General features: G+C 58.7%; 45 protein-coding genes and 8 pseudogenes. 28 read left to right on the top strand and 25 right to left on the bottom strand.

Features of this window, described 5'->3' with window-relative positions; all coding sequences use genetic code 11:
- Positions 1-27 precede the first annotated feature (27 nt).
- The 13 genes from nifS to YU3_RS0125665 all read left to right on the top strand — a co-directional run bounded on the left by nifS (position 28) and on the right by YU3_RS0125665 (position 12,639).
- Positions 28-1,206: a cysteine desulfurase NifS gene (gene nifS / locus YU3_RS0125735; RefSeq protein ID WP_027168902.1), complete on the top strand. Its 1,179-nt coding sequence runs from the start codon at positions 28-30 to the stop codon at positions 1,204-1,206.
- Between the two features lie 42 nt (positions 1,207-1,248).
- Complete coding sequence (nifV, locus tag YU3_RS0125730; protein ID WP_027168901.1) at positions 1,249-2,397, top strand: homocitrate synthase; 1,149 nt, start codon at positions 1,249-1,251, stop codon at positions 2,395-2,397.
- A gap of 219 nt (positions 2,398-2,616) precedes the next feature.
- Positions 2,617-2,973: a nitrogenase stabilizing/protective protein NifW gene (gene nifW / locus YU3_RS0125720; RefSeq protein ID WP_245273665.1), complete on the top strand. Its 357-nt coding sequence runs from the start codon at positions 2,617-2,619 to the stop codon at positions 2,971-2,973.
- 181 nt (positions 2,974-3,154) lie between these two features.
- Complete coding sequence (locus YU3_RS0125715) at positions 3,155-4,003, top strand: electron transfer flavoprotein subunit beta/FixA family protein (RefSeq protein ID WP_027168899.1); 849 nt, start codon at positions 3,155-3,157, stop codon at positions 4,001-4,003.
- A gap of 16 nt (positions 4,004-4,019) precedes the next feature.
- A complete protein-coding gene (locus YU3_RS0125710; RefSeq protein WP_027168898.1) occupies positions 4,020-5,129 on the top strand; it encodes an electron transfer flavoprotein subunit alpha/FixB family protein in 1,110 nt (369 codons plus the stop codon).
- 9 nt (positions 5,130-5,138) lie between these two features.
- A complete protein-coding gene (locus tag YU3_RS0125705) occupies positions 5,139-6,446 on the top strand; it encodes an FAD-dependent oxidoreductase (protein WP_027168897.1) in 1,308 nt (435 codons plus the stop codon).
- A gap of 11 nt (positions 6,447-6,457) precedes the next feature.
- Positions 6,458-6,757, top strand: coding sequence for a ferredoxin family protein (locus tag YU3_RS0125700; protein ID WP_027168896.1), 300 nt, complete (start codon positions 6,458-6,460; stop codon positions 6,755-6,757).
- A 656-nt stretch (positions 6,758-7,413) separates the two neighbouring features.
- Positions 7,414-9,150 carry a nif-specific transcriptional activator NifA gene (gene nifA, locus YU3_RS0125690; RefSeq protein WP_027168895.1) on the top strand — a complete coding sequence of 579 codons (1,737 nt, stop codon included), beginning with the start codon at positions 7,414-7,416 and terminating at the stop codon, positions 9,148-9,150.
- Between the two features lie 237 nt (positions 9,151-9,387).
- Positions 9,388-10,863, top strand: coding sequence for a nitrogenase cofactor biosynthesis protein NifB (gene nifB / locus YU3_RS0125685; protein ID WP_027168894.1), 1,476 nt, complete (start codon positions 9,388-9,390; stop codon positions 10,861-10,863).
- Between the two features lie 34 nt (positions 10,864-10,897).
- A complete protein-coding gene (locus YU3_RS0125680; protein ID WP_027168893.1) occupies positions 10,898-11,092 on the top strand; it encodes a 4Fe-4S binding protein in 195 nt (64 codons plus the stop codon).
- A gap of 88 nt (positions 11,093-11,180) precedes the next feature.
- The gene (locus YU3_RS0125675; protein ID WP_027168892.1) at positions 11,181-11,507 is read left to right on the top strand and encodes a nitrogen fixation protein NifZ; all 327 of its coding nucleotides are present in this window, start codon (positions 11,181-11,183) and stop codon (positions 11,505-11,507) included.
- Entirely contained in the window at positions 11,504-11,716 is a 213-nt protein-coding gene (gene nifT, locus YU3_RS0125670) for a putative nitrogen fixation protein NifT (RefSeq protein ID WP_027168891.1), read from the top strand. Before YU3_RS0125675 ends, nifT begins: the two co-directional genes overlap by 4 nt.
- Before the next feature lie 38 nt (positions 11,717-11,754).
- Positions 11,755-12,639 carry an SIR2 family protein gene (locus YU3_RS0125665; protein WP_027168890.1) on the top strand — a complete coding sequence of 295 codons (885 nt, stop codon included), beginning with the start codon at positions 11,755-11,757 and terminating at the stop codon, positions 12,637-12,639.
- 760 nt (positions 12,640-13,399) lie between these two features.
- Here YU3_RS0125665 and YU3_RS0125660 read toward each other — a convergent pair.
- Together YU3_RS0125660 and YU3_RS0125655 are read right to left on the bottom strand one after the other, a co-directional pair.
- A complete protein-coding gene (locus tag YU3_RS0125660; RefSeq protein ID WP_027168889.1) occupies positions 13,400-14,431 on the bottom strand; it encodes a LacI family DNA-binding transcriptional regulator in 1,032 nt (343 codons plus the stop codon).
- 442 nt (positions 14,432-14,873) lie between these two features.
- Positions 14,874-15,800 carry a LysR family transcriptional regulator gene (locus tag YU3_RS0125655; RefSeq protein ID WP_027168888.1) on the bottom strand — a complete coding sequence of 309 codons (927 nt, stop codon included), beginning with the start codon at positions 15,798-15,800 and terminating at the stop codon, positions 14,874-14,876.
- A 621-nt stretch (positions 15,801-16,421) separates the two neighbouring features.
- Between YU3_RS0125655 and YU3_RS37585 the strand changes: the two are divergent.
- Together YU3_RS37585 and YU3_RS0125645 are read left to right on the top strand one after the other, a co-directional pair.
- Positions 16,422-17,162 (top strand): annotated as a pseudogene (locus YU3_RS37585) (sulfotransferase domain-containing protein); the annotation flags it as partial.
- 91 nt (positions 17,163-17,253) lie between these two features.
- Entirely contained in the window at positions 17,254-19,257 is a 2,004-nt protein-coding gene (locus YU3_RS0125645) for a carbamoyltransferase (protein WP_027168887.1), read from the top strand.
- A gap of 106 nt (positions 19,258-19,363) precedes the next feature.
- Here YU3_RS0125645 and YU3_RS0125640 read toward each other — a convergent pair whose 3' ends face one another.
- Positions 19,364-19,564, bottom strand: a complete 201-nt coding sequence (locus tag YU3_RS0125640) for a hypothetical protein (RefSeq protein WP_027168886.1) — start codon at positions 19,562-19,564, stop codon at positions 19,364-19,366.
- A gap of 590 nt (positions 19,565-20,154) precedes the next feature.
- Here YU3_RS0125640 and YU3_RS0125635 point away from each other — a divergent pair.
- From YU3_RS0125635 to YU3_RS0125590, 10 genes and pseudogenes are all read left to right on the top strand, one after another.
- Entirely contained in the window at positions 20,155-20,787 is a 633-nt protein-coding gene (locus tag YU3_RS0125635; protein ID WP_051334090.1) for a NodA family N-acyltransferase, read from the top strand.
- 23 nt (positions 20,788-20,810) lie between these two features.
- Positions 20,811-21,443, top strand: coding sequence for a chitooligosaccharide deacetylase NodB (gene nodB, locus YU3_RS0125630; protein WP_027168884.1), 633 nt, complete (start codon positions 20,811-20,813; stop codon positions 21,441-21,443).
- 15 nt (positions 21,444-21,458) lie between these two features.
- A complete protein-coding gene (gene nodC, locus YU3_RS0125625) occupies positions 21,459-22,814 on the top strand; it encodes a chitooligosaccharide synthase NodC (protein WP_027168883.1) in 1,356 nt (451 codons plus the stop codon).
- Positions 22,798-23,442 (top strand): annotated as a pseudogene (nodS, locus tag YU3_RS37580) (nodulation methyltransferase NodS); the annotation flags it as partial. The gene nodC and the pseudogene nodS, both read left to right, overlap by 17 nt.
- 33 nt (positions 23,443-23,475) lie before the next feature.
- Positions 23,476-23,758 (top strand): annotated as a pseudogene (locus tag YU3_RS39740) (carbamoyltransferase C-terminal domain-containing protein); the annotation flags it as partial.
- Positions 23,751-24,677, top strand: coding sequence for a nodulation factor ABC transporter ATP-binding protein NodI (gene nodI / locus YU3_RS0125615; RefSeq protein WP_280797906.1), 927 nt, complete (start codon positions 23,751-23,753; stop codon positions 24,675-24,677). The pseudogene YU3_RS39740 and the gene nodI, both read left to right, overlap by 8 nt.
- Positions 24,678-24,679: 2 nt before the next feature.
- Positions 24,680-25,468 (top strand): ABC transporter permease, encoded by a 789-nt coding sequence (locus YU3_RS0125610; RefSeq protein ID WP_027168881.1) that lies wholly within the window; start codon positions 24,680-24,682, stop codon positions 25,466-25,468.
- Positions 25,469-26,109: 641 nt separating this feature from the next.
- A pseudogene (glyA, locus tag YU3_RS0125600) lies at positions 26,110-26,350 on the top strand (serine hydroxymethyltransferase); the annotation flags it as partial.
- Positions 26,351-26,482: 132 nt separating this feature from the next.
- Complete coding sequence (metK, locus tag YU3_RS0125595; protein ID WP_027168879.1) at positions 26,483-27,673, top strand: methionine adenosyltransferase; 1,191 nt, start codon at positions 26,483-26,485, stop codon at positions 27,671-27,673.
- An 82-nt stretch (positions 27,674-27,755) separates the two neighbouring features.
- Positions 27,756-28,751 carry an adenosine kinase gene (locus YU3_RS0125590; protein WP_027168878.1) on the top strand — a complete coding sequence of 332 codons (996 nt, stop codon included), beginning with the start codon at positions 27,756-27,758 and terminating at the stop codon, positions 28,749-28,751.
- A gap of 447 nt (positions 28,752-29,198) precedes the next feature.
- Here YU3_RS0125590 and YU3_RS40810 read toward each other — a convergent pair whose 3' ends face one another.
- From YU3_RS40810 to YU3_RS0125485, 21 genes and pseudogenes are all read right to left on the bottom strand, one after another.
- Entirely contained in the window at positions 29,199-29,384 is a 186-nt protein-coding gene (locus YU3_RS40810; protein ID WP_027168876.1) for a hypothetical protein, read from the bottom strand.
- 343 nt (positions 29,385-29,727) lie between these two features.
- Entirely contained in the window at positions 29,728-31,134 is a 1,407-nt protein-coding gene (locus YU3_RS0125575) for an aminotransferase (RefSeq protein ID WP_027168875.1), read from the bottom strand.
- 655 nt (positions 31,135-31,789) lie between these two features.
- Positions 31,790-31,974: pseudogene (locus YU3_RS41870) on the bottom strand (IS5/IS1182 family transposase); the annotation flags it as partial.
- A 548-nt stretch (positions 31,975-32,522) separates the two neighbouring features.
- Positions 32,523-33,977, bottom strand: coding sequence for a ThiF family adenylyltransferase (locus tag YU3_RS0125565; RefSeq protein WP_027168874.1), 1,455 nt, complete (start codon positions 33,975-33,977; stop codon positions 32,523-32,525).
- A complete protein-coding gene (locus tag YU3_RS39735; RefSeq protein ID WP_027168873.1) occupies positions 33,974-34,396 on the bottom strand; it encodes an E2/UBC family protein in 423 nt (140 codons plus the stop codon). Before YU3_RS39735 ends, YU3_RS0125565 begins: the two co-directional genes overlap by 4 nt.
- Positions 34,396-34,641 (bottom strand): multiubiquitin domain-containing protein, encoded by a 246-nt coding sequence (locus tag YU3_RS39730; RefSeq protein WP_027168872.1) that lies wholly within the window; start codon positions 34,639-34,641, stop codon positions 34,396-34,398. The genes YU3_RS39735 and YU3_RS39730 overlap by 1 nt, the downstream gene beginning before the upstream one ends.
- Positions 34,642-34,843: 202 nt before the next feature.
- A complete protein-coding gene (locus YU3_RS0125550) occupies positions 34,844-35,341 on the bottom strand; it encodes an Lrp/AsnC family transcriptional regulator (protein ID WP_027168871.1) in 498 nt (165 codons plus the stop codon).
- A gap of 67 nt (positions 35,342-35,408) precedes the next feature.
- Positions 35,409-36,953, bottom strand: coding sequence for a fumarate hydratase (locus YU3_RS0125545; RefSeq protein ID WP_027168870.1), 1,545 nt, complete (start codon positions 36,951-36,953; stop codon positions 35,409-35,411).
- A 6-nt stretch (positions 36,954-36,959) separates the two neighbouring features.
- Positions 36,960-38,393 carry an aldehyde dehydrogenase family protein gene (locus tag YU3_RS0125540; protein ID WP_027168869.1) on the bottom strand — a complete coding sequence of 478 codons (1,434 nt, stop codon included), beginning with the start codon at positions 38,391-38,393 and terminating at the stop codon, positions 36,960-36,962.
- Between the two features lie 188 nt (positions 38,394-38,581).
- Entirely contained in the window at positions 38,582-39,508 is a 927-nt protein-coding gene (locus YU3_RS0125535; protein ID WP_027168868.1) for a LysR family transcriptional regulator, read from the bottom strand.
- 168 nt (positions 39,509-39,676) lie between these two features.
- On the bottom strand, positions 39,677-40,579 hold the full coding sequence (locus tag YU3_RS0125530) for a CoA ester lyase (RefSeq protein ID WP_036259567.1): 903 nt from the start codon (positions 40,577-40,579) through the stop codon (positions 39,677-39,679).
- A gap of 132 nt (positions 40,580-40,711) precedes the next feature.
- Positions 40,712-41,863 carry a CaiB/BaiF CoA-transferase family protein gene (locus YU3_RS0125525; protein WP_027168866.1) on the bottom strand — a complete coding sequence of 384 codons (1,152 nt, stop codon included), beginning with the start codon at positions 41,861-41,863 and terminating at the stop codon, positions 40,712-40,714.
- Between the two features lie 15 nt (positions 41,864-41,878).
- Complete coding sequence (locus tag YU3_RS0125520; RefSeq protein ID WP_027168865.1) at positions 41,879-43,132, bottom strand: methylaspartate ammonia-lyase; 1,254 nt, start codon at positions 43,130-43,132, stop codon at positions 41,879-41,881.
- A gap of 73 nt (positions 43,133-43,205) precedes the next feature.
- On the bottom strand, positions 43,206-44,201 hold the full coding sequence (locus YU3_RS0125515; protein WP_027168864.1) for a succinylglutamate desuccinylase/aspartoacylase family protein: 996 nt from the start codon (positions 44,199-44,201) through the stop codon (positions 43,206-43,208).
- A 258-nt stretch (positions 44,202-44,459) separates the two neighbouring features.
- A pseudogene (locus YU3_RS41865) lies at positions 44,460-44,591 on the bottom strand (IS3 family transposase); the annotation flags it as partial.
- A 337-nt stretch (positions 44,592-44,928) separates the two neighbouring features.
- Positions 44,929-46,707 carry an ABC transporter permease subunit gene (locus YU3_RS0125510; protein ID WP_036259562.1) on the bottom strand — a complete coding sequence of 593 codons (1,779 nt, stop codon included), beginning with the start codon at positions 46,705-46,707 and terminating at the stop codon, positions 44,929-44,931.
- Between the two features lie 19 nt (positions 46,708-46,726).
- Complete coding sequence (locus YU3_RS0125505; protein ID WP_027168862.1) at positions 46,727-47,776, bottom strand: ABC transporter ATP-binding protein; 1,050 nt, start codon at positions 47,774-47,776, stop codon at positions 46,727-46,729.
- Between the two features lie 288 nt (positions 47,777-48,064).
- Positions 48,065-49,357, bottom strand: coding sequence for an extracellular solute-binding protein (locus YU3_RS0125500; protein ID WP_348631194.1), 1,293 nt, complete (start codon positions 49,355-49,357; stop codon positions 48,065-48,067).
- Positions 49,358-49,840: 483 nt separating this feature from the next.
- Positions 49,841-50,005, bottom strand: a complete 165-nt coding sequence (locus YU3_RS42295; protein ID WP_348631193.1) for a hypothetical protein — start codon at positions 50,003-50,005, stop codon at positions 49,841-49,843.
- 74 nt (positions 50,006-50,079) lie between these two features.
- On the bottom strand, positions 50,080-50,337 hold the full coding sequence (locus YU3_RS42290; protein ID WP_027168860.1) for a hypothetical protein: 258 nt from the start codon (positions 50,335-50,337) through the stop codon (positions 50,080-50,082).
- A 405-nt stretch (positions 50,338-50,742) separates the two neighbouring features.
- Positions 50,743-51,969, bottom strand: coding sequence for an acetyl-CoA carboxylase biotin carboxylase subunit family protein (locus YU3_RS0125485; RefSeq protein WP_027168859.1), 1,227 nt, complete (start codon positions 51,967-51,969; stop codon positions 50,743-50,745).
- 406 nt (positions 51,970-52,375) lie between these two features.
- On the opposite strand from YU3_RS0125485, the pseudogene YU3_RS37560 reads away from it, so the two are divergent.
- The 3 genes and pseudogenes from YU3_RS37560 to YU3_RS37555 all read left to right on the top strand — a co-directional run bounded on the left by YU3_RS37560 (position 52,376) and on the right by YU3_RS37555 (position 56,829).
- Positions 52,376-53,250: pseudogene (locus tag YU3_RS37560) on the top strand (transposase).
- Positions 53,251-54,326: 1,076 nt separating this feature from the next.
- The gene (gene sbnA / locus YU3_RS0125475; protein ID WP_027168857.1) at positions 54,327-55,331 is read left to right on the top strand and encodes a 2,3-diaminopropionate biosynthesis protein SbnA; all 1,005 of its coding nucleotides are present in this window, start codon (positions 54,327-54,329) and stop codon (positions 55,329-55,331) included.
- Between the two features lie 241 nt (positions 55,332-55,572).
- Positions 55,573-56,829 carry a Coenzyme F420 hydrogenase/dehydrogenase, beta subunit C-terminal domain gene (locus YU3_RS37555; protein ID WP_084508325.1) on the top strand — a complete coding sequence of 419 codons (1,257 nt, stop codon included), beginning with the start codon at positions 55,573-55,575 and terminating at the stop codon, positions 56,827-56,829.
- 501 nt (positions 56,830-57,330) lie between these two features.
- Here YU3_RS37555 and YU3_RS37550 read toward each other — a convergent pair.
- Positions 57,331-57,671, bottom strand: a pseudogene (locus YU3_RS37550) (transposase); the annotation flags it as partial.

Genomic DNA, 57,671 nt, shown 5'->3' with positions numbered 1-57,671 from the left:
CACGTGTCTCGCTCACCAGGAGGCCCCATGAGCCAGATCTATCTCGACAACAACGCAACGACACGAGTCGATCCTGAAGTCTTTGACGCGATGCGGCCGCTTTTTATGGATCAGTTCGGCAATCCTTCGTCGAAGCACGAATTTGGCGCTGCAGCCGGCGTGGCGGTGCAGAAGGCGCGCCAACAGCTGCAAGCGCTGATCGGCGCGGCTTTCGAAGATGAGATCGCCTTCACCTCGGGTGGAACCGAAAGCGATAATGCGGCGATCCTTGCGGGGCTGGAGGCGATGCCTCGCCGCACAGAGATCGTGACTTCCATGGTCGAGCATCCGGCTGTGCTGGCGCTCTGCGCGCATGTTGAGACGACGCGCGACGTCAAGGTGCATAGGATTCCGGTGGACCGCCAGGGCCGGCTCGATGTCGTCGCGTACAAGGCCGCCCTCACGCCGAACGTGGCAGTCGTGTCGATCATGTGGGCAAACAACGAGACCGGTACGATATTTCCTTTGGTCGAGCTTGCTGAATTGGCCAAGGAAGTCGGCGCCCTTTTCCATACAGACGCGGTGCAGGCGGTCGGCAAACTTCCCATGGACCTGAAATCGACAGCCATCGACATGGTCTCGCTTTCCGGCCACAAGCTGCACGGCCCCAAAGGGATCGGGGCGCTTTATATCAAGCGCGGCGTGCACTTCGGTTCGCTGATCAAGGGGGGGCACCAGGAGCGCAATCGGCGTGCGGGCACAGAGAATACCCCTGGCATCGTCGGCCTTGGCAAGGCAGCCGAACTCGCCTTGAAATTCATCGATGAACAGAGCACGCGGATAAAGTCTCTCCGTGACCGCCTGGAGACCGGACTTCTCCAGAGTATTCCAAACGCTTTCGTGACCGGCGACCTGGAGCAGCGGCTGCCAAATACCAGCACCATTGCCTTCGAAAATATAGAGAGCGATGGCATGCTGCTTCTCCTCAATCGCGAGGGGATCGCCTGTTCCTCCGGCTCGGCCTGCTCCTGCGGCTCGCAGGAACTGAGCCATGTCCTGAGGGCGATGAATATTCCCCACACGGCGGCACAAGGAGCAATCCGGTTCTCCTTGTCGCGTGACAATGACGAGAAGGATGTCGACCGAGTGCTCGAGGTCATGCCTGGGCTGGTTGAGATGCTGCGTGCGCCATCGCCGATCTTCAACGGATATGGCGATGGGATCTAAATATCCGAATCTCAGCAGACCAGAAAAGCCGATAGTCCGCTCATGAAAGGTCCGGTCTTTCTCAACGATACGACGTTGCGCGATGGTGAGCAGGCACCCGGCGTCGTCTTCACTACAGCGGAAAAGCTGGAGATCGTCGAGTCGCTTGCGGCAGCCGGCGTGCCGGAGATCGAGATCGGCACGCCGGCCATGGGCGCCGACGAAATCGACGCCATTCGGGCCGCGATCGCGCTGCGTCTCCCGGTTCGGCTCACCGCCTGGTGCCGGATGACGTCGCCGGATCTCGACGCGGCAATCGCGTGCGGCGTTACCGCGGTCAATCTGTCGCTGCCTGCATCCGACATCCAGCTCAGCGCCAAGCTCGGGCTCGATCAGCCGCGGGCGCTTGAACTTATCGAGCATCTTGTCGGGCGCGCAGCCGCCTGCGACTTCTTCGTGGCGGTCGGCTGCGAGGATGCCTCACGAGCCGACTGGGATCATCTCGCCCGTGTGATCGAGACGGCGGCGCGCGCTGGCGCAAGCCGCGTCAGGCTGGCCGACACGACAGGCGTTCTCGACCCCTTTTCCACCTTCGACCTTGTCACCGAGCTTGCCGCGCAATCTGCTATCGACCTCGAATTTCATGGCCACAACGACCTCGGTCTTGCCTCCGCCAACACACTGGCCGCGATCCGCGCGGGCGCGCGCCATGTCTCCGTCACCGTCGGCGGGCTGGGCGAGCGCGCCGGCAATGCTGCGCTGGAAGAGGTGGCCGTTGCGATGGCCGTCCTGGACGGAGTTGACACCGGCATCGACCTGACCGCATTGCCCGATCTCACCGCCCAGGTGGCGCGGGCCGCCTGCCGGCCAACGGCAGCGATCAAGCCGATCGTGGGCGCCGACGTTTTCACCCACGAATCCGGCATCCATGTTGCTGGATTGCTGCGCGATTGCCGCACCTATCAGGGGCTCGATCCGAATCTCGTCGGCCGACGCCGTCGTCTCGTCATCGGCAAGCATTCCGGCGCCACCGCGATTGCCCATGTGCTCAGCAAAAGCGGCCGCGATCTCGATCCGGATCTGGCAGCCGTGATGGTCGCCCGCGTGCGCGCCAAGGCGGCCGAGTCCAAATCGACCGTCACCGCGACACAGCTGATCGAGCTTTACGACAGGCTGTGTAACGAGGCTGTCCAAACGCATGACATCGAATGAGGGCCGGCGATGTCGTCTTCTCGCCATCCCTTTGCGTCTGTGCGGGCCCAACGTTCCCGACGCGCGCAAATCGCCTTCGACAAGCAGCGCTTCACATCGTCCGCATCTCGCGCTGGGACTTGCGGAACGCCGCAGCGACGTCAGCGTCCACCAATACCGCCGAGATCACCATTTCCGACCAGGGAGATTGCCATGAGCCACTGTCCCGCCGACAGGCCGATGATCGACGTCACCAATATCCTTGCGCGTTTGCAAGGCTTGTCGGCTGCGGAGGAGTTCTTCGCGCTGCTTGGTGTCTCCTATGATCCGAAGGTGCTCAATGTCTTGCGGCTCCACATCATGAAGCGCATGGGCCAATACCTCGCCGAGGAGGATTTCGGCGACCTACCTGACGGGGTGATCGCCGCGCGAGCGCGCAGCACACTGGCACGCGCCTATGAGGACTTCGCGACATCATCGCCGCTCGCCCATCGGGTCTTCAAAGTGCTCAAAGACCACGATCCAGATCAGCCGGCCACGCCGGGTCGTACCTTCGTCCCGTTCGACTCCATCCTGAAGCCGTTCGGAAAGGAATGAATGCGACAAGGCCGCCATCCGACAATGTCGTGAAGCCGACCAATCGGCGCTCGACGACCACGCCAAGGAGGCCAAGTGCGGCATTCCAAAGGATGAGGGGAATGCGAAGGGTTGGCACGAATGGTGCGTGCAAGCACATGAAGCGCCAAGCGCTGTCCGGATTGAGGCTAGAGGGACCGCCATGCACATTGTCGTTTGTATCAAGCAGGTCCCTGACTCCGCGCAGATACGCGTCCATCCGGTAACGAACACGATCATGCGCCAGGGTGTGCCGACCATCATCAACCCCTACGATCTGTTCGCGCTCGAAGAAGCACTCAGATTGCGCGACGCGGATGGCGGCGAGGTCACGGTACTCACCATGGGTCCACCTATGGCAGAGGACGCCTTGCGCAAGGCGCTTACCTATGGCGCGGACCGCGCGGTGCTGTTGACCGACCGCTACTTTGCCGGCTCCGACACCCTGGCAACCTCCTTTGCTCTTTCTCAGGCAATCGCCAAGATCGGTGAAACCTTCGGCCCGCCAGACATCGTCTTCACCGGCAAGCAGACGATCGACGGCGACACCGCCCAGGTCGGGCCTGGCATCGCCAAGCGCCTTGAGCTCATGCAGCTGACCTATATCGCCAAGATCGCCTCGATTGATCTCGATGCGCATGAGATCACGGTCGAGCGCCGCTCGGAAAGCGGCACGCAGATGCTAAAGAGCAAGCTCCCTTGCCTGATTACCGTGCTGGAAGGCATCAACGAGATCCGCCGCGGCTCGCTGCAGGATGCCCTGCGCGCCGCCCGCAGCGAGATCGTGACGTGGAGTGCGGCCGACGCGGGGATCGACGACCTCACAAAATGTGGGCTTCGCGGCTCGCCGACGGTCGTCAAGCGCGTTTTCGCCCCGACCGGTAGGGCGGAGAAGTCGGTGCAAATCGACACTGCGGACAAGGCTCTGCGCGATCTCGCTGACGAACTGATCGCTGCAATCTTCACCCGCCAGCCAGCGCTGGAGCACGAACTGGCCTGCGACGGCGCTTGAAGGCAAGGAGCAGAGGATGTTGAACGCAAACCGAGAACCCCCTCCTCCCGCCGCCGGTCGTGCTGGCATGAAGAAGGATCTTCCAGAGCATTTCAAGGACTACCACCACGTCTGGGTCTTCATCGAGCTGGAGCGTGGCCAAGTCCATCCTGTCTCCTTCGAACTGTTGGGCGAAGGCCGCAAGCTCGCCGACAAGCTTGGCGTACAGCTTGCCGGCGTCGTGCTCGGGCCGCCGGGCGAGGCCTCCTGGCACGCCGTCGCCGAGGCCTTCGCCTATGATGCCGATCTTGTCTACATCGTCGAGGCGCCGCTGCTCGGCGACTACCGCAACGAGCCTTTCACCAAGGCAATGACGGATCTGGTCAACACCTACAAACCCGAGATCCTGCTCCTCGGCGCGACCATGCGTGGCCGGGATCTTGCTGGTTCCGTAGCGACGACCTTGCTGACAGGGCTCACGGCCGACTGCACCGAACTCGACGTGGATCCCGACGGTTCGCTCGCCGCGACGCGGCCGACTTTCGGTGGCTCCTTGTTGTGCACGATCTATACACTCAACTGCCGGCCGCAGATGGCGACAGTGCGACCGAGGGTCATGGCTTTGCCGCAGCGGGTGGAAAAGCCGGTCGGGCGTATCGTCGAGCTCAAGCTGTCAATGGTGGAGGACGAGATCGTCACCAAGGTCCTGGGTTTCCTGCCGGATGCCCAATCGGCAAAGGCAAATCTCGCCTATGCCGACGTCGTGATTGCGGGTGGCCTCGGCCTGGGCGGCGCAGAGAACCTGCAGCTTGTAACGAAGCTCGCGCGGGCGCTCGGCGCCGAGTATGGCTGTTCGCGCCCGCTGGTTCAGAAGGGCTGGATGCCGGCTGAACGGCAGATCGGCCAGACCGGCAAGACCATCCGGCCCAAGCTCTACATCGCGGCCGGAATTTCGGGCGCCATCCAGCACCGGGTGGGCGTCGAGGGGGCCGATCTGATCGTGGCCATCAACACCAACCCGAACGCCCCGATTTTTGATTTCGCCCATGTCGGTATCGCCACCGACGCGATCCGTTTCCTGCCAGCATTGACGGAAGCCTTCACCCGGCGGCTATCGCCGCACAGTCGCGATAAGCTTGCGAGCTGAGAGAAAGTCATGGTCGAGGAAAAATTCGACGCCATTGTCATTGGCGCCGGCATGTCCGGGAACGCAGCTGCTTTCACAATGGCGAGCGGCGGGCTGAAGGTGTTGCAGTTGGAGCGCGGTGAGTATCCAGGCTCCAAGAATGTCCAGGGCGCCATCATGTACGCGGACATGCTGGAGAAGATCATCCCGGATTTTCGGGACGACGCACCGGTTGAGCGGCATCTGATTGAACAGCGCTTCTGGATGATGGACAATACGTCCCACGCCGGCGTCCACTATCGGTCGGACGACTTCAACGAGGCAAAGCCAAACCGGTACACGATCATCCGTGCGCAGTTCGACAAATGGTTTTCGCGCAAGGTGCGCGAGGCCGGGGCGACGGTTCTTTGCGAGACGACGGCAACGGAGCTCACCCACGATACCAAGGGGACGGTAATCGGCGTTCGCACTGATCGAGGTGGCGAAGCGATCCTGGCGGACGTGGTCGTCCTGGCAGAGGGCGTCAACGGGCTGCTTGGCACACGGGCGGGCGTGCGCGAGATGCCGAGGCCCGAAACCGTGGCGCTCGCCGTCAAGGAAATGCATTTTCTGCCTGAAGGACTTATAGAGCAGCGCTTCGGACTCAAGGGCAATGAAGGCTGCGTGATCGAGGCGGCCGGTACCATCTCGCGCGGCATGACCGGGCTCGCGTTTCTCTACACCAACAAGGAGTCCATCTCGCTCGGCATCGGCTGCCTCGTTTCCGACTTCGCCGAAAAAATGGAGAGCCCTTATGGTCTCCTCGACGCCTTCAAGAACCACCCCTCGGTCAAGCCGCTGATCGCGGGCTCGGAGGTGAAGGAATATGCCGCTCATCTCATTCCCGAAGGTGGTTACAAGGCGATCCCGCGGCTCTACGGCGACGGTTGGGTCGCGGTTGGAGATGCCGCGCAATTGAACAACGCGGTTCACCGCGAGGGTTCCAATCTCGCCATGACCTCCGGCCGCATCGCCGGCGAGGCGATCGTTCAGGTCAAGAGCCGCAACCTGCCGACGACCAGGCGGAACCTCGCCCTCTATGAAGCCATGCTGAACAAGTCGTTTGTCCTCAAAGACTTGAAAAAACACAAGGACATGCCGGCCCTGCTGCACACGAATTCCAACAACTTCTTCATGACCTACCCGAAGTTGATCTCGCAGGCGGCGCAGAACTTCATGCGGGTCGACGGCACGCCCAAAATCGACAAGGAAAGGGCGACCACGGCTGCGTTCATAAGCGCGCGTTCGCGCTGGGGGTTGGTCAGCGACGCGGTCCGCCTGGCCTTCGCCTGGCGCTGAAGGAGAGTTGGATGACGACTGCAGTGACGGCATTGCGCATCGAGGACAAGCTATTTCAAAACCGCTACCTGATCGATGCAGGGCGCCCGCATATCAAAGTGCGACCTCACCAAACGCCGAGCGCCAACCTGCTCGCGTTGACCCGCGTCTGCCCGGCCAAATGCTATGAGCTGAATGCTACCGGCCAAGTTGAAATCGCTGCCGACGGGTGCATGGAGTGTGGCACATGCCGCGTGTTGTGCGAGGCCAGTGGCGAGATCAAATGGGACTATCCGCGGGGCGGTTTCGGTGTCCTTTTCAAGTTCGGATGACTTGCGCATTCAGCGCAGCAGGGCGAGGCCGGCACAACCCACAATTGCGGCAACTCGTCGCATTACACATGTAACCGAGCACCTTTTCGCATTGTTGGGGTACATCGGAGTTCCGAATCGGGGAAGTTATTTTGCGGAACACGGTAGCCGCGAGGAGCGCCCTGATGCAAACGGAGTGATGAGGGATCAGATCGATTTTGGACTTGTTGAAAGCACACCGTCGCCGGTTTGACGGTGGAATGAAAACCTCGGATGGTGGCGCACTTCTGGTCGATCTGATGGACCGGCCGACCGGTTGGTCGGCCGCCTTGCCTGATGCCATTGTGGATGTCCGCAATGCGCATTGATAGGCACGGGATAACGACGCCGGTGGGTCAGCGCATCTTCGCCATCGCTCTGCTATGTGAGCTTGAACCACCATGACGAGGCGCGCCATGACGGGTCTTGCGGCGCTGGTCGGCAATCCATAGGATCTGTTCGCTGGGTACGATCGTTTGCACCAACTGCAAGCCTCAGATCGACCGCGTCTGCTCTCCACCGGCTGACAGTACGAGAAATGCGAGGGAACGAACTCGTAGTGCCGCGGCACAATTTGAAACCTTCAATGCAAAGGCCTGCTTGGCAAGAGCATCCTGGACAAACTCGGAGGCACTTCCATGGATCACATGCGCCAAAACGAGGTGGATAAAGTAGAGCCTCGGGACACCATCGAGACGATGCGCAGGGCGGATATCTCGCTCAGAGGAATCTATGAGATATCGAAGGTCTTGACCGCCCCCGCCCGGCTGGAGACGACGCTTGCCAATCTCATGACCCTGCTCTCCTCGTTTGTGCAAATGCGTCATGGAGAAATCATAGTCCTGAAGCCTGACGGAGAGCCCGAGTTTGCCGTAACTGCCGGCAACGTCTATCCGCCACAATCAGCCACTTGCGGCAGCATACCGCAGCCCGTGATCGACAAAATCGTGGCTACGGGGACGCCGTTCGTCGCACCCGATATCAGCCAGTCTGAACTGTTTCAGGTTGATCCCCAGATACCCTCGAGCGGCGACGCTCTCCCGGTTAGCTTTATTGGTGTCCCCCTAAAAACGCAGCACGAAACCATTGGAACATTATCGATCGATCGCCTCGGGCACGGCTCGACGAACGTCTGCCTTGAAGAGGACGTACGCTTTCTGACCATGGTCGCCGTCCTGGCCGGGCAAACCATCCGCCTTCATCGCCTGCCGAGCATGGACGGTCAGCGGCTTGCCGAAGAGACCCAGGAGCAATCGCCGGGCGTTAAAAGGACGGATCGTGACCGACATCAGCACGCCAAAATCGAAGGAATCGTGGGGAGAAGTCCGGCGCTCAAGCAGGTGCTCGAAACCGTCCCAGTGGTGGCAAGCACAAATGCCGCCGTGCTCTTGCGTGGCGAAAGCGGCACCGGCAAGGAAGCCTTCGCGAAGGCAATCCACAAACTCTCACCTCGCAAGAATAAGCCCTTCGTCAAATTGAACTGCGCCGCGCTGTCTGAAACCGTTCTGGAATCGGAGCTGTTCGGGCACGAAAAGGGCGCCTTTACCGGAGCTATTTCGCAGCGCGCCGGCCGTTTCGAATTGGCACATGGCGGCACCCTGTTACTCGATGAAATCGGCGAGATTTCGCCTGCCTTCCAAGCCAAGCTGCTGCGCGTCCTGCAGGAAGGCGAACTGGAGCGGGTCGGCGGCACCAGGACGCTGAAGTTCGATGTCCGGCTTATATGCGCCACCAACAAAAACCTCGAAACGGCTGTGCTGAATGGGGCGTTCAGGGCCGACCTTTATTACCGCATTAATGTGATACCAATCACCTTGCCTCCGCTGAGAGAGCGCCCCGGGGACATCCGACTCCTAGCGGACGTCTTTCTTGATCGATTCAACAGAGAGAACGATCGCGATCTCACCTTCGCGCCATCGGCCTACGATGTGATCTCGCAATGCTCTTTTCCTGGTAACATTCGAGAGCTGGAAAACTGCGTTCAAAGGACAGCTACACTCGCCCGTTCGGCGACAATCGTTGCCTCGGACTTCGCCTGCCAGCATGGCCAGTGCTTTTCTATATGCCTCCGAAAAGGAGACAACCTTTCCGGCGCTACCAACAATCTCGCCCCGGGTAACCTGATTGCCTTGGAATCGCCGTTGCCAGATAGCCGCATCTGCGGCTCGACGGGCGAGGCAATGCCCTTCACAACCGGCGATCGGAATGATCGCTCCAGCCCTCCAATGGGCACGCCTCTGACGCGCGACCGGCTGCTCGACGCCATGGAAAGGGCCGGCTGGAATCAGTCCAAGGCGGCTCGTATTCTCGGCCTCACAGCGCGGCAAGTCGGCTATGCCATACGCCGACATGGTATCGAGGTGAAGAAGTTCTAAGCGTCTGAACGATTGTCATGTCTTGGTGTCGCCCCTTCGCCCTCTGCAGGCCCGAGGTGGTCATGTTCCGTGACCGATTCGCTCCTTCACTGTCGGAAGCCTGACAACAATCAGGTCGTTGGCAAACCGACAAATCAGACACGACCAGCCAAGATGTTGCGTGAACGCAATGGTCTCGGGTTGGCATAGCTATTGCACCTTGACCTGCGACGTTTCACGCAGGAGCAGGCCCGTTCGATGTCCCCACCGAATTCGCATGACAGGCTGACCGGCCCGAAATCCTTCGACCGGCCGGCGACGGCGATACGCTGTGGCAGCGCGCCTTCATCCTGCGGCTCGCCCGCAAACTCCGGCGACATGAATTCGGCTATTTGGGAGAAGGTCAAGGACCATCCGTGCTACTCTGAAGACGCGCACCATTACTTCGCCCGGATGCACGTGGCGGTCGCCCCAGCCTGCAATATCCAGTGCAACTATTGCAATCGTAAATATGACTGTGCCAACGAGAGCCGACCTGGGGTCGTTTCGGAAAAGCTTACTCCAGACCAGGCGGTGCGCAAGGTGATCGCGGTTGCCAATGAAGTCCCGCAGCTTTCCGTGCTCGGCATCGCCGGACCGGGCGATGCCTGTTACGACTGGAGCAAGACAAAGGCGACGTTCGAACAAGTCGCCAAGACAATCCCCGACATCAAGCTTTGCCTCTCGACCAATGGGCTCGCGCTGCCGGACCATGTCGCCGAGCTCGCCGATATGAACGTCGACCATGTGACAATCACCATCAATATGATCGACCCGAAAGTCGGCGCGCTGATCTATCCTTGGATCTTTTACGAGCACCGCCGCTACACCGGCATTGAAGCCGCCCGGATCCTGCACGAGCGGCAGATGTTGGGGCTGGAGATGCTGACGGCGCGCGGCATTCTCACCAAGATCAATTCGGTGATGATCCCTGGCGTCAACGACGAGCACCTGGTCGAGGTGAATAGATGGGTGAAGGAGCGCGGCGCCTTCCTGCACAACATCATGCCGCTGATTTCGAGCCCCCAGCACGGTACCTATTACGGCCTGGCCGGGCAACGCGTCCCAAAGGCGATGGAGCTGAAAGCGCTTCAAGATCGCGTCCAAGGCGGCGCCAGAATGATGCGCCATTGCCGGCAGTGCCGGGCCGATGCCATTGGCCTGCTCGGCCAGGATCGCGGCCAGGAATTCACGCTGGACCAGATTCCCGAGGAGGTCACCTACGACGCCAGCAAGCGCGACGCTTACCGGGAGGTCGTCGCCCGCGAGCGCGGCGATCACGTCGCGGCTAAGGGCCAGGCGATCGAAATGGTCAAGGCAATGGGGTGCGGCAAGTCGCTCCTTGTCGCGGTGGCGACGAAGGGCGGCGGCCGCGTCAATGAGCACTTCGGCCATGCGAGGGAATTCCAGATTTACGAGGTCTCGCCGAGCGCGATCTGCTTGGTCGGGCATCGAAAAGTCGAGCAATATTGCCTCGGCGGATGGGGCGAGGCCGCCACGCTCGAAGGCGTCATCGCTGCGCTCGAAGGCATCGACGTGGTGCTGTGCGCCAAGATCGGAGATTCCCCTAAGGAACAGCTCAAGGGAGCCGGAATCCGCGCAACGGATGATCATGGTTGTGAGCATATCGAGACCGCGATCAGCGCGGTCTACGCCGCCGAATTTGGCGTGAAACCGTTGGCGGCGACGGCCTGAGGTGTCTCAGTCTGAGCGAAGCAGGAGTTGAGAAATGGCGTTCAAGATCATCGCGTCCCAATGCACGCAATGCGGTTCTTGCGAATTCGAATGCCCTTCCGGTGCGATCAAGTTCAAGGGTGACGCCTACGTAATCGACCCGGAGAAGTGCACCGAATGCAAGGATGCCTTCGATGCACAGCAATGCGCGTCCGTCTGTCCGGTGGAGATGACCTGCGTTCCCGCCTGACCTCAATCGGCCACCGCCTGGTCGCGTCCCAAAGCGTGCTTAACCTCCTTCATTGACAACCCGCAGCTGCGACAAAGGAAGAACAGCCATGACGCTCTGGCGCGAACAGGAGGTCGAAATCGGCAAGCCTCCGCACTTTATGCCGGGCGAACGGGTCCGTGCCACACGCCACATAAAGAATGACGGCACCTATCCCGGCAAGGAGATCGGCGAAAACCTTGTGCGGATGGGTGACGAAGGCTACGTGCGCGACATCGGCACCTTTCTGCAGCAGTTCTATATTTACGCGGTCGAGTGGGTCGGGCGGGGCAGCGTCGTGGGGATGCGCGCGCGTGAAATGATGAGCCTCGACAGAGCCAGTACCCCTTGCAGTGCCGAAATGACTGCTGCTCCCGAAGAAGGATCAGCTGGATGAAGGTAACGATCCGCAGGACCGGCGCAGGCCTGTCGGCATACGTTCCCAAGAAGGATCTCGAAGAGCCGATCGTCGAGATTGAGAATGAAGGCCTGTGGGGCGGGGCCATCGTGCTCAGGAACGGTTGGCGTTTCGTCCTGCCCGACCTTCCGCGCGATACCAGTCTGCCAATTACCGTTGAGGCCAGGAAGATTTCCGACGGGGGCTGATGCCGCGGGCTGACGCTGGAACGGCAAGAGGAATGAGCATGCACACGATCCCGACCTCGGGTCACCTTTTAATCACGCAGGACAGCCATGCCGAGAGGCGGCTTGACATGTTGAAGGAAGCGCTCGCCGCCGACGCGATCATTCCCTATCTCGGTCCGGGTCTGCTGCGGCTCAGTTCCGCGAAACCGCCTGTACCGGATACGCCGGAAGCTGTCGCCGCCGCGCTCACAGTGCGGGCGCCCGCCCCTTCCAAGATCCGCACCAATATGTGGTCGGTCGCCCAGTTCATCGAACAGCGCCGGCACCGCCGGACGCTCCAAGCCTGGATGGCCGAGATCTTCGCGGCGCCGGCGGCGCCGACTATCCTCCACGATTGGCTCGCAACACTGCCGCTCTCCCTTATCGTCGACAGCTGGTACGATGGCGCCATGCGCACGGCCCTCGCCGCGGCCGGACGGGCGGATGTGGTCGAGATCCAAGGTGTTACGCGGGCGAACGAAATCGGCGACATTTGGACGAAAGCCTACGATTTGTGCGGGAGTGAACGCGAACCCGGACCAGCGGCAAAGACGGTTTTGTATGTGCCTCACGGCAGTATCCGGCCGGCTGCAAACTTCCTCGTGTCAGATTCCGACTATGTCGAAGTTCTAACAGACATCGACATCCAGACGCCGATCCCCGAACTGGTGAAGGAGCGGCGCACCAATCGTGGCTTTGTCTTCGTCGGATGCCGCTTCGACGATCAGATGCTACGCACCTACGCCCGGCAGATCATGAAGCGCTCCGACGGCCCGCGTTTTGCGGTGATCGACGGGGCGGTTCTGACCAAAAACGAACGCCGTTTCCTTGCAGCATGCGCGGTCACGGTTATTGACATTCCGATCAGCGAGGCTGCAGCTCGCCTTGCCGGATCAGGAGACTGACCCTCGCCGAGTCATATCGATCTAGACCCGTGATGTCCCCACCGGCTGCGTTCTGGCGACATGTCCTCGTCATCGACAATTCCGGACATCAACCAGGCGAGGAAGGCTCAAGCTGCCAGGTGCCCAAAACCCAACCGAGGACGTCGCGGCGAATGCCACCTTAAGATCTGCATCGCTGCGTTCGGCTCATCCAATTGGCAAGGGCGACCGGAGATTGCTGAGCTCCATCTCAATCGTTCGGTAACTGGGAGGCTGCTGCGATCGGCTACGAACCGTGACAGCGATGAGCGCTTGGGAGCCGTGGATCCTGTAAAGGCTTAGGGGCATGTGGAGTGGTCAAACAAAAAAATCCACCCAACCTGCGGTCTAGATGAGACAGGCGTCGCGATCCCGGCGAGGGCGGAAGACCTACTCGCGCGAGCTGGGCCAAGCGATGTTCGTCGTCCCATATGGCCGGATAACCGTCCTCACTGCCGGCATGCCAAGCGCCACACCGCAGCGATCTAGCTGAAAGCGCTCCGATGCTTGGCCGTCCGCCAGAGAGAAGGCCGGGGTGAGGACCTCTCTCTCAAAGCGGGCGGCTTCCAGAGTTTCTGTCGGGAGTCTATCCGTAAGGACATCTGCTGCGCGAACACGCAATTGCTAGCTCTCAGCGAAGCTCGTATTTCCGTGTGAATCCATGTTCCTGCGGCGCGAAGTCAGAACTCCACACCGATATTGCGATCCGGCAAAGTGATGCTAGAGGTGTATGATCATTCATTCATATGTTTTCCGGCAGATAGATGTCGAACGGCAGAAATGTCTGCCCTGGCGTTTCCGCGATACCGGTTTCGATGGCTCGTGCCATTAGCGTCGTTAGCTCCTGGCAAAGCAGGCGCAGCGGCGTGGCCACCGCCATCGTGAGGATGCCATCTGCGAGCGCTGCCCGTGACTCTGGCGTGATCTCGTTAACGATGGCGACGATGTCGCGATCTTCGGCTTCTTCCCGGAGCGCCAAGATGGCGCCCTCCATGCCACCGCCGGCCACATAGAAGCCGACGAGCTCGGGTTCCCGCTGCATCAGATCGAGTGTTGTGTCGTAGGCGATCTCCGGTGTCTCGAGCTCCATGGATACGTCATGCACCTCGAATGTCGGGGCGTTTTCACGAAAATAGGACCGAAAGCCGCCTTCCCGAAGCTCCTGACTCTGGAAACGCTCGCTGACCACGAAAACCGCCGCCTTGCCCGGCCGTTTCGCGGCTTTGGAAAACATCCAGGCAGCCGTCCGCCCGACTCTGCGGTTGTTGAGGCCGACATAGCCCTCGCGCACGCCGGCGGCGAAATCGGAAAGCAGCGAAAAAACCGGGATCCCTTTCGCTTTGAGGTGTTCAACGGCTGCCGTGATCGTCGGATGATCAGGCGCCACCATGGCGATGGCGTCGCAGCGGCCGCCAAGGTCCTGAAGGAGTGCAATCAGATCGCCCGGCACATCCGACGGCGCGAATTCGATGAGCGAAGTGCCGTGAAAGGCCTGTGCCGCATTGACTGCCGCTTCGATTTCGCGCCCGAAGTCCTGGTAAAAGTGCTGGGTTGGTTTTCTCAGGATAAAGCCAAGTCGACGTTGCGGCAGGTCCCGCTGCCGGCGCCGCTGAACAAGGCCGGCCTCGTGAAAGCCAATAGCATGGGCCGCCTCGTGGACCCGCAGCGCAGTCACCTCCCGCACCGGATGACGGGCGTGGAGCACCCGATCAACGGTTGCCACGCTGACTCCGGCTTGGCGGGCCAGATCCGCAATTGTTGGTCGCTTCGCCATGATCCGGTTCTGATCAGACATTCTCGGCACGGAGACAAGGGCTATGACAGAGGTTAATAGCTCCACCGCGTTCACATTGATGCCGCCATCGAAAGCTTGCTTCATCCGCAATCCGGCGGCGCCCCGGGCGAATGGTACCGGCACCCACGGATGATGATCTGGGCCGTCAATCGATGGAAGCGATCGGGATTGCCGGTGAACGTCGTGGCCTTTCCTACGGCGCGTAGTGCCTCGCGATACCGTGGTCTTCATGGCGGCCGGATCGCCGCAGAACAATCATCCTAGTCCAGTAACCGCAAATTCCATCGTCTGGGATGACGCGGAGTTCCAGAACCGGTAGCCAGCTTCATTTCGCGCGGCTTCACCGGCGATCGAGGCCGACATACCTCAACGATGCGGTCTGGAAAATGGAGCGCATACCTCCCGGGCGCCCGAAGAGGCCTCAAGCCGTCTGATGCGGCCGAGCCATGCGGGCCGCCTCCTCCATGAGTATGCCCCGCATCCAAATACTTGCCGAATCGCTGTTGTGAAGCGCAGGCCATTGAACGATCTCTGTGAATGCGGGAAGCGGCCACGGAAGGTCGACGATCCGCAGCGGTATCGATGTTGCGAAATGCTCAACCAGCCGCGACGGTACCGTCGCTATACGGTCGGTGCCTGATAGCACCGGCGGGATCATGCTAAAGTTCTGGACGACCACCTCGATACGTCTGTCGATACCGTGTTCGAGCAAAAACCATTCCTCCATGGAGGGTTGCAGCGCACGGCCGAAGTGGGGTGCAACGTGCCCCATCGACTTGTATTGCTCGAATGTCAGCTGGGGTGATAGCAGCTTGTTGGTGGGGCAGCCTACGCACACGAGTGTATCGTCGAACAGTGTCGCTCTAGGATGCGAGCCCGAAATGAACACTTCCGGAAGGATTAGAAAGTCGACCTCACCGCGCCGGAGAAGCTCATTGGGATCATCGGCGAGAGGCAGCAACTCGAAGCTGACGGCGGGAGCTTCCTGCGCGACACGCTCAATGACTTTTTGGAAGAACACGAGTGTCATGAAATCGGAAAGACTGATCCTGAAGCGGCGCTCCGATTGAGCTGGGTCGAACACGTCCCAGGAAATGATGGAGAGCTGGATGTGCAGCAGAGCCTCGCGGACTGCTGGGGCGAGCCCTTCCGCACGCGGTGTCGGGACAAGTGCGCGGCCCCTCATCGTAAATAGCTCATCGCGAAAAAAATCGCGTAACCTAGCGACGGCCGCGCTCATGGCAGGCTGGCTCAGGTTGATCGTGCGTGCTGCAGCGGTGAGCTTACGCTCGCTCATCAGAGCGTCGAACACGACGAGGAGATTTAGATCAAGTCCCTTGAAACGCATCAGCTCGTTTATCCACGCTATGGATTGGATGCATTGAAACAATCAATTTTACCTATTTTATCGAATGCTGCATTAGAAAAATCGCGGTTACCGAATTAGCATTCAGGACCCGAAGGATAGCGGTCGATAGCTTGGGTTACGAGGTGCCGAGTATGCAACCGAGACGCATTCAATGCGGCCATTTTCTTCTTCGGTATCCAGGCTAGCTCTACGATGGCGGCTGGCGCGACAAAACCCCAAGCTGCTCGGACGCTTACCAGCGGAAGCCCCCTGTAACTTTTTCAAATACTTTCTAGATCGGATCGCATGATGCGTGCCTCAACAAAAAGGCAAGAAAGAGGACGTCTTTCCACCCGCTGTCAGGTGCGCTGCAAGCTGCGTTGGGAAAATGAACTTGGACTCGCCCATGTCGAATCCGTTCCTTCCAGACCGACTGGGACGCTCAACGCCAAGCCCTTTGGGGCGTCGAACTTGGGTCGGCGCGTGGCCTGTCCAATCAAGCTGACGCGAAGGTGTAGCGGGTCACATCGGCCTGTTGCGCCGTTTCGTCCGGGTTGACGCCGTCGCTCTCCCAAGCCCCAGCCGCACTGTCGCAACCAATGTTAATCGGAGATCCATGCAATGCCTCAACCCGTTCCGTCGCCTGGGCCGTTTGTGATCCTTGCGATGCCGAGGACGGGCACGCATTACCTGGAAGAATTGCTGAACGAGCATCCGAACGTCCTGAGCAATGGTGAATTGCTCAACGCCTACGATAGGAATTGGCCCGATAAGGATCGCTTGCTCGGCAGCAATCGCGATCTCCTCGAACTTGCCTACTTTGGCTACCCCAACCGAAGTGACAAGAAGGTGACGCGCGTTGGCTGCGCGATAAGCGAACCTCAGTTTCATGGTCGTCCGGGCTTTTTTGCCGAACTCGCCCGTTGGCCGGGCCTCAAGGTCATCCTCTTAATTCGCACAAACACATTGGAATCGCTGCGATCGCTGGCCCAGGCGAGGCAAACCCGCCGCTGGCTGAAATTCAGTTCGGACAATGACGCGGCTCCATCAGTCAGCCTGTCGACCGCCTGCTGCGAGGCTTATTTCAAGACCGCGGACGATTTCCACGATCGCGTCACGCACGCGTTCGCGTCAGACCACTTGCTCGTGGTCGAGTACAAAAGTCTCCTTGGCGACCCTGCGGCGTGCTTGGCGACGATGTGGGACTTCCTCAAGGTTCCAGCACTTCGGCCCTGCGATGCCACAATTTCTCAGCGCCAGGAAGCGCGACCGCTGGACCAAACGGTAGAGAATTTCGGTGAGTTGCAGCGCCACTTCGCAGGCGGACCCTACGCGAGATTCTTTGATGTTAGTGACCCGTCCGATCGGCCCTCACACGGCCAAGCTTGCTCAAGTTCGAACGATCTTGAGGAAGGCCAATGCCGCCTTTCTAATACAGTTAACGGAGAGTGACATGCTGTGTTTAGGCTTGAGCGGCGGGCTAGAAAGAGTTCATGAAAATTCACTCGAGCTGCCGAAAACATTTCTGCACGATGGCGCTGCGGTGCTCGTGCGGGACGGACGCGTAGTAGCGGCCGTTGAGGAGGAGCGTCTCAATCGGATCAAGCACTCCAACAAGATGCCAAGCCGGTCGATTCAATACTGCCTTGCATCCGCGGGAGTTCAGCTCAGCGACATCGATCGCATCGCGTTCTACGCCACGGAAGCCTATTGCAATGCCATGCTCGAATACCTGTTTGCTGCCCAGCCGGACGTGTCCGTTCCGTTGGACGCGAGACTGTTGCTGCCTCAGTTGCTCGCCCGGGAATTCGGCACCGAGGTCGACCCTTCGCGCATCTTCTTTGTGGATCACCATCTGGCGCATTCCGTGAGCGCGTTCGCGATGTCAGGGTTCGATCAAAGCCTGATCCTCACGATCGACGGCGGTGGTGATTTCCTCTCGGGTCACGTGGCGCTAGGGTCCGGAACAGAAGTTACGCAGCTGGAGAGTTTCCCGGAGAACAATTCTCTGGGCCTGTTTTACCTCGAGGTGATCCGGTATCTCGGCTATGGCTTGTTCGACGAATACAAGGTCATGGGGCTTGCACCTTACGGGGATCCCGCTCCTTATCGCGCGCTGTTCGAGCAGTTCTATGAACTCTCCGCCAACGGTGGCTACCGCGTCTACATGGATCGCATTGGCCCGACGTTGCTCCGCAGCATCCAGGCCCGGCGGAAGGGAATGCCATTCACACAGCAGCATCAAAATGTAAGTGCTTCCTTGCAAGAAGCGCTTGAGAAGATCGTGTTTCACATTCTCAGCCATCATCGCGAGGCAACCGGTATGAAGCGGTTGTGCCTGGCCGGAGGCGTCGCTCACAACTGCACGATGAACGGCAAGCTGCTGTACTCCGGACTTTTCGAAGACATCTTCGTACAACCCGCATCGCATGACGCAGGTTGCGCCCTCGGCGCTGCACTCATGATGTCAAACGAGCTAGGCCGGCCGGCGCCGCGTGAGCGATTGCAGTCGGTTTATTGGGGGCCTGATCTTGAGGAAGACCGCACTTTGGAGCAGGAACTGAATGCCTGGGCCGGACATCTCGACGTTCAACGCAGTGACGACGTCGCGAGCAGCGCAGCCGATTGGCTAGCCAATGGCGCCGTGATCGGCTGGGTGCAGGGCCGCTCGGAGTTCGGGCCCCGTGCACTTGGCAACCGCAGCATTCTGGCCGACCCCAGGCCCGCCGCGAACAAGGACCGGATCAACGCGATGGTCAAGAAGCGCGAGGGTTATCGACCGTTCGCGCCATCGGTGCTGGAGGAGGATGCCGGTGAATTTTTCGACCTCCCGGATGGCAAAGGTGAATTCCCCTTTATGAATTTCGTCGTTCGCGTGCGCGACGCCAAGCGCAGCGTGCTCGGCGCCATCACGCATGTCGACGGTACAGCGCGGCTGCAAACTGTGTCGCGCAACACCAATCCCGCCTACTGGGATGTCATCAACGCGTTCAAGCAGCGGACGGGCATCCCAGTTCTGCTGAATACATCGTTTAACAACAATGCCGAGCCGATCGTGGATTCGGCTGCAGACGCGATCGCCACATTTCTGACGACAGAGCTGGATGGACTCGTGATAGGATCGTTCCTCGTCAAAAAGCAGGCTGCAACGCTGGAGGATTGGACGGCGCTCGCGGTGTCGCTGCCAGCTTATACGTCGCTCCATCAAGTCCGCGCTTACACGGTGGAAGATCACCAGGAGACGGTGTGCGAAATCCGTGCGGGCGGCACCAGCCGTGAGACCATTTCACATGAGGTGTTCGATCTGCTGATGCAAATCGAGGGTGAAGCGGTGCTCGGGGATCTCCTCGATACAATGACGCCCAATCGGGCGAAGCGTGAAAACCTTGTCGAGGAATTGCGCGGATTGTGGGAGCAGCGTCGCATTCGGCTCCATCCCTCACAAGCCCGTCCTTAGTCTGGCCAGCTTGGGACCAGCACCGGACTATAGCGGACGCGGCGGTGGCGGTGGAGCGATCCACCATCCGCCACCGGATGCGGCGGAAGCTGTTGGCCATGCGTCTTCACCGCGGCGGCGATCCATATCTGATTGGCGGCGCCGCTTCCGCCGCCGCTGGCACAGCCTTTTCCAGCAGGGAATGGCCGTTCATTCGCACCACCTTGCCGACAGGAACTGTGCGCTCCCTGTTCACCGTGGCACGCCAGAGCTTGTGGAGCAGTAGACAAACCGTTGTGACGATGGCGCCGAGCTTGGGCAGCGCCAAATGGCGGCGCCTCCAAGTACGGCAAGAAGCCCCTCCCTAAGGGGCAAGTGCGTGCCCTGCTGACCATTCCGGCTAAGACCGAACTTTGCTTGCGCGTCCCACACAGCGTGAGGTTCGCGGATTGCCATTCTTGAGTACCACATCACGCAGAATGGGCCGCTATCGGCGATGGCCGCGCTGCTGGCCGACTGTCTCAGCTTAAGGCCATTTGCGGTCGCGATGGGCGTCGTTCGCTACCGTCGAGCGGCACAATCAGATGCGATCAAGTCCCTTGAGATGAGGCTTTGTAATATCCAAAGCGCGGATGGTTACCATTGAAACAATCGATTTTACGGACTTAAGTGAATGCTGCATTAGTGCAGTCAGTTGGAGAATTAGCGCTTAAACATAGAAGGATGAACGTCGAATAGCCTGGATGACGATAGATATTTCCATGCTTGTGCCAAGCATCATCACCCGATGCCGGCGCCAATTTCGGTCATGTTCTTCTTCGCCCTGCGCAAACACTCGCACCGGCGGCTCCAAACAAGGATCGCGTAACTTACCAACTTATTACCTAATTCCCTAGTGCTTACTGATCGGACATCGTGATGCTGGCATCTACAGAACAACAAGAAAACAGCAGTCTTTCCAAGCGCCCTCAGGTGCGCTGGAGGCTGTGTTGGGAACATGAACTGGGGCTTGCCGATCATGTCGAACTCGCTGACTTCTTTCGAAACACCTATGGGCCGACTGGCGCCTTCAACGCAGAACCATTTGAAGGCAGTCGAAGTTGGGCAGGCGCAAGGCCTGAGTTCCGCGCAATCGGCTACGATTCGAAGGGCGTAGCGGCTCACCTCGGCCTGCTGCGCCGTTTCATTAAGATTGGCAAGGTCGATCTTCTGGTGGGTGAACTTGGACTGTATGGGGTGCGTCCGGATCTTGAGGGACTCGGAATCAGCCGATCAGTCCACATCATCCATAAAGTACTGCACGAGCTTGGCGTTCCATTCGGGTTCGGCACCGTTCGGCCTGCCCTTCAGAAACACATTCAGCGGTTCGACCGATACGGTCCGGTGACCCTTTTGTCGGGAATTCGCGTGCGGTCCACTCTGCCGGACGCGTATCTCGACTTGCCGCCTACGCGCATCGATGACGCAATCCTCCTGGTTTTGCCGATTGTTCAGTCGATGTCCGATTGGCCGAGCGGCACGATGATCGATCGGAACGGGCCCGAGCTGTGACCCCCCTCACCTGCTTGTCCGACATGCGCGATGCGTGTGCTGCTGGCGCAGGCCGGCGAAGCGTTTATTTGACGTTCGACGACGGACCCAATCCGCTTTGCACGCCAGACATCCTCGATCTGCTGGCGGAAGCCCAGGCGTCGGCGACTTTCTTCGTGATCGGCGCGTACGCGGCAGACCAGTCCAAACTGATCCGACGGATGGCGGCAGAAGGGCACGGGATCGCCAACCACACGATGACGCATCCGGACCTGTCCCGATGCGGACCCGGCCAGGTCCAATATGAGCTCCTTGAGACGACCCGGGCCATTCGCATGGCCTGTCCGCGGGCCTCAGTGGGGCACATGCGCGCGCCCTATGGCACCTGGACTGAACAAGTCCTCCATACATCAATGGGCGCTGGACTGGTCCCGGTCCACTGGTCGATCGACCCCAGAGACTGGTCTCGTCCAGGTGTCGACGCGATTGTCGATAGGGTGATTGTCTCTGTCGAGCCGGGCGCAATCGTGCTGTTGCACGACGGGTGTCCTCCCAACGAGTTCAAACCGGGCGCCCAGACGGGGCTGCGAGACCAGACTGTCATGGCTCTTTCTCGTCTGATTCCAGCGTTGCATGAGCGCGGATTTCAAATCCGTTCCCTCCCCCAACACCACTGAACAAAGCGATCTCCCATGAACCTGCTTGACGTTATCAGCACTGGTGCGGTCTCGACCTATGCGCTGCTCTCGACCGCATACAAAAGCATGCAGACGGTTTATGCCGTGCCGACGAACCTTCCATCGGCCTCGGAGGCCCTGCTTGGCTCCGCCCTGCTGCCGAGCGTGGATGTCATCATCCCCTGCTACAATGAGGATCCCAGTACGCTCTCGGCGTGTCTGGCTTCGATTGCAAATCAGGACTACGGAGGGAAACTGCAGGTTTATCTGGTGGATGACGGTTCTGGAAATCGTGATGCCCTCAGACCTGTTCATGACGCTTACGCGCCCGACCCGAGATTCAACTTCATTCTGCTCAGCAAGAATGTTGGAAAGCGTAAGGCGCAGATCGCCGCGATACGCGGCTCGTCGGGAGACCTGGTACTCAACGCCGACTCCGACACGACTCTGGCACCTGATGTCGTAGCAAAGCTTGCATTGAAAATGCAAAACCCGCAGGTCGGTGCGGCGATGGGTCAATTGGTGGCGAGCAATCGGAGCGACACTTGGCTGACCTGGTTGATCGACATGGAGTACTGGCTCGCTTGCAACGAAGAACGTGCGGCACAGGCTCGTTTTGGTGCCGTCATGTGTTGCTGCGGCCCCTGTGCCATGTACCGCCGCTCGGCACTGATTTTGCTTCTTGATCAGTACGAAACCCAACTGTTTCGGGGCAAAGCAAGCGACTTCGGCGAGGATCGTCATCTCACGATCCTCATGCTGAAAGCGGGCCTTCGAACCGAGTATGTTGCGGACGCGATCGCAGCCACAGTGGTGCCGGATAGGCTGGCGCCATATCTGCGCCAACAACTCCGCTGGGCTCGAAGCACTTTCCGGGACACCCTGCTTGCGCTACGTCTCCTGCCCAGTCTCGATCCCTATCTCACGTTGGACGTGGTCGGACAGAACCTCGGGCCCCTACTTCTCGCCCTCTCCGTAACCACAGCGATCGCACACCTCGTGTTGACTGGCGAAATGCCCTGGTGGACGGTCATGATGATTGTATCGATGACTATAATTCACTGCAGCATGTCAGCGTTGCGAGCTCGTCAACTGCGATTTCTAGGCTTTTGTCTGCACACACCAATCAACCTGTTTCTTTTGCTTCCCTTGAAAGCCTATGCGTTGTGCACATTGAGCAATAGCGATTGGCTGTCGCGCAACTCTGCACCCGACGCACCAGACGGGGACTGGAAACAGGCACCCGCAACAAGCAGCGCCTTCGATTTGAGCACCACAAAGTTGTCGGAAGAACTGGTGTCACCTCGCAGGCTCAGCCTTGCGACGGATGGTTCATCGGTAACATCAGCCGGCATTGCGGCGACTGACTGATCGTCAGCTAGGAGGACGAACCTTGGTGCAGGACCAGAATTATCAATCGTTGCATTTGGAATTGGCCGCGGACGACCCGTGGCGGCTGGACGGCAATCCGTTCGAGCGGCAGCGTCACGCGCAAATGCTGCGACTGTCGCTTTGCCAAGGCTCTATCACCAATGCCCTCGAAGTCGGATGCGCGGCCGGCGCATTTACGGAACGATTGGCGCCGCACTGTCGAAGGCTCACGGTCATCGATGTCGTGCCGAAGGCAATAGCGCGAACGCGTCTGCGGATGAACGACCCGTCGCACATCAGTTGGGTTGTCGGAGACGTCCAACAGTTCTCGCCTGAGGAGCCGTTCGACCTGATCGTCGTGGCGGAAGTGCTCTACTACCTCGAGAGTGTAGCCGAGATGCGCGCGGCCATCTCAAACCTGGTGAGCATGCTTGCGCCAGGCGGGCATCTGGTTTTCGGATCAGCGCGTGATGCCGCTTGCCGGCGCTGGGGCCACGCCGCCGGCGCCGAGACCGTGATTGCCATGCTGAACGAGATGTTGATCCAGGTCGATCGTCAGCAGTGCCAAGGTGCATCCGTCAACGAAGACTGCTTGCTCGCCCGCTTTCGAAGCCCGGTTCGGCCGTCGCATGAATCGACTTCCGCTCAGCAGAAAGCGGGAATCCCCGCTGTCGTGCATCTCGACGGATCAGCGCGACTGCAGCCCATTTCCAGAACCTCTCTGCACAAAGTCGCCGAGCTCCTCGTCGACTACGAAAACTGACAGGCATTCCGCTGCTTTGCAACACGAGCACCAATCCCCATGGACGTGGGTTTTTCCCGGATCCCACCGCAGCCTGCCAGTGGGACGTGTTGAACACGTATGGTGCGACGGACTGCTGTTGACCAAAAAAATGCCAGCAACCGAGCTGTCGCTGGTCGACGGCGTACTTCAACCTGAGTGAGCGCATGTCCACGATAGCAATCGACCTTGCCAACGTCAGCAAGTCATATGGCAGCAAGATGGTTGTCGACGGGCTGTCGTTCACGGTTGCCCCGGGAGAGTGCTTCGGTCTGCTCGGGCCGAATGGAGCTGGAAAAAGCACGATTGCGCGCATGATCCTCGGCCTGACACCGCCTGACGCGGGTAAGATCACGGTGCTCGGCGTACCAATGCCGGCACGCGCTCGCTTGGCACGCCGGCACATCGGCGTGGTGCCCCAGTTCGATAATCTTGATGTCGAGTTCACTGTACGCGAGAACCTGTTGGTGTTCGGGCGCTACTTCGGCATGAGCACGCGCGAGGTGACAGCGGTCATACCTTCGCTGCTCGAGTTTGCCCGGCTTGAGGGCAAGGCCAATGCGCGTGTCGGTGCACTGTCCGGTGGCATGAAGCGGCGCCTGACACTCGCACGTGCGCTGATCAACGACCCGCAGTTGCTTGTCATGGACGAGCCGACCACGGGACTCGACCCGCACGCACGCCATCTGATCTGGGAGCGGCTGCGCACACTACTGTCGCAGGGCAAGACAATCATTTTGACCACGCACTTCATGGAAGAGGCCGAGCGGCTGTGCGACCGACTTTGCGTGCTAGAGGCCGGGCGCATTCTCGCCGAAGGGCGACCACACGCGCTCATCGAAGAGCAGATCGGGTGCCACGTGCTCGAGATCTACGGCGGCAATCCGCATGAGCTGAGTGCTCTGACCAAGCCATACGTGCAGCGCAGCGAAGTGAGTGGCGAGACGCTGTTTTGCTATGCGCCCGATCCGGAGCAGCTGCGCGTGCAGCTGCGTGGGCGCGCGGGTCTGCGTTTCCTCCAGCGGCCGCCGAATCTGGAAGACGTTTTTTTGCGCCTGACCGGGCGCGGAATGGAGACATGATGATGGGTCAAGGTTGTGCCGCGGCTCTACCAGCCAATCCGTGGAACTGGATCGCAGTATGGCGACGTAACTACCTGGCATGGAAGAAAGTCGCGCTTGCATCGCTTCTCGGGAATCTGGCCGACCCTATGGTCTCCCTGTTCGGGCTCGGCTTTGGGCTCGGAATGATGGTGGGGCCCGTCGAGGGCACATCCTACATCGCATTTTTGACAGCCGGCATGGTCGCCGCGAGCGCGATGACCTCTTCAACTTTCGAAACGATCTATGCGGCTTTCGGTCGTATGCATGCGCAGCGCACCTGGGAAGGAATCCTGTACACACAGCTCACGCTTGGCGACATCGTGCTTGGTGAATTGGCGTGGGCGGCCAGCAAGGCCCTTCTCGCCGGCGTGGGAATCATGATTGTGGCCACCGTGCTTGGCTATGTAACGTGGCCTTCGGCTCTGTATGCGCTGCCTGTCATCGCTCTTACTGGCTTGGCCTTCGCAAGCCTGGCGATGGTCGTGACGGCCCTCGCGCCCAGTTACGACTACGTCGTTTTCTACCAAACGCTCATCCTCACACCCATGCTTTTCATCTCCGGAGCTGTTTTCCCGGCGAGCCAAATGCCGGGGGGTTTGCAGCAGGTAGCTGGCTTCTTGCCGCTTGCACATTCGATCGAGCTCATTCGTCCGGCGATGCTTGGCCGCCCGGCCGTGAGCGTCGGCCTGCATATCACCGCGTTGTGCATCTACACGGTGTTGCCGTTCTTCCTATCGGCGGTTCTGCTGCGTCGACGTCTCATGCCGTGACGTACTTGCGGCCGACCGATATCGCCCTGGACACGGCGGTAGGCGCTGCTTTGCCGCCCCCTTCCGGCCACTTCCTCGGAGAGATCGAACCCGTCGACAAGGACAGCAGACATGCTGTTCATGTCACAGATAAGCTAATGTTACGTTCTTCGAACAAGCAGACCACAACACGTAATAGACCTCACGAAGTCTGAGTTTTGAAAAAAATTAACATATTGCCACTTCTTTTCACACCATATCGCTCCAACTATTTTAGACTGGGCGGAACGTTACGCAACTTTCCCAATCGATGCTGTCAGATTTCCGCCCGCATGCGGGATCGAATCGGCTGAAGCGGTGATCGCGTCCTTGGCCGACTTGAGGGAAAAACATGCTTACGAACAGACATCAGCTCATGATCCACGCAGAGTTTCTGTTACTCGAGCCGACTATTACGATTGGTTTCGAAAGCCGTTGAACCTTCGGAGACCGTGAGATGACAGGTCAGCAGGAGGCCTAGCAGGTTGATGAAAAGGTCCCATAGATACCCGGTTTGAATCGGGTTTGTGCTCTGTCTGATTCCGATACGTTCGGTGAACAAAACAGTTTTTCAACATCCTGCTAGGACACTCGCAGTGATACTGATCAATGATCAAACGGTTCGCGTCCCCTATGGACTGAACGAAAAGACACAGCGGATTGACTATGACCGACTGCGCGAAACAGCCAAGCGGGAACGGCCGAAGCTGATATGGGTCGGCGGAACCGCTTACCCGCGTGCCTTTGGCTACGCGGCAATGGCCGAAATCGCTCTTGCGGCGGACGCTTACAACGTCGCCGACATCGCGCACGTGAACGGCCTGATTGTCTCAGGCGTGTATCCGAACCCGGCATTGCAACGTCCTCGCAGACTTCCGGCGAGCGTGCGGAACGACGTTGCTGACTTCTGCGCTGCATTCGGGGTGCATGGCATCGACCGGTAACACACCCCAACCGAGACACATACAACTCAAATACCTGAAGCGAGGCTAATCCATGGCTAGACAATTCGTGTTCTCCTCAGAGTCCGTCGGCGCCGGACACCCAGATAAGATGGCTGACAACATCTCGGATGCCATTCTGGATGCAGTTCTTCGTAAGGATCTTAAGGGCCGCGTGGCCTGTGAAGCGCTGGTGAAAAACTGTGAGACTTTGGTAAAGACAGGCATAGTTGTGCTGGCTGGCGAGATCACCAGTGATGCTCAGATCGACTACAGCCAAGTCGCCCGCGATACCATTCTCGATATCGGATATGATGACGATGCCATCGGGTTTGATGGTCGGCGGTGCGCGGTCGTTCTGGCTATCAACGAGCAGTCGTCTGACATTAGCCAGGGCGTGGGACGAGGGGTTGATCTCGATCAGGGAGCGGGGGATCAGGGCCTTATGTTCGGGTACGCTTGCTGCGAGACCGATACACTGATGCCCTTGCCGATCCAACTCGCTCATCACTTGACGAAAAAGCAGGCAGAGGTCCGCAAAGCAGGACAACTCAGCTGGCTGCGCCCCGACGTGAAATCACAAGTCTCCGTGCGCTATGAAGGTTTGCGCCCGGTGGCGCTGGATACCATCGTCCTGTCGACCCAACATGACGAGGAGGTTTCACAGGAAGCTGTCCGGGAAGGCGTCGTTGAGGAGATCATCAAGCCGGTCTTGCCGACCGGCCTGGACACGACAGGGATTAGACTCCTGGTCAACCCGACAGGGCGGTTCGTGGTCGGTGGACCGCGCGGCGACTGCGGCCTCACTGGACGCAAGATCATCGTGGACTCCTACGGCGGGATGGGCCGCCACGGCGGTGGTGCCTTTTCGGGGAAGGACCCCTCCAAGGTCGATCGTTCGGCTGCCTATGCGGCCCGCTACGTCGCCAAGAACGTAGTTGCTGGCGGACTTGCAGAGGTTTGCGAGGTGCAGCTTGCGTATGCAATCGGCGTGGCCGCACCGGTTTCGGTTTTCGTCAACACCTTCGGGACGGCAGCGATTGAGGAAGTAAGGATCGAGCGCCTCATTCTTGAGTTGTTCGACCTGAGGCCAAAAGGCATTATTAAGATGCTTGACCTTTTGCGCCCGATATACCGCAAGACCGCCACCTACGGGCACTTCGGCCGTGAAGAGCCTGAGTTCACCTGGGAGAGGACGGACAGAGCCGATCTCTTGCGGCAGGAGGCAGGTCTGGCTGCGGCGTGAGGCTGCTGCCAAGCGCTGTAGATTGAAAGGGTACCCGCGCGGGCATGGCGAAAAGCCGGCTCGGTTTTTGGCGGAGACATTGATGCCGGATTATGACGTGCTTTGCATCGGCAATGCGATTGTCGACATCATCGCCCAGTGCGAGGAGGACTTCCTCGAGATCAACGGCATCATCAAGGGCGCGATGAACCTCATCGACACCCACCGCGCCGAATTGCTCTACAGCCGCATGGGCCCGGCGATCGAGGCCTCCGGCGGCAGTGCCGGCAACACGGCGGCTGGTGTCGCCTCCTTCGGCGGACGCGCCGCCTTCTTCGGCAAGGTCTCCAACGATGCGCTGGGCGAAATCTACGCGCACGATATCCACGCGCAGGGCGTCGCCTTCGACACCAGGCCGCTCGAGGGCGAGCCGCCGACGGCGCGTTCGATGATCTTCGTCACCCCCGACGGCGAGCGCTCGATGAACACCTATCTCGGCGCCTGCATCGAACTCGGGCCGGAAGATGTCGAGGCCGACAAGGCGTCGGGCGCCAAGGTGACCTATTTCGAAGGCTATCTGTGGGACCCGCCGCGCGCCAAGGAAGCCATCCGGCAGACGGCCAAACTTGCGCACGCGGCCGGTCGCGAAGTCTCGATGACCTTGTCGGATCCATTCTGCGTCGACCGCTACCGCGACGAATTCCTCGACCTGATGCGCTCGGGCACGGTCGACATTGTTTTTGCCAACAGCCANGAGATCAAGTCGCTTTACCAGACTTCGTCGTTCGACGAGGCGCTGGCGCAGATCCGCAAGGATTGCAAGATCGCGGCGGTGACCCGTTCCGAAAAAGGCTCGGTCATCGTACGCGGCGACGAGACCGTGGTCATAACGGCAACCGCCATCAAGGAACTGGTCGACACGACAGGCGCCGGCGACCTCTACGCCGCCGGTTTCCTGCATGGCTATACACAGGGCCTGGACCTCCAGACCTGCGGCGATCTTGGCTCACTGGCGGCCGGATTGGTGATCCAGCAGATCGGCCCAAGGCCACGACAGAACCTGCGCAAAGAGGCCATAGCAATTCGGCTTTGCTCTTGAACGGACAATGACAAGGCAATTTCAAACTGGGTATCAGACGACGAAAGTTGCCTTAAAGCGCACCTGTCTCGTCTTTGCAACGTATTGCGGGGCGGACGTATGGGAGACGACACAAAATGCGCGTGGCGATGGTGCAGGCGACCCCACCACGCTCAAAAAGGCTCACGCGTGTCTTTGACGATGGCTGCATTAAAATCGACCTGTCGAGCGCTCGATGGGTGCAAGCTGAACGATCTCGAGCCGCTCAGCTACTTCGCCAAAACGCCCTCACAAGCATCATCAACGGCCATCCTAGCAGCCGGCTCGAGGACCTTCTGCTCTGGGCTTAAAAGAGGATCGCGGCTTGATTTCTGAAATCGAGATCGTTCTGAACCGCGACTGCGAGCGGCTTAATCCGTGCGGAATATAACTCTCGAAGACGAGCTGCATTTCCTCCTGCGGCTGTTTTCAATTAAATTTGGGACTTTCTGACTTCTTGCCAGCCACGGCGAGGAGGCTCGCCCCGAGATATTCGAGCTGGAGAAATTCACCGCGGTGACGACTCCCCGGACGTTCGATCATGTGAAGGTAGACGCGTGCGACCTCCACGCCGGTTGCGGTCAGCCGCGCGTTCATCCAGATCCAGCGGGTCAAAAAAGCTGCCCTGCCGGCAGGGAGGTACACCGGCAGGGCGCGCCGCACAAACGCCCCGGTCGTTGGGCAACAGGACAGCGGCGGCAGAACTGATTTGATTACGCTGCGATCGAACTCTGAAGCATGCTTAGAATCTGACGGCTTCAAGTTTAGCAGTTTCGGTCGGCTCGGCGCGAAATGCGCTGTCAACCCGTCTTCACCATGGGAACAATGGGCGGCCAGTCCTAACGACAGCCTGACGTCAAAGCGTCTGGTTCGTGGGAGAATTCATCCCAGGGACCAACACATCGGCTACCCGGGATGGTGCCGAACCTCCGGCTACCTCCCGTGGGCGTTCGCATGTTCATATCGCACCCTCGGCCTTCAACGCGCGATAGGTTGTCTCGACAGATTTAGCTGTTGCGCCGACGATTATGTCGATCTCCTTCCGGGTGATGATCAAAGGCGGGGCAAAGCCGAGGATATCGCCTTGCGGCATGGCGCGGCCGATGACACCGTTCTCGAACAGAGCAGCGGCGACGCGAACGCCGACCTGAAGACCGGGCTCAAACGGGATCCTTTGTTTTGGATCCCGCATCAACTCTACGGCGGACAGGATTCCGACACCACGAACTTCGCCAACGATCGGGTGTCCGGCCAGTTCGGCATTCATGCGGGCATGCCAATACGGTCCGACATCACGGACATGCTCCACGATATTTTTTTCCTTTAGGAGTCGAATATTGGCGAGCGCGGCCGCGGCGCAAAGGGTGTGACCTGAATATGTCCAGCCATGACCCAGCGCGCCGTGCTTCTCTGTTCCTTGTTCCAAGACCGACCAGACGCGATCGCCGATGATCGACCCGGAGATGGGCAGGTAGGCGGAACTCAAACCCTTGGCGATGGTGACGAAATCCGGACGCATGCCATAGAGGTGGGAACCGAATTTCTCACCGGTTCGTCCAAATCCGCAGACCACTTCGTCGGCGATAAGGAGGATATCGTACTTGTCGAGTATGCCTTGGATGGCGGTCCAATATCCTTTTGGGGGCGGAACGATGCCGCCTGTCCCAAGCACCGGCTCTCCGATAAAGGCTGCAACGGTCTCCGGGCCTTCAGCGAGGATAAGGGCTTCAAGTTCATCCGCGCAGCGTTTCGAGAACGCTTGCTCACTTTCGCCGTCATGCGCCTGGCGATAGTGATGCGGTGTCGTGGTGTGGCGTACCAAGTCCAGCGGCAGGTCAAAGAACTTATGAAAGAAGGCAAGGCCTGTCAGGCTCCCAGTGACCAGCCCAGACCCGTGATAACCGCGGTGTCGCGAGATGATCTTCTTCTTTTCAGGGCGGCCTAGAATGTTGTTGTAGTACCAGACCAGCTTGATGTTGGTTTCGTTGGCGTCGGAGCCCGAAAGGCCGAAAAAGACCCTGCGCATGTTCTGACCAAAATACTCGACCACGGCCTCTGCCAAGAGGGCGACTGGCTCTGTTCCTTGACCTGCATAGACATGGGCGAACGGCAATTCGTGTGCTTGCCTGGCAATGGCCTCGGCAATTTCCGTGCAGCCATATCCCATGTTGACGCAGTAGAGCCCACCGAAACCGTCGAGGCTCTTTCGGCCTTCGGTATCCCAGACGTACACGCCTTCCGCACCGGCCATGATCCGATTTGGGGTCTCGCCTCGGCTGTGCTTGGCCAGATGCGTAGACGGATGAAAAACGAAGCTTCGATCTTTCTCTCTGAGTTGCTCGGCTCCCAGATTGCTCAACCGCATGGTCCCTCTCCTCGCAATGGATTGGCGGATAAGCTTCGGCCCGCCGCCTCCTTGGTAGAGAGCATACCGCAAACGCCTCTCGAGTTTCGCGGGAATGCACCTCTTTAGCCGACGAATTCGCGGAATCGGGATCAAAAGCAGTGGAAACCAAGCCATCGAAAGGTACCGCATATGGTCGGGAGATGGTGGTACGAGATGCGCTGTCCGTAGGCCGCCGTGCTGGAGTTCAGCAGAATCTGCCCGAACGCGTCCCTCGTGTCGTCGGAATAGGTTCGGCCATAGCTGAAAACGAACAAGCACGACGACCGCGACGCCGAGTTGGCGACGCCACCACGATGCGCTTCGTGCCGGTCAAAGCAATAAGTCTGGTGACGGAGCGGACGGCGCTGTTCAACAATCTGCGCACCGTTTTGCTGAGTTTGCGAGCTCTGGGCCTTGGCTGGGAGCCAACGAACATGGACGCAGCGACGCAGCGACGCAGCTTGGCCGAGTCGTCATTGCGTGTAGCTGGCGTGCGCCTTACTGCACTGTCTCAGCTGGCCTACGAGCTTACGAGGACGCTCTCGTTGTCGAGCGCGTCAAACTTTTCGTCGGCGACGAATGGAATGCATTCGCAACTGCGGCCGCGGGGATGCTCATCGCGATGAACACCTGAGAGCACGAGAGACAAATTATAGGCGGCTATGGCCAGAATGGTTGAGGGCCGGCCGGCTGGGCAGGCGAGATAGTTGCGGCCTGTCCGGTGCTCGGCCTTGATGTGGCCGGTCACGGGCTCGATGGCCGAGTGGCGCTGCACCTGGCCTTGATGGCCGGGGTGACATGGCGTTTCTGGCCCGCGGTGCAGCTCCTGAGCTTGCGGTTCTCAGTAGTGTAACCGCGCTAGCGCCGCATGGCCGTCGTCACATCGCAGTCGCTCCAGGACGCGCTCTAGATTTTTCTTTCATATAGGTCTGATCGGGCCCGCCAAGGCTCGACCCCCGTGTCGTCACACCAGTAGACCCCTCCCTCGCTAATCCAGAAATGGCTTAGGCATCCTTTGGTTCTCCAAACAGAGGGATACAAAGTTGGCCGGCCCTCCACGCTCACCTCAATGCGCCACCTCGGGTTATGTGGCGGATGCGTTGCTAACGAAACCACATCGCCACACCCACAGGGGCACCTAAAGAGCGCCCAGTATGGTCGACCTTCGTGCACGACGCTGATGAACTGTCCCGGCCGAACCGTGTCATTGGAAGGCGTTTTTTCAACCACATCACTGCGCGCGAAAAATATGTCTGGGGGCGGTGCCTCAGAAGGATTTCGGTCCTCGGACGTTCGTGGACTGCATGGGCCGAGAATGATTTCTTCCAGCCACCGCAAGAAGAGTAACAGCCAAGACCACATGTGAATCAACACAGCTTGCCGAGTGACGGCATTCTGAGCCGATAGCCATTCTCGGGTTCAAGCAATAAACCGTTTGGACCGCAGCAAAAACACTCTGTGTTGTCCTTTGGCATATTGCTGTAAATTACCATATGCACGAAGTCGTACCATATATTGTCGCGGCGAATGTCGCTCGGAAGTCGCCGATAGGGGCGCACCAGATCAAACAATGTAGCAACGGCCATGTCGGCAGTCGCACTGGTGAAGGGGCCGACTCCGGGCGCCCGCTCCCCGCCCCCGACCAGATAGTGCTCTTCCAGGAGCGTCTCTGGATCCAACTCCACCAAATTCGGACGCGCCTTCAGTGCACTCTCGTAACTGAGTTTTTCCTCGGTGACCACGCCTTGGCATCTTAAGCACCCACCAGATTCGGGAAGAACTATGCTAACTCGGCCTCTATGGTCGCGTAGGTACGGCTGACGCTCCTGGTCAACACCAATCTTGCCGGTGAGCCCGCAGTCGATAAGCCCTTGGCAGTAATAGTACACTGCTTGATTGAGAACTTCTCTTCCAGCGACATCGTCTGTACAGCCGAAAACCAGGTCGGCGCTGGAAAGCGCATCGACCGCTTCTGGAGACTCGTTCACATACGCCTCAATCGCAACGACAGTCAACATTAGGCCCAGATCGCGAATGTATCGCGCCAACGTGGCCGCTTTGCTCTCGCCCACATCGCAACGGCGATATCCGCGGACGCGGTTGAGATTGCTTTCTTCGAGTAAATCGCCATCAATTACGATGAGTTCGCCTACACCCGCGCGAGCGATGAGTGTGGCGACTGAAGACCCGGTTCCGCCACCTCCGACGATTGCTACGCGCAATGATCTGAGCTTCTCGTTGAATGGTTCGCCAAAGGCAGCTTCTTGACGCCTTAGTAGTTCCGATGGCACAGCATCACCTGTCTCGTTGATGTGAACTGCAAGCTCCGTCCCGAGCACACAGACATGCCGGACGTCAGTCACGCGTTGAGGAGCCGCACCCGGCCGAACTCTCGCACGCCACTGTCCATCGGCTAAAATCATCGCAACAAGTGATACTTCAGGGCCGTTACAGCCGGCGTATCCCCTCAGAATGCTTTGTTCGTTCTGATCATCTTTCGTGGAGAAACCCAGCAGCCCTCCTGGATGACTATGTGCGAATCCCAGCTCAAGCCGTTCCTGCTCGCAACGAAGGTAGATATCCTGAAACTTGCGCAGATTAATGCGTAAGTGAACCGGGGAGCTGTCCAACACCCAGTCACCGTCCATCTCAATCACATCAACAGCCACAAAACGTGTAGACGCCGGCAGACCCGATATAGTCCTGTCCATCTTGCGAAAGAGAACCAGCGCGCCCCGTTCGTGACCGCCCAGGTGCCCCGTCAGCCAGCTCTTCAGCTTACTGTCGAAGGAACCGATAATTGAAATGCGATGTCCGTTCATGAGCGCCTCGCGTCAGGGTACTTAAACGCCCATGAGATCCGGTCCATAATTGTCCGGATGTTGTCGACCTTTGGTTTCCAAAGATTGTTATGCCAGTGCCTGGACCACCGACAGAACACTAGCCCGTTGTGCGTACGCGAATCCTCATTGGAACGAGGCCCGCCAGTATTTGGTATTGGCTTTCCGTCAGACCGATGGAGGCGTGGGTGAACCCAGAACATGTCCCCGCCCGAGCTATTGTAATTCTGCGGAATTACATACAACACATGGACCGCATCGGCGGGCTTTTCATCTACCAGATAGACATCTTTCGGCAGCGGAAAATTCTTGAATAAAAGAAAACGGGCGCCGTCTTCTTCCTCAAAATCGACGCCTGCTTTGTGAAGAATCTCGTAGTCAGAATCGAACAACAGCGGCATTATTGACTTCCGGCTTCGGAACTAGCATCCTGGGCGTAAAACTTTTCAATCCCCGGAGGCAGCAAATCGATTGAGTCACCAGGCCCAACCGGCTGACCAGGATGGCCCGGCCTTTTCACATAAAGGTCCATGCCATCCGGTATACCAGGGCCAACGCCTCGAACTTCAGCGCCGGTTATGAACCGGTTGCCCCATTCGTAATTTTCGTTTTCGATTTTGAATTTGAACTTCTCTTTCGGAGCCATAGGCTTCGATCCTTCTCGCAGTTGCTCGGTTTTCCAGGTTGCTCAGGCTCATCATCCTCTTGCCGCCTTCGATTGAGGAGACGCCGACCAGTCGCCTCTTATACGGGGAGCGTCCCTTGGTGTTTCACGGAAATGCGCGTGTTTAGCCACGGAATTCGCGGAATGAAGATCCAATCCCGTGGAAACCAAGGGCACGGGGAGTTTACCGTTGCGTTAGTGACGACAAGGGAATCGGCGCATTGGATTTCACCGGTTTGGTCACGACGAGACTGTAATATTGATCGATCCCCAAGCCTGCCTGCAGCAGTCCCTCCATGAAATCCTGATAGGTAGCCATGGAAAGAGATGCGACGCGCATTAGATAATCGATCCGCCCGCCGATAGCCCAGCAGTCCAGGATTTCCGGATATTCCTGCATCGCCGTCTCGAAGTGTCTTTGGTCCTCGAGGCGATGACGATCCAATACGACCTCCACCATGACGAAGACCATGCCGCTGATGAGGGCGGGACTCAGTCGCGCGTGAAATCCCTCAATAATCCCTGCGACCTCAAGTGCACGGAGCCGCTCCGAGCAGGCCGACGCCGAAAGATGGACGCGTTTTGCAAGCTCGCTTTTTGAAATCCGGCCGTCTGACTGAATCTCTGAGAGAATGCGGAAGTCCCAAGCGTCCAGGCGCGCAGGATTGGGTTTCGACTTCATGACCTTCTGCTCTTAGCCGTTGTCACCAATGGAATTGACGCCAACCAACCGAGCTTGTTCGGAAGGCTCAAACGCCGATGTTGCGTGCGATGCTGTCCGCCGCCATGCGCTTGCGCCACTCAAGAGGTCCGGAATTGTGAATGGAGTTTCCTTCAACATCGACAGCCATGATGACAGGCATATCCTTCACCTCGAATTCATAGACTGCTTCCATGCCCAGATCTTCAAAGGCAATGAGCCGCGCTGATTTGATCGATTTTGATATCAGGTAGGCAGCCCCCCCAACTGCAATGAGATACGGCGTTTTGTGTCTTACAATTGACTCGATGGCTGCCCGCCCTCTCTCCGCTTTGCCCACCATCGCGAAAAGCCCGGTTCCGGCGAGCACCTTGTCCGTAAAATCATCCAAGCGGCTGGAGGTTGTTGGGCCAGCCGGTCCGACGGCCTCATCTCTCACGGCGCGGACGGGTCCAACGTAGTAGATCACGCGTCCCTGCAGATCGAACGGAAGCGGCTTGCCGGCGTCGATCAACTCGATCATGCGCTTGTGGGCCGCGTCACGGCCTGTCAGCATCTTTCCGGACAGAAGGAGCGTTTCACCACAGCGCCACGATGCCGTCTCTTCCTTGGTCAACGCGCCGAGGTTGACTCTTCGTACGCATGCTGGACTCAATTCGTCGGTTCCAATGTCGGGCCATTCGCACAAATCGGGCGGCTCCAGCCTGATTGGTCCAGAGCCATCCAAGGTAAACTTCAGGTGCCGGTTGGCGGCGCATTGCGGAATGAGCGCCACGGGCTTGGACGCTGCATGGGTAGGATAGGTCGCAACCTTGACATCGACGACTGTCGTCAGGCCACCAAGGCCCTGAGCGCCGATGCCCAGCGCGTTAATCCGTTCATAAAGTTCAATCCGCAGTGCCTCCTCCGCGCTCGACGCCCCTCTGGCGATCAGTTCCGCTATATCGATGGGCTCGTTCATGGCTTCCTTGGCAAGCAGCATCGCCTTTTCAGCGCTACCACCGATGCCAACGGAGATCAGGCCGGGCGGACACCACCCACTGCCAAGCGTCGAGACTGTCTCAACCACCCAATCGGAAACAGACCCGCTGGGGTTCAAGGTGGTAAAGCGTGCCTTATTCTCCGATCCGCCGCCTTTTGCGGCGATGGTGATCTCAATCTGGTTCCCTTGTACGAGGTCGACGTGGATGACCGCTGGAGTGTTGTCACGGGTGTTGACCCGTCCGGCGAGCGGATCGGCAACGATCGATGCCCGAAGGGGATTGTCAGGGTCGAGATAGGCCTGACGGACGCCCTCATTCACAAGGTCGGCGAAACTGACCGTTGATTTGATGCGGGCGTCCATGCCGACCTTCGCGAAGACCACCACAAGGCCGGTGTCCTGGCAGATCGGCCGCCGCCCGAAGGCTGCCATGCGGGAGTTCAGCAGAATCTGCCCGATGGCATTCTTCGCCGCAGGGCTCTGTTCGCCCGCATAGGCCTGCGAAAGAGACCGGATGTAATCTGGAGGATGGTAGTACGAGATGTACTGAAGGGCGTCGGCAACGCTCCTTGTGATATCCTTGCCGGCGATGGTCCGTGTTCTTCGATCCACGAAAACTTATCCAAATGATCCGAGGCCATTTACCATCTTGAGGATTTGAAAGCTTCGCACCCCCTGCTCGCCGCCCTCGTATCCATAGCCGCTTTGCTTGACGCCCCCATAAGGCGCGTCCGCGGAAACCCCCTTCAGGTAATTCACACTGACAGCGCCTGCCGAAAGGCCGTTAATCATCATCTGTTGCGCGTCGGCAGCGCCAGTGAACAAATACGCGGCCAGGCCGTAATCGGTCGCGTTGGCCTCCTCGATTGCCTCTTCGATACCTTCGAACGGCGCCACCGTGAGGATCGGTCCGAAGGGCTCTTCATGAAGCACTCTGGCATCCTTTGGCACGCCCGTCAGGATGGTTGGCGGCCAGTAAAAGCCCGGTCGGTCGAGGCGGGCGCCACCGGTCTCGATGCGGGCGCCGCGTTCGACCGCGTCCTTGGTCAGGCGCTGCATGGCCTCGATTCGCCTCGCGTTCGCCATCGGACCCATGTCCGTTGCAGCGTCGTCTGGTACGCCGATCCTGATTTTGCGGACCGCCTCCGTCATCCGGGTCAGAAATTCCTCGTAGAGTGGCCGCGCGACCAGGATCCTGCTGGGCGCATTGCAGCTCTGGCCCGCGCACTCGAACTTGTATTCCGAGATCGCCTGTATGGCCTTTGGGAGGTCCGCATCCTCGCACACTATAACCGGAGAGTGCCCGCCGAGTTCAAGAACGCAACGCTGCAAGTTATTCGCCGCTAGTGCGGCCAGCTGTTTTCCAACCGCCGTGGAGCCCGTGAAAGTCAACACCTTCACGATTGGCGAACCGAGCAGATGCCGCGATATGTGCACCGGAACACCAAAGACAAGATTGACCACGCCGTCGGGGATGCCTGCTTGGCGCAATGATTCAACGATATGGACGGCCACGCTCGGCGTCTCTTCAGCCCCTTTGAGGATCACCGGGCAGCCTGCCGCCAGTGCCGGGGCGAGCTTGCGGGCGATGAGGACGGCCGGATAGTTCCAGGGCGTAAAGGCAGCAACGACGCCGAGCGGCTCCGGGACGATCATCCGGTTCGGCCCCATCGGAATAGGGGCCGACAGCTCTTCGGCATGCCTGCCGTTCCACTCCAGCGTTTCGACGGCACGGGTGTACTCACCTGTCGCTTCGGCAATCGTCTTTCCTTGTTCGGCCGCCAGGTCCCTGGCTGCTGATTCAATCTTCGTTGCCAAGATTCTTGCGGCTGCTACCAGGATCTCGCCACGTTCTTTTGCAGGCCATGAAGACCAAGCCTTGCGGGCGCGTTCTGCCGAAGCCAGGGCCTCATCCAGATCCGACACCGTCGCCGAGGCCACCGAGGCAAATACCTTCTCCGTTGCCGGATTAATCACCGGCAACGTGGCTTTGCTACCACCGGCCCGCCATTTGCCGTTGATGAAGAGCTTGTGGCTCCTGGCGTGGGACATCGCGTGCTCCACTTGTGTGAATTCCAGCCATGCGAGTGCCGTTCGACGTTGAAACCGGCAACTCGCTTGAGTCAGTTTCATCGCGACGGTCGCGGCGGGTCAAATATCGATTAGTGCCGAAATCCATCTGGAATCCAGATCGATCTAATCCATGGTAAAAAAGGTCGTGTTTTATAGATCGACGGCTGTCAGGCCGCGTCAGGAGCCGCGGCTGCCCAGCCCCGGCTCTCAATTAATTCTCTGGCGACCTTGGGGATGAGCTTGCGGACCGCGGAGACGGCCGCGGAACGCTCATCTTTAGGATTTACAGCAAGCACAACCGAGCGTGTAATCACCGGATCGACGATCTTGACAGTCCGCACCAGCCCTTGAGAGGCTTCTTTCTGGACCGCGGACGGGGCCAGAATAGAATGGGCTTTTGCCTCTACGACCATGTTGATGATCGTTGAGAGCGAGTCCACTTCAAACTTGACATCCAAGGCGCAGCCGTGTTGTGCGACGACGTCAGCCACCGAGCGCCTGACGTTGTTATTGCGCATGGGAACCGCCAAGGGGAACGCATGCAGGTCCGTCAGACATATCGTCTCCTCGAAAGGCGGCTCGCCTGACGGCACCACCAGACAGAGGTCTTCGCGCGCCAAGACAGTCATTCGCCCCACACTGTCCGCGGTGCGGTAGAGAACTGCCAGATTGAAGCGTCCAGCAGCCATCCACTCCTCTAGCGGTCCAGTCATGCCCTCGACCATCTTAAGGGAAACTTTGGGCAGTTCGTTTCTTACCGACTCAAGCAGCGGGCCGCTTAGGACTCGAGCAGCTCCAGACGGAATGCCAATAGTCACCTCCCCCGCCGGGGAAGCAGCTGAGTTGGTCAATTCCACTTCGGTAAGTCGGATTTCCCTGAGAATCGCCCGCGCCCGATCGAGGAGTTTGGCTCCCGACGCCGTGACACTCACGCCGGTCCTATCGCGTATCAGCAACTGGGTGCCGAACCCTTCCTCCAGTTGGCGCACATGTAGGCTCAGCGCACTCTGGGCGACATTAAGGAAGCCGGCGGCCTTCGTAAAACTGCCCGCTTCAACCACGCCGACGAAATATCTTAACTGCCTGATTTCCACGGGTACTCTTCCGAGGGCCAACTCCAATTTATGTAATCTATCTCGAAATGCGATGGCGCGACAGCAATAATTGTGCCACTGTAGAGACCCTCGGGCGAGGCAATTGGACCGCGTGGTCTCGTGTCATCCCGTCTGGGCTCTTGAGTCGCTAAGGACACGCACGCCCAGCTAGGCTTTCTGGCGTATGGCGAGGATTTCGAGGGCCCTTCGAACGACCGGTGCATCGATCATCTTTCCGTCCAAGGCGAAAGCACCTCTGCCCTGCGCGGCGGCATCGTTTTCTGCCGCGACGACACGATGGGCCCACTCTAGTTCCTGTGCGCTTGGCGAAAAGGCCTCATTGAATATGGAAACCTGTGTGGGATGGATCGCCAAGGCTCCGACAAAGCCAAGCCGCCGCGCACGCGTCGCGGCTTCACGAAGTTTATCACTATCGGAGAACTCGCCGATGCTCCCTACGAAGCCCAGCGGGAGCAAGCCTGCCGCACGGGCGGCAAACAGAACGGAAAGGTTCGGCCCCAGGAGAAGGTCGAACTCCGGGACCCCGCCAACGGCAGCACTGAAGTCTTCGGGACCAAGCGCCATTGCGACCATCCTGGGATGTGCCAACGCAATCGCCGGGAGCCTTTGCAAGGCGCCCGGGGTCTCGATCTGGGCAAGGAACCGGATGCGTCCCAGCGGAAGACTTCTTTCCCGTTCAAGTTCTGAAACTGCATTGGCGATCTCAAGTACCCACTCTGCCGAATCCGTCTTCGGAAGAACAAGCGCGTCAACACCCGCTATCACTGCTGCGTCAAGGTCGGCCGCCAAAGCGCGCAAACCATGATTAACGCGGACCAAAACCGATGCGCCTTTCCGGTTCACCTTGGCCACGCATTCAGGAAGCTGCCGCCGTGCTTCTCCCTTCTGATCCTGGGGAACGGAATCCTCGAGGTCGAGTATGACGCCATCCGCATCCCGCTCATGGGCCGTCTCCACAAAGCGCGGTACGTGAGTGGGTACGAAGAGCAGGGATCTCCAACGTGGTACAGACATCGCGGTTTCAACTGATGGAAGGGGGTCCGCGATCATGGAGTCACCTCTGCAATCAATCTAGCGAGCCTAACGGCAGTGGGCTTGCTGGATGGCCGACGCGCTGAGATGATCCCGAGGTACACAGGCTTTTCGCAAACGCAAGCGCACTCCCCATACTCAGACGCGCGCTCACGCTGACGCGGCTCTGTCGCGCAAAAGCTCTAGAACCTCCTCGCGGACAGCCTCGGTATGAGCGCCAAGAGCCGGGACTGGGCGTAGCGAGGGCTGCTCATAATTGAAAATTGCCGCCGGCGCGATCGTCTCGACGCTTCCTTCAGGCGTGCCAATCTCGACTCTGCGGACATGTGGATGTCTTGAAACATCCGCCACTTCGCTCAGTCGGCCATATGCCAGTCCGGCCGCCTCAAGCTCCTGCATTGCTGCCTGGCAGGATAGTTCAGAGAACCGCCGTTCAATGATCTTATCAAGTTGCGCACGGTGACTGAGGCGCTCCATATTATCGGCAAAACCAAGTGCGCGTGTAAGTTCCGGCTGCTTGAGGAACTTCTCGCAAAAACTCACCCATTCGCGGTCATTCTGAACCGAAAAGATGACGTCCTTCCCATCGGCACAACGATAGGCGCCATATGGCGCCAGAGACGGGTGTTTCACACCGGCGCGTTCCGTGTGGTAGTCGCTATAGTCGTTTTGCAGAACCGGAACATTCATCCAGTCAGCGACAGCATCGAACAGTGACACCTGAATGCTGGTCCCTTCGCCGGTGACCTCGCGGTGATACATCGCCTGAAGAATGGCGCTGTGCGCTGTCATACCCGCTGAGATGTCACAGACCGAGACCCCGACACGTGCGGGCCCTTGTTGGTTGCCGGTGATCGCACATAGACCTGTTTCGGCCTGGACGATGAGATCATAGGCCTTCAAGTGTGAATAAGGCCCTTTGTCACCGAAACCCGAGATGTCACAGGTTATCAGGCGCGGAAATCGGCGGCGCAGGTCAGCAGACCCGAAACCTAGTTTTTCGATGCTGCCCGGCTTCAGATTCTGGATAAAGACGTCGGCCTCGGCAATGAGCGTGTCGAGGACCTCGCGGTCCGCCTCCAACCTCAGATCCAGACACACCGATTCCTTACCCCGATTAAGCCAGACGAAGTAAGCACTTTGCCCTCGGACCAACTTGTCGTAGCTTCGGGCAAAGTCCCCTTCGGGCCGTTCGATCTTGATCACCCGGGCACCGGCATCCGCGAGCCTAGACGACGCGTAAGGCGCGGCCACGGCCTGCTCCACGGCTACGACAGTGATCCCCTCGAGAGAGTTCTGCATGCGACACCGCGCCTCTCATCCAACGTTTTTGGCTCGAACTCGACGACGATTCAGCATCGCCAGCAAGCGGTTTTGCTCGTTCCCGACGATGGAATATGCCTCGTCGACACCCATTCCGGGCTTCGCAAGCATCATGTCGGCCTGGGTTGCCACCGATACGTGGACAGAAGCCTGGGCGGAGAGATCCGTCTCGGTGCAGCTTCCCCCGACATAGGCCCCTACCCCATTCTGCTTGCAGATGAGAACGGCGCGCGCCGTATCGGCAATTGAGCCGACATCGGGTGTCTTGATCTGGACCAGATGCGTCGCTTTGGCTTCGACAAAGAGCCGAATGTCCTCAAGCGTATTGCATCTCTCATCTACGACAATGCGTGCGCTGGAACCCCGGTTGTCCAAAATCGATACGATCTTGGCGTAGTTCTCAATTTGAGCCCGTGTAGAACCAAAGTCCGCCGGGGACTCGATGTTGATCGTAAAACCCGGAACGGTATCGGCAACCTTGCAGATAAAATCGGCAATGCTTTGCGGCTCCAGGCCGATTTCCTGGCCAATCCAGCCGTACACATCGAAATGAAGCACCGGATGATACCCCGGGCGGCCGAGTTCGCGCGTGCGCGTCGCAACCCACTTCACGAAGTCAAGGAAAGTCTGGCCGCATTGACCGAATTTCTGCCGTGAATTGATCAGGCCATGGGGAAGCACATCCACCGCCTTCAAGATCATTTTGTCGACATTGATTTCGCGGGCATCGCCGCTCTGGCAGTAAATCGGGACCCTGCGCGTTGGCAGCGGTAGATCAAATTCACTGCATATGATCTCCGCCATCGTCATACGTTGAAGATGAGCCGCTGCACGAAGGAGCGCCTGGCTCACGCCATACTCAATAGCGAGAGGTAGCCGCTTATGTTTGCAAGGCTCGAGAACCGTCGCACAGGCATCAAGGTAACGAGAAGCATCGGCATCAAGAAGCCGGGGCACCACAACGCGCGACGTCAAATCCGAGATTTGAGCGGTTTCAAACACGGGATCGCGCCCGCCGGCACCAGAGTACTGCACGTTCATCATGTCGCCCCAAACGACAGTGTCGTCGGCAAGGACAAGCCCGATGCTGAGCGAAGATGCTGGAATGCGAATGGAATTGAACCCAGGCGTTTTCGGTTCGCCGACATAGATGAAACCGTTCTGGGTTGCGCCCGAGCCAATGGCAGCTTGATCGTCGTAGAAGAATGCGCCGGTGCCAGGCGCAAGGAGGACGTCTTTGATCTGCAATTCGGTCACTCGATTCATCCTGACGAAATTCTTTCCGCTACTGACACGCGAGGCGCCAGTTGCCACCCGCCTCTTATTTCTTCAGCGGCCGCGCAACTAGCGCTACCACTTTGTTGGCGTCGACATGCGCCCCTGATGCTACGGCCAAGACGATGGAGGTTTCGGGCGCGTGCATATTAATGGACTCGGCGGACAGCGAATCTATCGGATGCAGGATACCTATGAGATCTCCCTGCTTCACTTCATCCAGCACCGAGCAGCGAGGTTCGAAGATGCCCGCCGCAGGCGACTTCAACTCGTCGGCGGGGCGCGTTTCGAGCGTTTGTCCGGACTTGTGTTGACGGAAAGTTGGATACTCGGCCTCCCCCTCAATCAGCCCGAGCGCGATGAGCGCGTTGCGCACTCCAGCCTCGTAGATCGCGAGATTGTCTGCGCCGACCGTGCCGCCGCCGAATTCAGTGCAAACAAATACCTTGCCCTGGTTTTGGGCCGTGATATCAAACATTCCAGCCGTGTCGTTGTGTTGCCAGACCAATGTCAATGGCAATTTGAACGCTTCCGCCATTCTCACCGTCCTGGCCATGAGACCGGGATCGGTAATGGGGTGCGTCGTGGCCGCCGGTGGGAAATCCCACGTTGGTCCGAAGCTGTGCAGATCAAACACGGTGTCGGCCATTGGCAATAATACCCTCGAAACCGCATCCGCGATTCGTTCAGTCACCGAACCGTCGGCGCGGCCCGGAAAAACCCGATTGAGGTTCAACCCGTCGAGGGGAGTATTGCGGCTCCATGCCTCCACGGCCAATGGATTGAGCACTGGCAGGACGATGACTCGCCCACAGGTTTGCGCTTCTGGGAGCCACTTAATAAGCCGCCGCGCGACAATTGGCCCCTCCAATTCATTGCCATGATTTCCGCCGGTGACAAGAAGACGCGGTCCTTCTCCTTTATTGAGACTAAACACCGGGAGCGAAAGCTCCGCACGGTCGCCACCTCCCGGGACAACAAGATGCCCCCTGCTCACGCCGGGCTCATCAAGATCGACGGTAAGATGTGGTGCTTCGCTCATTGTTCTGCCTATTTGTGAATAACGGGCGACCTTGGCGCCGGGATTGCGGTCCTCGCTTTGCAAGTATGCGCCAGCGTGTCTTCAATTCGCCAATATAATGTCCCGCGCGGTACCATCGCGTTCTTAGATGGCCGCCAGCCGGCTTGACGCAACTGCCGCTGCTCGATTTCCAAAGGAAGAACTGTGACGTTGCCCCCAGTTTCTATCCAGTTTTGAGTTCGTTTCCGGCGTGGGTTGCCCTGCTGAGCGTGAAGCGACGGGCGCTGGCGCGGAGCCTTTGGCACAGCGCAGCGCGAGCGACCGTCGCGGATTGAAGGTGCTGGCGAACTCGGCCGGTGTCTTCCAGGCGATTTAGGAGTGCAGCCGCGCGGTGTTGTAGTCGGCGGGCCACTGGCCTTGCTCGGCCCGACATATCGCTCGTCAATATCCCAGAAACCAGCCTGTCCCCGCGTCCACTGCCTCCGAGCAAATCAACGCACCAAGTGAATCAAAATTCGGTTCCAAACGCGAGGTATTTCGAACTGTCTGTCCAATCGGCACAGCTGCCCCGTGAAGGCGGGGCGGCCGCGAAGTATCGGCGAACGCAGCGTGCCGCTCCAGCATGTCGCCGATATCGCGCAACAGCAGAACAGGATCGAGTCCGGCGTATATTTCTTGCAGACGGGCAATCGGCCGATCGTCGGCAAATCGGGGCAACGAGCTGCGACGCAGCCAGAAAGCCCGCAGCTCAAGTCGCAAGTTCCGAAAGCGTGTGATGATCTCTCGGCCGGGCCCGCCACCACATGAGATAGAGGACAATGAGCCAAAGCACGGGCACAAGCATTAGTAGGGAGGCCACCGCGGCGATTGTGGGATCGATCTGGTTGCGTATGTTCTCCCACATTTTGAGTGGGAGGGTGCGGATCGAGTACCCGCTAACCAACGATGTGATGACCACTTCATCGAAGGAGTGGAGGAAAGCAAATACGGCGCCGCCGATAACCCCCGGCCGGATCAATGGCAGCGTTACCCTCAAAAAAGTCTGCAGCGGCCCCGCCCGCATGCTTTTGGCTGCCTGCTCCAGCGTTCGATCAAGATTAGCCAGCGTCGCCGATACGATCACGACGACAATGCCAATGGCACCGAGGCTTTGGGCTAGGACGATCCCAGTTTTCGAGCCGATCAGTCCGAGATTGACCAGCCCGAGATAGGTCGCGATGCCTACGACGATGACGGGAATGGTGACCGGAGTAAGGATCGTCATTGTCAGGAAGCCGCGTAGCCGAGGATGGGTGCGGTTGAGGCCATAGGCCGCGAGCGTCCCGACGACCGTCGACAGGATAGCCACCGCTATACCGATCTGGATGCTGGTCCAAGCGGCCCCATTCCAGGACGGGTCGCCGAAGAAGGATCGATACCATTGCAGCGAAACGCCCGAGGGCGGGAACTCGAGAAAAGTCCCGGCGCTGAATGACATGATAACGACGATGAGGCCAGGGGAAAGAAGGTAGACCATGACGATCAATACGAACACCGCGCCGACGATGTTCGACAGGCGGCTGTTACCTCCTGCCTGGTAGAGCTGGGTCGTCCAAAGCTTCGCCCGATAGCGATTGGGAAACTCACTAAAATAGTGTTTCCGCATGGCAAAGATGGGCAGCCGCACTACCCAAGACCTAGGCGCTGATGTCGCCGCGCGGCCTTGAGCACCCGCGAGATTGAGCCCTAACATGGAAAGCACCGCGACGGCGATGGCAAGGAGGATGAAGGCCGAGGTGGCGATTTTTGAGATCTCGAAGGAGCTTGTGACCTGCGCGGCGATAAAGGTTGACAGCATGGCATCGCGCAACCCGCCGAGGGCAGCTGGCGTTATGTAGAACCCCAGACAGAACACGAAGACAAGCAGTGAGCCACTGCGCACGCCTGGCAAGCTGAGCGGGAAGAACACCCGCCAAAAAGCTGCGAGTGGCCGGGCTCCCATGCTGCGCGCCGCCGCCATCAGCGACCTGTCGATGCCCATCATCGCGCTAACCAGAGGCAGGATCATCAGCGGCAGCATGATGTGCACCATGCCGATATACACGGCCGTGCGGTTGTAGATGAGCGGCAGTGGGCTGTGGATCACACCGAGGTGGAGCAACAGATTGTTGATCACGCCGCGATCGCCGAGAATGACAATCCATGCATAGGTACGAGCCAACCCGCTGGTGAGATAGGGGATGATGACGAGCGCAATGAGGGTCAAGCGCACTCTCTTCGAAGCGGTCACGATCAGATAGGCCGTGGGATAGCCGACGATGAGGCACATGCCTGTGGCCAGGACGCTCACTTCGATGGTTTGGAATAGTACGCGGACGTTCGCCGGCTGGCTGAAGAATTTATAATAGTTGGTTACCGAAAAGGCCGGTGCATTGATGCTGGACAGGAACAAAAGGATGATCGGCATGCCGAATACTATGAGCAAGATGGCGAAGGCCGGTACGGTGAGCCCAATCGGCATTTGACCCAATTTTTGAAAGATCTTCATCAGTCTACCCTCAGGTGCCTCACGCCGCGACGAAACGAATGTCTGACCGCAGCCAGTCCAAGCATACCCCGTCGCCGGGTCGGAAGATTGGCTGCCCTGCGGCGACGTGTTCACGCACGATGAAAACGCTGCTCCCGACGCGCACATGGTATTTCCGCAAGGGGCCGGCATAAATCATATCGTCGACGGTTCCAGTGATGGACTGACGCCGGTCTGCATCGCCGCGATTCGCCGCATCAGGAGCGACAATGCAGATGCGTTCGGGCCGGATCATAGCCACGGTGCCGGACGGCTGCGCTGCGTCGGTTTCAAGCTCGAAGTTGCAATTTTCGAGGATGTTGGCCTCGCCCAAGAATTTTGCCACGAAGCATGTTGCCGGCCGGTCATAGAGGGCCTCCGGGCTATCGGTCTGCTCGATCTGACCCGCGCGCATGACGACGATGCGGTCCGACAGGGTGAGCGCCTCCTCTTGGTCGTGTGTAACGCAGACCGTAGTGGTGCCGAACTCTTTGTGCAGGCTCTTCATCTCGATCTGCATCTGCTCGCGGAGGTTACGATCGAGGGCGCCGAGCGGTTCGTCCAGCAAGAGGAAGGGCGGATCTGCGATCAGCGCGCGGGCAAGCGCCACGCGCTGCTGCTGGCCGCCGCTTAATTGCGACGGCATACGGCCGCCAAAATCACCGAGGTGCACGCGCTCCAGCATGCGGCGGACCCGTGTTGTCCTCTCAGCAGCGTTTATGCCGCGCATTTCGAGCGGGAACTCCAGGTTCCGTGTCACCGTGAGATGCGGAAACAGCGCGTAGCTCTGGAAAACGATGCCTTGGTCGCGCCGATAGGAAGGCACTGCGGCGACGGAGCGCCCTGCGATCAAGATATCACCCGCAGTTGGGGCCTCAAAGCCAGCGAGCAGCATCAGGGTTGTGGTCTTGCCCGAACCGCTCGGACCGAGAATTGTCAGGAACTCGCCACAACCAACTGTCAATGACAAATCTCTGACTGCAGTGATCTTTCCGTAAGTCTTAGTGACACTGCGGAATTCAATCTGCGGCAGAACGGGGTTCTTCACCAATGCGTGAACCTCTCATTGGAACGGTGGGGTGCATAAATGTTCACTGTTGCTCCTCCAGCAGATCCGACAGCTGACAGGATCCTGCTATTTAACTATAGCTGCCGCCCCACTCTATGTGACCGAGCAAAGGGTAGCCCTCCTGCGCCCAGCCGGTCTTCGGCGCCATTGTGCGCAAACTCCAGGTTTTGCCAAAAACACGGGGTGATAGACACGTTGGATACCTGATCTCGCGATCGGCAAGCGAAGCGGACCGTCCGCCTTGCCTGATAACTCCACTGGAAACCAGGTCTATTGAAGAACCCATTCGTTCCAGCGCTGGGTGAGCCGTTCCGTATTCGAAAGGCCATCCGGCCCGATATCATTATACCATTGCCCATTCACGGAAACGCTGCTCTTCATATAGTCAGGATAGGTAGGAAGTTTGCGGGCGACCTTATCTGGAATTAATTTGAAGGCCTTGCGGTTGCTTGGACCTTCGGGAAATAGCTGCGCGAATGCCGCTTGGCGGTCAGCGCGAGTGGCGAACTCGATGAACTTCTGCGCATTCTGCACATTGGGTCCCCCCTTGGGGATCACCCAATAGTCCCATTGTAGCTTTGCCTGATTCCGATTGATGTCGGTTGGTGCCCCCTGGTCCATCAGAAGGAGCGCCCGTCCGTCGTATGATTGCGCGAGGTCGACCACCTTATCATGCAACATTTGCTGGATTTCGGAGCCTGTGCCCCACCACTTGCGTATATGCGGCTTAATCTTATCTAGGCTGGCAAAGACGCGATCGATGTCCATCGGATAGAGTTGGTCCACGGATACACCATCCGCCAGCAGAGCCTCCTCCCAAGGCCCTTCTGATCCGTACTGCCCTGACACCAGCGTTCGAACGCCCGGAAACTTCTCGACGTTCCAGAAATCGGCCCAGGTTATGGGTCGCGGTTTGCTAGCAGGAAACGATTCAGTGTTGTATACCATGTTGTACGAATAGATGAGCGCGGCAATGCCGAACGGCTGCTTGGCGAATTCAAAAATGCCGTCCAGCTCTTCCTTCTTGAAGCCCGAATAATCGACCTTCTCGAGGACGCCTTTTCGAGCTGCGGTAAGGGCAGAACCTTGCCCTAGTGTGGCAACGTCAAGCGTGATGTCGCCCGATTTCACCATCAACTCAATCTGGCCCAAATTTGTATCGTCGGTGATCGGCGTCACCTTGACACTTGTCTCAGCTTCGAATGGTTTGACATAGGCTTCGATGTTGGCTTTACCCCAATCGCCCCCGCCCACCGTCACTCTTAACTCACCCGATGATTGGGCCGAAGCCGGGCGACGAACCGACGACAATGCGCCGGCTGCGATAGCCGACGACGTCGTTTGCATGAAACGTCTGCGATTTATCCACAAGTTCATTTTAATCCCCTTTCTAGACCGGCCAGGATGTCTTTGCAGAGCCGTCTCGACCAAGCTTACCCAGAAGCCAATGCCATACGGCAGGGCTTCGTCGTTGAAATCATATGCCGGGTTGTACAGGGCAGCGGTCGGGCCGTTGCCAAGTAAAATGCAAGCACCGGGCCGCACCTCAAGTATGTAGGCCAAGTCCTCCGATCCATGCTCGGCTTGATCTTATTCCCAAAGATGCAGGCCTTCGAGACCTCGTGCCGCCTCGACCGCCCGATTGGTCCCGTCCGTGGATTGACCATGAGACGCTCGAGGCGCGGGTGCCTGAACTCGACTTCCGCACGCGATACCCCGCGCACGCCTCAGCGATCTGTCGTTCGCGAAGCCCCGCGGCGCGGGCGAGAGTGTCCTTGCGGCTGCCGGCGATTTCATAGTGTTCTGGAATGATGTTGTAGGCCCGGCCGGCGGCCCAACTTGGTAGCGGAGGTGACGAGCGGCTCCATCGAGTCGGTGTTGCGCGAGACCAACGTCTGTAGGCCGATGAGGACCTAGCTACTATGACAATGGGATCGATGGTAGGGTTGGGGCTCGCCGCATGGCCGCCCCTGCCCTTCACGATGATGTCAAACTCGTAAAGCGCGGGCGGGATCGGCCCATCGAAAATCCCGAATTTGCCAATCTTCAGGCCCGGCTGATTGTGCATGCCAAAAACCTGGGAAATGCTATAATGATCCCTTCCTGGCCCATCCCTTGGCCGCCATCTACATCTTCTTCCGCAGGCTGAAAGATCAAGGAAACGGACCGCTGGAAATTGTCCGTAGCTGCTAGGTATTTCCCGGCCAGCATAGCGGGGTGACCCTCGTGGCCACATGCACGCATCTTTCCGGGATTTCCTCGACGCCGCCAGCTTGTTTGAGGCTTCAAGCATTGGCCAGGCCGTCCACGTCCGCTCGTGGGCCGGTCGTCGGCCCGTCTCTGCCTTCGCCTAGAATCAAAGCAACAATACGGGTTTCAGCGATGCCCCTCTCGATGTGATTGATGCCGAACGAAGAGAGTTTCTCGGTCACAAAACCGGCTTTATCGAGTACCCGACAATCGAGCTCGCTATTTTTATGGAGGTGTCGGCGCCAAGCAGTTGCCTTACCCTGAATACCCCTTAACTTTTCAATGCTGACCACGCGTATTTTCCCGAATTTGAGTACTCTACGGCCAAAAAAGCATTATCAGCGATAATCAGTGGCACATGGTGTTTTCGTCAAATGCAGATTGGATATGCCTTCATCTAGAAGCGAGATGGACCCTACATCTAGGACGAGCTCATGTGTGTCTGGTTCGTGCTGGTGATGACGTTGATGGTGGTGATAGCCAATGCGACAGCTCCCATACGTTCGTGGTGTTCGAGGAGGTTTGAGGCGTAGACGCCGCCGACGATGCACTTCGCGAGGCAAGGTCTGGCGAAGATGCTCGGATCGTGGATCGGTCGCGGCACCTAGAGATCGCCGATACGGCCAGCATGCCCTCGCTCGCATCCTTGGCGGCGTTTAGCAACTGGCGCTGGTGCGGAGGTAGGCCGCAGATTGTTCCTATTCGCCAGGGGTCGGAAATGGTATGATTGACCAGCCGATTAAGTCCACGGCCTGCTGAAGTATCGCCTCGGTCCGAGCACTGCTGGGTGAAGCAGCGATAACGTGTCCGATCCAGTCACGGTAATCGCCTTGTCTGACGATCGGCGTCTTGGGTCCAACATACAGTTTGACCTCGGCGACACCTGGCACAGCAGCCGCCTGACTGTATCCATCGATCCAATCGAGGGTGCCATCGCGATCAGGAACTAGGATCCGCGCCGCCGCGGTGTGCGAATGCCTTCTGCGCAAATCCCATTCGTCGCCGATGGCAAGCTTGATGTGCTCGGTGATGAGATCGATACCGTAAGCCAGCTGAATCAGTTGGGGAGCGGGCGTGCCATGAAGCCGCGGATTGACTTCAATGACGACTGGGCCACGCTTCGTCCACCGGAATTCAATGCCCGTTGGACCCCAGCCGAGGCCGAGAGCTCGCAAACAGCTTAGCGACACATCGGCGATACGATCGTGCTCGTCATCGGTCAGCTGGGCCGGAATGGTGCACTCACCACCGACGAAATGCGGTGGAGGGACGTCCTCACCGCTGCCAATTCCAATGATCTGATCTCCCATTATGTCGGCCCAATAATAAGGTCCTTGTGCGAATTCCTCGATCAGTACCCTTGGCGAAGAGGGCCATTTGTGCTGTCCGCCCAACAAATAGGTTGTATGGTCGGCCAACTCTTCGACGTCGCGGCACAATCGAACACCAATGCTGCCGCTGCCTAAGGCCGGCTTAACAATCACCGGCAGGCCGATGTCCGCTGCACAGCTTTCTACTTCTGTCGCATTTGCTGCCAGCCGATAAGCCGGTATCGGAATGCCCGCCTCCGCGAGGAGCTGACGTTGAGTGAATTTGTCGCAACATTGTTCTATTGATTCGGGGTTCGGTCCCGGTAGATCGAAATGACGGCAGAGCTTGCCAACTGTCGCATAAAACGACTCCTTGGCGCTCGTAATTCCTGCGATGTCATAGGTCGAACGCAGTCGGGAACATTCGTGGATCAGCGCATCGAGATTGTTCGTATCGATGCGGATAGCCTCAATATTTTCCGCTGCGAGATAGTTGTACTGAGCTGGGTCAGCCGACAGGGAAATTGGATTAAGACCGAGACGGTAGGCCGCTTCTACGTATGGCAGACCGTTACCCCTTGTCCCTTCAACCAGGATGAGCACTCTTCTTGCCATTGGCCGTTAACTCCGACGTTGCGTACTGTTCGGCGGTCCGAGTGTAAATCGGTTTTTCAGCCGTGCCTGACTCACCTTGTGAGTTAACATATCCTTTTGGGCGTTTGCGGGTGTAAAGATTCTTTAAGCTTATTTGAAGATCAGTTACTCGTTTGTTTATTATCGTGTGGCGGGCCTGGGACCAAGCTGGACGTTCAAGCGAGCCAGCTTGAAACTGTGCATGTGCTACCATCTTCCTAGCTCTAGAATCTCTGCCTGCGTGGCTCGATCGTAAGACCGTATGTCCGCCTCTGCCGGTGAGGTGGCTCGCCCTACATTGCGCGTCCGAGGGTTGCTCGGGCGGGCCAAGCCGATCCTCACCACAGGAGGACGAGCCGTGGCGAATTATAGAGAAGCATTTGTCTGAATCGATGTTGCGAAGCTGAAGAACGCTATTGCGACTGCGGAGGCGGGCCGGGAGGGAGAGGTTCGCTTCTTCGGTGAGGTCAACGCGTCGGCACCAGCATGCGGCGGGTCATAGGCCGGATCGCCAGCCGCTTTGATCACGTGCATTTCTGCTATGAGGCCGGGCCGACCGGGTATGTGCCTTTATCGCCTGATCCGGTCGCTCGGGCACGAGTGCACCGTGGTTGCGCCATCATTGTTACCGAGGAAGCCTGGCGATCGGGTGAAGACATACCGCCGAGACGCCATTTCCCTTGCCCGGCTATTGCGCGCCGGCGAGCTGACCGCGGTGTGGGTTCCCGATGAAGGGCACGAATCCATACGGGATCTCGAGGCGGTTCGCGTCTCGAAAGAACGGGTCGAGCGGGTGGAGCGTGTGATCGAAGAGTTCGTCCGGCCTGGTCGCTGGCGCCGATCGCGTGGGCGCTTCAGACATTGCGCGGGGTAGACCTGATCGTCGCGCCGTGACGCTCGTCACCGAAGTCGGCGACGCTAGCCCGTTCGAAAGCCCACGTCAGCTCATGGCATATCTCGGACTCGTTCCGGGTGAGCGCTCAGTCCGGCGCGGCGGCATCACAAAGGCAGGCAACGGTCGTGTTCGCAATGTTGGTCGAGAGCGCCTGGACGTACCGGCATTCGCCCAAGGCGAAGCTATACCGATTGGAGCAGGCGCCACCGAAGGTGCGTGAGATCGCCTGGAGGGCACAGTCCCACCTGACAGCCCGCTACCCCATGCTGAGCGCACGGGGCAAACGGACAACGGTCGTCTGCACCGCGATCGCCCGTGAACTGGTCGGCTTCATGTGGGCTGTCGCAAGGGAGGCGCGCGCCACCTGATTGCCCGCCGCGACGGCGAACATCTCGCGCATGGGCGGAGGCGGGACCACGGCAGGGGAATGCCCGTCAGACGCTTTGTGGCCGGCCAACCGCCGACGCCAGTAAGATAGGAACAGCCCCGGACGCACAATCGGGAATGCGGTAGCCAACCCCCGCATCAGAGCTTGATCACCGACATCCTTCAGTTCCGCCTCCATCCATGCGCGACCATCCTCATGGCAGCCGATCCTCGGACCGGGTGATCATCGGCGCGCCTAACCTTGACAGCGGACATCAGAGCGGTGTTTCCGGAGCACCTTTCGGGAGTGGCCGCAATCTTGAGGTTGCCGAACCTTTATCGGGTTCGGAGATCGGCTTGTGTCTGGACTTGATCTACGCTTGACGCGGAGCGGCAGCCTCTGCGTTTCGAGGTGATCACCGGTGCTGGCGGTCTGCATCAGTGGTCGGTGTATGACAAGTTCGGGTCATCGCGAAGACGCTGGAACCGAGCGCAGTCATTTCCGGGGTTACCCGCCGGTATGGCATTAGGCCGCAGCAGGTTCGCCTGGCGCCGCCAAGCGGGCAGACAGAGCCGCGTCGGTGCAGCAAGTTCTGCTGCCTTCGTGCCGGCGATTGCGGCGGCGGAACCTCTAGCCAGGCATTCCCCGGATCAGCGGAAACGGCAAGCCACTCGAGATGCGGGCATGAGCATGAGATCGATGGCAGCGCGATGCGCGTCGGCCTGGCGCCGATACCAAGACGGTGGCCGCAGTGATTCCGCGCGCTGAATGCGGCGCGTGATCGGGCCGACGGGCGCGTCAAGGGGCAACGAAACTCGCCGCGGCCCGCCTTGTTGAAGATGCCGCCGCGCAGCCGTGCCCTAATCGCATGCAGCTCGGCTCACTCATTGCGCCCTTGAGATGCACCGAGCCATCAGCACAAATGAAATTCTTGTAAATTTTTCCATATGTCTTTAACATCTATAACAATTAAATATTTGACCTGAAATATCGGTCGATTAAAACCTTAACGATGTACATACTTGACATCTAGACTTCTGTTGACGTAAAATCTATCAGTAATCGGGTGTTATAGACATGATTTCACATTCAATTGATGACCTGGTGTGCGATAGAGTTTTTCTCGATATTTCGCGCCATATTAATAGAGGCAGCAATAAAGTCATCTTAAAGATCGAAGGATTTAACCCCGCCGGGTCGGTAAAAATTAAAACCGCTCGGTATCTCCTTGACGCAGTGCTAGCGACGAAACCCAATGACTTCGAGGGCATTATCGAATCCTCATCCGGGAACCTCGGCATTGCACTAGCGGCGATTTGCGCTGCGCGGGGTATTCCGTTTGAATGCGTCGTTGATGCCAATGTATTAGAAGAAAAGAGCGCGCAAATCCGATGTCTCGGAGCTCAGGTGACGGTCATTTCGACCAGAGACAATAATGGCGGATACCTCGGTACACGCATAGCCTATATTCGGCAGACAATAGGCCGGCGTCCGGGCTTGCTCTGGACAAACCAATACGCGAACGAAGCAAATGTCGCTGCGCACTATAGCGAAACTGCCCCCTCGATACACGCGGAGTTCCCGGCGCTCGATTATCTGTTCGTTGGCGCAGGTACGACCGGAACATTGTTTGGCTGCGTCAAGTATTTCGCGATCAACGCGCCTCTGACAAAAGTGATAGCGGTCGATGCGGCTGGCTCTGTAACCTTCGGTGATCGAGCGGGAAAACGCTTCATTCCAGGTATCGGAACCAGTCATCGGCCCCCTCTTGTATCCATCGTCGACGCAAGTCCGAGCGAAGTAATGCACGTCCAAGAGAAGGAGAGTGTATTGCGATGCCGATCATTCTCCCGGCAATCAGGTCTCCTTGTCGGCGGATCGACGGGCAGCGTGATCACCGCCGCAGAGCGCTATATTGATGAACATGGTCTTGAGGACAAGACCATTGTCATTATCGCCCCTGATCTCGGGCATCCATACCTGTCAACCATCTACGACAATGGATGGGTCCGCGAGCACTTTCCCGCGCTCTCCCTGGCAACGCCCGTTCCCGATGTTGAGCGCCCGCCTAATTCGGCCTGACATTATTAAGGAGCAGGCGTCGTTTTGCCTGCAATGGCGCACAAAGCGGCAGGTGTAAGAACAATGTCGACAACTCTATACTTTATCTTTAATCGCAATTCAACTTTCGAGTATGGATACTCTATATTTCATCGAAGTTTTCCTGGACAAACAATCCTGATGACGAATTCCTTGTTGATCCGGTCGTAGGAATCAACTGAAGAGCCAAACAGATCTTTAGGCGAGATAGCGACAGGACCTGATGGAACAGCGAAACGAAACCAACCTCCCTGACATCGGGCGAACGGCGACGTCTGTAGTGGAGGTTGTCTCCTCGGGGCTTTGTATCGGCTGCGGACTATGTGAGGCCGTTACGGTCGGTCGAGTCCCCATGCACCTGACAGGATATGGGGCGCTCCGTCCCTCGATCGTCAATAAGTTCACCCGACAAGAAGAGGACAGAATCTTGGCGGCTTGTCCGGGTGTCATCGCAGAGTCACGGCTCGAAAATGCACCCCACACAGATTTAGTTTGGGGTTCATATTTCTCGATGAACTATGGGTGGGCAGGCGACGCAGAGCGCCGTTTCGCGTCCTCCAGCGGCGGTGTGCTCACAGCGCTCGGATGCCATCTGCTCGAGACAAAAAAAGCGAATTTGATCCTCCATGTCGGACCCGACCCGGACATGCCCATGCGGAGCCGATGGAGGATGAGCAGGACGCCTAAAGAAGTGCAGCGCAATGCCGGCTCACGTTATGGACCAGTAGCTCCGCTCGCGGGCCTCGAAAATGCCCTTCAACTCGAGGAGCCATTCGCAATCATAGCGAAGCCTTGCGACCTTGGAGCGGTGCATAGGCTGTCGAAAATCGACGATCGCATCGACAGGGTCTGTGTCGCGAGGCTCACGCTGGTCTGCGGCGGTCAATCGCGCCTCGGCAAATCGACCGAACTGCTCAACCAGTTTGGAGTGCTTGAATCGGAATTGGCGCTTTTCCGGTACAGGGGGTTCGGCAACCCCGGTCGAATTCGCGTGGAGACGCGGGACGGGCGAGCTTTCGAAATCACCTATGCAGAGTTTTGGAAAGATGAGGGGGATATCGAGACACGCTGCAAGTTCTGTCCCGACGCCCTGGGAGAGGCGTCCGACATAGTCGCGACCGATGTCTGGCCGGGCGCCGATCCCACCGAAGAAGATTCCGGTTTCAACGGAGTCATTTGCCGCACGCAAGCTGGCAAAGAGCTGCTGGAAGGGGCAGTCGCCAGTGACGATCTCGTCCTAGGTGACTCCATCACACCTCGCCGGTTCGATTCCTTCCAACCCCATCAGGTGCGTAAGAAGCACGCTTTGCTGGCGCGCCTCCAAGGTCTGGCCCAAGCGAAGATGCCGATCATCGAGACCGTCGGATTGAGACTCGATAAATTGGCCGAGCCTTTGGACGTTCATCGCCGCCAGGAAGAAACGTCTGCCACCATGCAGCGGGCGCTTTCGGGTCGTTTTGGCGAACCGTTTCGAAGCTGATATGGGGCGGCGGCGGCAACGTTGCCCCGGCAATCCCAAGAGATTTCCTGTCAGTTGCCCCTTAACGGGCGAAACAAACCCTTGGGTGGAATCTAACACGTACCGGTCTGAACAGTTCGGCGGCACATCTGGGATGACGCTGGCGCGCGCTACCAGTCCTGCGACATCCAGGCAGAGGTCAGCCGATGAGCCGATGAACTTGGACGCACCCGCATTATGAGCCGGCTGCACCCTGCTGGTGCGCTCGAATAAGGTATCGAGCCTCAGAGCATGAGCATGAACATCGCCAGGCGGCGTGGCACGAGCAGGGGACGGTGGCCCGCAAACTGGGCCTCATCCTGCATCGCATGTGGGCCGACGCGACCGGTTTTCCGCTTTGCAAAGGAGCCTGTTCACTTGGCCCGCGTGAACTGAGAGATCTAAAAACCCTGGGTCGGTCAAAATCCCCTAGGCATGGTCACTTGAAACTCCCCCACCTGATGGTCACCGGCAGCGCCGCTGAACAGCGTAGCCGGTAAGCCATGCGGCGAGATCGGCCTTGGCCTCGGCGAGATCGCGCCGGTCGTAGAGCCATCTGAGTTCCTGCAGGCAGTCGTCGCCATGCTTCCTCGGCAGGTGATCGAGCGCGTTCCTGAGGAAGTGCACGTAGCAGTGCTGCCAGGCCGCTTCCGGGATCACCTCGCCGATCGCCGCGACCAGGCCGGCATGGTCGTCGGACACGACCAGCTCGACGCCCTTGAGGCCGCGCGCCTTCAGCGCGACGAGGAAGTCCCTCCAGGCCGAGCGGCTCTCGCGATTGGCCATCTCGACGGCCAGGATCTGGCGCCGGCCATCCCAGTCGA

Source organism: Mesorhizobium sp. WSM3224 (genome assembly GCF_000427725.1).
Classification (GTDB): domain Bacteria; phylum Pseudomonadota; class Alphaproteobacteria; order Rhizobiales; family Rhizobiaceae; genus Mesorhizobium.
This window is presented reverse-complemented; position numbering and strand designations above follow the sequence as displayed.

What these genes read in the sequence shown, in the direction of transcription:
- nifS (WP_027168902.1), top strand. Translation starts at nt 28, where the DNA reads ATGAGCCAGATCTATCTCGACAACAACGCAACGACACGAGTCGATCCT.
- nifV (WP_027168901.1), top strand. Translation starts at nt 1,249, where the DNA reads ATGAAAGGTCCGGTCTTTCTCAACGATACGACGTTGCGCGATGGTGAG.
- nifW (WP_245273665.1), top strand. Translation starts at nt 2,617, where the DNA reads ATGATCGACGTCACCAATATCCTTGCGCGTTTGCAAGGCTTGTCGGCT.
- YU3_RS0125715 (WP_027168899.1), top strand. Translation starts at nt 3,155, where the DNA reads ATGCACATTGTCGTTTGTATCAAGCAGGTCCCTGACTCCGCGCAGATA.
- YU3_RS0125710 (WP_027168898.1), top strand. Translation starts at nt 4,020, where the DNA reads ATGTTGAACGCAAACCGAGAACCCCCTCCTCCCGCCGCCGGTCGTGCT.
- YU3_RS0125705 (WP_027168897.1), top strand. Translation starts at nt 5,139, where the DNA reads ATGGTCGAGGAAAAATTCGACGCCATTGTCATTGGCGCCGGCATGTCC.
- YU3_RS0125700 (WP_027168896.1), top strand. Translation starts at nt 6,458, where the DNA reads ATGACGACTGCAGTGACGGCATTGCGCATCGAGGACAAGCTATTTCAA.
- nifA (WP_027168895.1), top strand. Translation starts at nt 7,414, where the DNA reads ATGGATCACATGCGCCAAAACGAGGTGGATAAAGTAGAGCCTCGGGAC.
- nifB (WP_027168894.1), top strand. Translation starts at nt 9,388, where the DNA reads ATGTCCCCACCGAATTCGCATGACAGGCTGACCGGCCCGAAATCCTTC.
- YU3_RS0125680 (WP_027168893.1), top strand. Translation starts at nt 10,898, where the DNA reads ATGGCGTTCAAGATCATCGCGTCCCAATGCACGCAATGCGGTTCTTGC.
- YU3_RS0125675 (WP_027168892.1), top strand. Translation starts at nt 11,181, where the DNA reads ATGACGCTCTGGCGCGAACAGGAGGTCGAAATCGGCAAGCCTCCGCAC.
- nifT (WP_027168891.1), top strand. Translation starts at nt 11,504, where the DNA reads ATGAAGGTAACGATCCGCAGGACCGGCGCAGGCCTGTCGGCATACGTT.
- YU3_RS0125665 (WP_027168890.1), top strand. Translation starts at nt 11,755, where the DNA reads ATGCACACGATCCCGACCTCGGGTCACCTTTTAATCACGCAGGACAGC.
- YU3_RS0125660 (WP_027168889.1), bottom strand. Translation starts at nt 14,431, where the DNA reads ATGGCGAAGCGACCAACAATTGCGGATCTGGCCCGCCAAGCCGGAGTC.
- YU3_RS0125655 (WP_027168888.1), bottom strand. Translation starts at nt 15,800, where the DNA reads ATGCGTTTCAAGGGACTTGATCTAAATCTCCTCGTCGTGTTCGACGCT.
- YU3_RS0125645 (WP_027168887.1), top strand. Translation starts at nt 17,254, where the DNA reads ATGCTGTGTTTAGGCTTGAGCGGCGGGCTAGAAAGAGTTCATGAAAAT.
- YU3_RS0125635 (WP_051334090.1), top strand. Translation starts at nt 20,155, where the DNA reads ATGCTGGCATCTACAGAACAACAAGAAAACAGCAGTCTTTCCAAGCGC.
- nodB (WP_027168884.1), top strand. Translation starts at nt 20,811, where the DNA reads ATGCGCGATGCGTGTGCTGCTGGCGCAGGCCGGCGAAGCGTTTATTTG.
- nodC (WP_027168883.1), top strand. Translation starts at nt 21,459, where the DNA reads ATGAACCTGCTTGACGTTATCAGCACTGGTGCGGTCTCGACCTATGCG.
- YU3_RS0125610 (WP_027168881.1), top strand. Translation starts at nt 24,680, where the DNA reads ATGGGTCAAGGTTGTGCCGCGGCTCTACCAGCCAATCCGTGGAACTGG.
- metK (WP_027168879.1), top strand. Translation starts at nt 26,483, where the DNA reads ATGGCTAGACAATTCGTGTTCTCCTCAGAGTCCGTCGGCGCCGGACAC.
- YU3_RS0125575 (WP_027168875.1), bottom strand. Translation starts at nt 31,134, where the DNA reads ATGCGGTTGAGCAATCTGGGAGCCGAGCAACTCAGAGAGAAAGATCGA.
- YU3_RS0125565 (WP_027168874.1), bottom strand. Translation starts at nt 33,977, where the DNA reads ATGAACGGACATCGCATTTCAATTATCGGTTCCTTCGACAGTAAGCTG.
- YU3_RS39735 (WP_027168873.1), bottom strand. Translation starts at nt 34,396, where the DNA reads ATGCCGCTGTTGTTCGATTCTGACTACGAGATTCTTCACAAAGCAGGC.
- YU3_RS39730 (WP_027168872.1), bottom strand. Translation starts at nt 34,641, where the DNA reads ATGGCTCCGAAAGAGAAGTTCAAATTCAAAATCGAAAACGAAAATTAC.
- YU3_RS0125550 (WP_027168871.1), bottom strand. Translation starts at nt 35,341, where the DNA reads ATGAAGTCGAAACCCAATCCTGCGCGCCTGGACGCTTGGGACTTCCGC.
- YU3_RS0125540 (WP_027168869.1), bottom strand. Translation starts at nt 38,393, where the DNA reads ATGTCCCACGCCAGGAGCCACAAGCTCTTCATCAACGGCAAATGGCGG.
- YU3_RS0125530 (WP_036259567.1), bottom strand. Translation starts at nt 40,579, where the DNA reads ATGATCGCGGACCCCCTTCCATCAGTTGAAACCGCGATGTCTGTACCA.
- YU3_RS0125525 (WP_027168866.1), bottom strand. Translation starts at nt 41,863, where the DNA reads ATGCAGAACTCTCTCGAGGGGATCACTGTCGTAGCCGTGGAGCAGGCC.
- YU3_RS0125515 (WP_027168864.1), bottom strand. Translation starts at nt 44,201, where the DNA reads ATGAGCGAAGCACCACATCTTACCGTCGATCTTGATGAGCCCGGCGTG.
- YU3_RS0125510 (WP_036259562.1), bottom strand. Translation starts at nt 46,707, where the DNA reads ATGAAGATCTTTCAAAAATTGGGTCAAATGCCGATTGGGCTCACCGTA.
- YU3_RS42295 (WP_348631193.1), bottom strand. Translation starts at nt 50,005, where the DNA reads ATGCTGGCCGGGAAATACCTAGCAGCTACGGACAATTTCCAGCGGTCC.
- YU3_RS0125485 (WP_027168859.1), bottom strand. Translation starts at nt 51,969, where the DNA reads ATGGCAAGAAGAGTGCTCATCCTGGTTGAAGGGACAAGGGGTAACGGT.
- sbnA (WP_027168857.1), top strand. Translation starts at nt 54,327, where the DNA reads ATGATTTCACATTCAATTGATGACCTGGTGTGCGATAGAGTTTTTCTC.
- YU3_RS37555 (WP_084508325.1), top strand. Translation starts at nt 55,573, where the DNA reads ATGGAACAGCGAAACGAAACCAACCTCCCTGACATCGGGCGAACGGCG.